The organism is Sphaerotilus microaerophilus, assembly GCF_023734135.1.
Classification (GTDB): domain Bacteria; phylum Pseudomonadota; class Gammaproteobacteria; order Burkholderiales; family Burkholderiaceae_C; genus Sphaerotilus; species Sphaerotilus microaerophilus.
In genome coordinates this window covers 4,893,924-4,951,594 of record NZ_AP025730.1, presented here as the reverse complement: position 1 = coordinate 4,951,594, position 57,671 = coordinate 4,893,924, and the positions used below count along the sequence as shown (strand labels likewise).

Genomic DNA, 57,671 nt, shown 5'->3' with positions numbered 1-57,671 from the left:
GGTCTTACCTTGCCGCCCGAGCGCTGTGCTCGACCACGTGAGGCAGAAATGGCAAGTTGGAAATCGGTTCTGGGACTGGGAGCAGCGTGCGCAGCATGTTGCGCGGTGCCGCTGGCAGGTGCGTTGGGAGCGGCAGGCGTCACTGCAGCCGTCGCTGCGGCCGGAGCCGCCCTGCTGGCTTGCGCGGATGAGCTGGCCGCGCTGGTCGCCGTGGCCGCCGTCTTGGCGCTGCTGTATGCGACTTGGCGACGCCGCACGTCGGCCCTGGCGTCACAACCTGCAGCCTGCGCTTATCCCGCTGGCTCGGCTTGCGCGCCCAAGGGCGGCTGCCAAGGGTGTCAAACTGGTCGCCCAGACTGACCCGAGCGCCCTCGCAACCTACGCACCGCCATGACCCAAGTCCGAACGATGACCATCGGCGCGCTGGCGCAAGCGTCGGGAGCCACGGTCCCCACCATCCGCTACTACGAGAGCATCGGTCTGCTCCCACTGGCCCGGCGGTCGGACAAGGCCCAGCGCCTCTACGAGCCCAGCGCCATCCAGCGCGTCGCGTTCGTCCGCCGCTGCCGCGACTTCGGCTTCAGCATCGACCAGGTGCGCCAGCTCGTCGCCCTGGCCGATGCGCCAGGCCTGCCCTGCAAGGAGGTCCGTGACCTGGCGGCGGAGCAACTTACGGCCGCGCGAGCGAGGCTCGCGGAGCTGCAGGCGCTGGAGGCCGCGCTGCAGTCGGCCGTCAGCGGGTGTGACGCCACCTGCAGCGACGGTTGCGCGCCGGACTGCAGCATCGTGGCCGAGTTGGCGCAGCGCCAGGAGAACCTCCGCCCCGAGGTGACTTGCGGGTGCGCGGGTTCTATTCGCGTTGAACGCCCTTCATCAGGCGCAGGCCGTTGAACACCACCAGCAGGCTCGCGCCCATGTCGGCAAAGACGGCCATCCACATCGTGGCGCTGTCGAAGACGGCGAGCAGCAGGAACATCAGCTTGATGCCCAGGGCGATGCCGATGTTCTGCCACAGCACGGCATGGGTGCGCCGGGACAGGCGGATGGCCTCGGGCACGCGGCGCAGGTCGTCGTTCATGATGACCACGTCAGCGGCCTCGACCGCGGTGTGCGTGCCGGCACCGCCCATCGCAAAGCCGATGCGGGCCGCCGCCAGCGCCGGGGCGTCGTTGATGCCGTCGCCGACCATGGCGACGTCGCCCCGCTCGCCCAGGGCCTGGATGGACTGAAGTTTGTCATCTGGCAGCAGGCCGGCCTGAACATCGTCGATACCTGCCTCGGCCGCGATGGCTCGGGCGGTGGCCGCGTTGTCACCGGTCAGCATCACCGTTTCCACGCCGAGCGAGCGCAGCTCAGCCACCGCCTGCCTTGACGTGGTCTTGGTGGTGTCGGCCACCGCGAACAAGGCCAGCACGCCCGTCGCATTCGCCAGCAGGGTGACCGTGCGGCCCTGGCGCTCCTGCGCCTGCATCAGTGCCTCCAGCTCGGGCGAGCATTGCCGGCGGTCTTCGACCCAGCGATGGTTGCCCAGCACGTAGTCCTGACTGTCGATGACGCCGTGGACGCCACGACCAACCTCGGCGCCGAAGTGCTGGACCTCGTGCAGAGGCTGGCCCAGCCCGGTGGCAATGGCCTTGGAGACCGGGTGGTCGGACCGCGCAGCCAGGCTGGCGGCGATGGCCAACACGGCAGCCTCAGGCAGCGTGCTGGCCAGCATCTGCTGGTGGACCAGCTTGGGCCGGCCTTCGGTCACGGTCCCGGTCTTGTCCAGGGCGACGACCTTGAGCTTGCGCGCTTCCTCCAGGTAGACGCCGCCCTTGATGAGGATGCCGCGACGTGCCGCGGCCGCCAGCCCGCTGACCACCGTCACCGGCGTGGAGATAACCAAGGCACACGGGCAGGCAATGACCAGCATCACCAATGCCTTGTAGACCGCAGCCGTCCAGGCCAGCCCGAACAGCAGCGGTCCACCCACGGCCACCGCCAGGGCCACGGCGAAGACCGCCGGCGTGTAGACCGCCGCGAACCGGTCAACGATGCGCTGCGTCGGTGCCCGCTTGCCCTGGGCCTCCTCCACGGCGTGGATGATGCGGGCCAGCACCGTGTCACTGGCCGGCGAGGTGACCTGGAACTCCAGCGAGCCGTTCTGGTTCACCGTGCCGGCGAAGACCTCGTCGCCCGGGCCCTTGTCGACGGGCACGCTCTCTCCGGTGACTGGCGATTGGTCTACGGCGCTCTGACCGGTCGTGACCTTGCCATCCAAGGCGAAGCGCTCACCCGGCCGCACCCGGACGATGGCGCCAAGGCCGACGGCCTTGGCCGCCACGGGCAACCAGGTGCCATCCGCCTGACGCACCTGCGCCTCCTGCGGCGACAGGTCCAGCAACCCCTTGATGGCATGGCGCGCACGGTCGACGGCACGGGCCTCGATGAGCTCCGCCAGCGAGTACAGCACCATCACCATCGCGGCTTCCGGCCATTGGCCGATGGCGGCCGCCCCCACCACCGCCACGCTCATCAGCGCATTGATGTTGAGCTGGCCACGCAGCAGCGCACTGAGCCCCTTGCGGAACACCGACAGGCCGGACAGGCCGATGGCAAGGGCCGCAACGGCAAAGCCGGCGCCCTTCCAGACCAGGGTGTCGGGCGCGAAGAAATGCACCAGCTCGGCGCCGATGGCCACCAACAGCGCGACGCCGAGCTGGACGAGTTCCTTGCGCTGGGCCTGGGCGGTTGCCTCGTTCGAGGGCGGGGCTGACACCGGCTCGGCTTGGAAGCCCGCGCCCCGGATGGCGTCCGTCACCACGCTCCAGACATCGGCCGGCGCGTCCACCGCCAGCGTGCGCCCCGGCAGGTCGAAGGCCAGACGCCGTATCTGGGGAAACGGCTCCAGCGCACGGCGTATCTGCCCTTCCTCGACAGGGCAGTCCATGGCCGGAATCCGCAGCAGCAGGCCCGTGGCGTCGGCGGCGGAGACCCGCGCCGGTTGAACTTCGGCCGAACAAGCGCCCGCCGCACAGCAGTCCGATGAATCCGGAGGTTGGAGCTGGACGTGAGCCTGGCCACTGGCCGAACCGTGCGAGTGCACGTGCGAGTGCTCGTACTGCTTTTTCTTGAGGGCAACTAAGAGAATGGCTACCGTCGCGGTGTGGTCGCAGCAGCCGGTGCCGCACGCCGTGGGCGCCTCCTGCACAGGGTCGGGCGAGTGGCGTGACGGCACAAGGGCGATAGTCGGCAGCGATTTTTGAGTGGTGCTTTCAGGCATGATGAGATTTGAATCCCTGTAGCCACTACAGAGTCAAGCCCCCTACACTGCCACCGCACGCGCCTGGGAGAACCTCATGAAAATCGGCGAACTGTCGGCGTCCTCGGCCACCGCTATCGAGACCATCCGCTACTACGAGCGCGAGGGCCTGCTGCCCAGTCCTGCGCGGACCGAGGGCAACTTCCGCATTTACGAAACGCCGCACCTGGAACGCCTACAGTTCGTCCGGTACTGCCGAAGCCTGGACATGTCGCTCGACGAAGTGCGGGCGCTGCTGAAGTTCAAGGACGCGCCGGCCGAGCGCTGCGGCGATGTCAATGACCTGCTGGACGCGCACATTGGCCACGTGTCGCGGCGCATCCGCGAGTTGCGCACGCTGGAGAAACAGTTGAAGGAACTGCGCCAGCGCTGCTGTGAGGCTCGTCCTGCACAGGCCTGCGGCATCCTGTCCGAACTGACCCAGGCGTCCAAGGAGGTGGTGCCTGCCGAGGGGCGAGCCTCGAACCACCTGCGTTCAGTGCATTCTGGATGAGCCGCGCCGGATGCTTGTCGCCCGGCGCCGAATCTCATCACAATCTTGTCATTCCTCGCACCGATTGATAAGATTAGGCCATATTCTTGTCAAATTGACGAGATTTAGAGGCTCATCTCATCAACTGACAAGATTCCCAGCCGCATGCCTTCCACCAGCCTGCCGCCCCGTCATGAGGCCTTGTTGCGCCTGGTACTTGCCGCCGGGGCGCCTGTGCAGCCCGGAGCGCTGGAGCAAGCCCTTCCGTCTTCGCGGCCGACCCTCAACCGGACCTTGCGAGACCTGTTGGCGTCAGGCCTTCTGGAGAAACTGGGGGACGGCCGGTCCACGCGCTACGTCGCCACGGATGCGGCCAAGGCCGCACTGGGGGCCGTGGTTTCGGCCGAGCCCATCACCACAGGACCCGGCCTGCTGCGGTGGTCGCCCACAGCGCTACCTTTGGTCGAATCGCTTCGCGAGCCTCTGGGAACGCGTACCCCCGTGGGCTACGACAGCAGTTTTGTGGGCAACTACATCCCGAACCAGTCCAGCTTGCTGCCCCCGCAACTGGCCACGGACTTGTTTAACGCAGGCCGCAGCCGCGACCAGCAGCCCGCAGGCACCTACGCCCGCGAGGTTCTGGAGCAGTTGCTGATTGACCTGTCCTGGTCGTCATCACGCCTGGAAGGCAACAACAAGAGCCTGCTCGACACCCAGGCGCTCTTCGAGCTGGGGGAGCAAACTGGCCCCATCGACGAGGACACCCTGATGCTGCTCAACCACAAGAGCGCCATCGAGTTCATGGTGGACGCTGTTCCGACCGAGGGCATCACCGTGCCAGTCATCGTTGACCTCCAAGCCAAGCTGATGCGGGACTTGCTGAGGGACGCACGAGACATCGGCAGCATCCGCCGACGCGTGGTGAACATCGACGGCTCCGTCTATTCCCCGAGCAACATCCCCACGCTCCTGGAAGACACGCTGACGTCCATCGTCGACAAGGTCCGGCACATCCGTAACCCCGTGGAGGCCGCCTTCTTCCTCTGGGTCCAGGTGGCTTATCTGCAGCCGTTTTCGGACGGCAACAAGCGCACGAGCCGCCTGAGCGCGAACATGCCGCTCATGCTCTACAACTGCGCGCCGCTGTCGTTCCTGGACGTCGAGCGCTCGGACTATGCGACGGCCATGCTCGGCGTCTACGAGCAGCGCAACGTTGCTGCGGCCGTGGAGCTGTTCGAGTTCATCTACCGTCGCTCGATTCAGAAATACAGCGTGCTTCGAGCCTCACTGGCCGCCCCCGACCCGATTCGCGTTCGCTATCGGCAGGCCCTGAACGAGCTCATGCAGTTCGTCGTCTTCTATGGCAAGACGCTGGAGAACGCCTTCTCGGAGGTACCCGTCGACGCCGCGGATAGGGCGACGTTGCGCGCCATCGCCAACACCGAACTGGACCACCTGGAACAGTACAACTGCGCCCGCTACAACCTGGCCCGGGGCATGACGCAGCGCTGGATAGACGCTGGGCGGCCTCGATAAGCAGTCTGCTTGTGCAGCCTCCCCTGGGGCCTGCCGTGACCGCACATCGGTCACGGCAGCCAGGCATCTGCGCCTTCGACACCCCAAGCCCGTCCCGTGCGCTTCACGCGGACATGGGAGGCCAGTTGTGCTGCTCGTCCTGGCAGCTCTTGCACCACGCATAGAGGGCGTCGTACATCACCATGCCGTGCCTGAGCATCTCGTGGTCGTCCGGGAAGGTCTGCGACAGGCCCAGCGACAAGGCATAGAGCCCTGCCGACTGCGGCGAGAGGTCCAGGCGCGAGGTGTCGGCGCCGCGCACGATGACGGCCAGTTGCTGCAGCGCCGGGTCGTCGAGCTGGTACTTGGCGAGGAAGGCGTCGAAGCTGCACAGCTCGCCGACGTGAGACATCTCGACGCCGGGAATGTCATAGGGGACGGCGCCGGTCCGCTCGGCCGTCTCGAGCACCCGCGCGGCGGGCACGTAGAGGAACTCGGGTTCCTTGTCGATGAACCTGGCAATGAGCCAGGGGCAAGCGATGCGGTCAATCTTCGGACGCTCGCGGGTGACCCACTTCATGATGTCGCTCCTTTGGGCTCAAACGGGGGCTCACGTCAGGGCGCGCAGTGCCAAACCGGCCAGGCCCGACACCAGCACGACCGGGATGACACCGACCTTGAATCGAATCAGCGCAATGGCAGCCACGATGCCGATGCCTGCGGACAGGGCATCGAAAGGCCCCGACCAGCCCGTCGGCCAGAGCACGTGGTACGCAAAGAACACGGCCAGGTTCACGATGACGCCCACCACCGCAGCCGTGATGCCGGTCAGCGGCGCCGTGAACTTCAGGTTGCCATGGGTGGACTCGATGAAGGGCCCGCCCAGCAGGATGAAAAAGAAGCTGGGCAGGAAGGTGAAGAAGGTCACCACCGTGGCCGCCACCGCGCCGGACAGGAACAGCGCGTCGCTGCCGAAGATGGCCTTGGTCCAGCCGCCAACGAAGCCGACGAAGGACACCACCATGATGAGCGGGCCGGGCGTGGTCTCGCCCAGGGCCAAGCCGTCCATCATCTGCGGCGCGGTCAGCCACTGGAAGTGGTCGACCGCGCCCTGGTAGACGTAGGGCAGCACGGCGTAGGCGCCGCCGAAGGTCAGCAGCGCGGCCTTGGTGAAGAACCAGGCCATCTGCGTGAGCACGGCATCCCAGCCCCAGGCCAGCGTCAGCCCGCCCATGCCCGCAGCCCACAGGCCCAGGCACACCACCAGCACGCGGGTGAAGCGCGCCCAGGTGAAGCGCGCGTGTTCAGGCGTGGGCGTGGTGTCGTCGATGAGCGCCGCGCCCGCCGACTTGCCGGCCTTGCCGTGGCCACCGCCCACGGCGAACTTGTCTGGCACGAAGCGCCCACCCAGGTAGCCGATGAGCGCAGCGAGCAGCACAATGAGCGGAAATGGCAGCTGCAGCGCGAAGATGCCGACGAAGGCCGCCACCGCGATGCCCCACAGCCAGGCGTTCTTCAGCGCGCGCGAGCCGATGCGCACGGCTGCCGACACCACGATGGCGGTCACGGCCGGTTTGATGCCGTAGAGCACGCCCGCTACCGCAGGCACCGAGCCGAAGGCCATGTAGACCCACGACAAGGCAATCAGCAGCAGCAGCGAAGGCAGTACGAAGAGGCCACCGGCAGCGATGCCGCCCCAGGTGCGGTGCATCAGCCAGCCGATGTAGGTGGCCAACTGCTGCGCCTCTGGGCCGGGCAGCAACATGCAGTAGTTCAAAGCATGCAAGTAGCGCTGCTCTGAAATCCAGCGTTTGCGCTCGACCAGGTCTTCGTGCATCAGCGCAATCTGCCCGGCGGGTCCGCCGAAGCTGATGAAGCCCAGCTTGAGCCAGTAGAGCAAGGCCTGGCCAAAGCTCACAGGCCCGGGCGCTTGGGTGGTATCGAGTGCAGCGGTCATGGCTGTTGCCGCAAGGCGGCGTAAAGGGTGTCAAACAGGGGCGCCGCCGCTGCCAGCAGCGCATCGTCATCGGTGTGCAGGGTCTGCAGGCCGCGCACCAGCATCTCGACGCCAGCCGCCTCATCGACGGGGATGCCGCCGACGTCGATGTAGTGCACCAGCTGCCCCAGGCGCATCAGCGCAGCGTCTTCATCGAGCCCGAAGGCCGCGACGACCACCTCGAAGGTCACCTTGTCGCCTATGTGCGTGAAGGCCGCGCCATCGAAGTCATAACCCAGCGCCGACTTTGGGCACTGGCGGGCATCGGCCAGCCACAGGAAGGTCGGTGACCGGTCAACGAAGCGCCGCACCAGCCAGGCCGTCGCCAACCGGTCGACCCAGGGGCGCGCACGCGTGGCCCAGGTCCTGCCCTGATGGGCCGCGATGTCCAGGCGGGCAATGGCGCCGGAACCCGCGGCCGGTTCATCCGGCGACAGGCGCCGCTCGACCTCGCTGCGCAAGGTGTCCAGGCCAGCCTTGGCGCTTGCGGCCGCCTTTCCGGCGAAGAAGTCCATCGCCAGGATGGATTGCAACTGCTGCTCCAATGTGCGGACGGTCTTGCGCAGTTCCGCCTCGGTACGTCCGGCCATGCCCTTGCGCGCGTCCTTCAGCGACTGCGCGAAGTCGGCGTATTGCTCGGAGCGGTCGAACAAGGCGGTGAACGTGGCTTCCTGCGCGGCGTCGCGTGCCGTGACCTCCAGCATGTGGGCCTCGGCACCACCGTCTCGGATGACCTGCTCGATGGCCCAGAACTCTTTGGCGGTCGATGCGCCGGCTGGCAGGACGTAGACGCCCTCCCGGAGCGGCGCACACCCGATGGTCTTGAGGCTGCGCCAGACGCGAACGCGCAAGCCCGACGGGGACGTCGGAAGGGTGGCAGTGAGAATGAGCCATTTCATCTTGAAGCAAATATCTCATGATGTGATGAATGATTCAAGACCGATGGGTGCAGGAGTCAACGACAGCTTGGCCTGTGGTCCACTGGACGGCATGGCCATTCGAACTGTCTCCCCCGCACTGGGTGCCGCTTTGCTGTTTGGTGCGAGCACGCCTCTCGCGAAGCTCCTGGGCCTGGATGTCGCGCCACAACTCCTCGCAGGACTGCTCTATCTGGGCAGTGGTGTCGGGCTTGCCATCCTCATGCTGGCCCGTGCCCTACTCCATCGAGGGCAGCCTGAAAGTGCGGTGGCGCTGAACATCCCCGCCAAGGAAATCCCCTGGCTCGCCGGTGCCATCGTCTCGGGCGGCGTGCTCGGGCCGGTGTTCCTGATGTCCGGGCTGGCCTCGACTGACGCCGCCGCTGCTTCACTGCTGCTCAACGTCGAGGGTGTGCTGACGGCTGTCATCGCCTGGCTGGTCTTCAAGGAGAACGCCGACTCCCAAATCGTCCTCGGCATGGCAACCATCGTCGCGGGCGGTGTGCTGCTGTCGCTGCAGCCGGGCACGATGAGCTTGTCGGCAGGCGCGCTGCTCGTCGTCGCTGCTTGCCTTTGCTGGGCCATCGACAACAACCTGACCCGCAAGGTGTCGGCCAACGACGCCCTCCTGGTTGCATGCCTGAAGGGTCTGTTCGCCGGCGTGACGAATACCGGGCTGGCGTTGGCGCTGGGCGCAACGATGCCCGCAGGGAGCCCGTTGCTCGCGACACTGGTTGTCGGGTTCGCGGGCTATGGCCTCAGCCTGGCCTTGTTCGTGGTGGCGCTGCGAGGACTGGGAACGGCCCGCACCGGAGCCTACTTTTCGGTGGCCCCGCTTTTCGGCGTGCTCATCTCACTGGCCCTCTGGCCCGCAGCGCCAGGTTGGACGTTCTGGATGGCCACGGGCTTGATGGCAGTCGGGGTCTGGCTGCACGTTCGCGAGCGGCACGAGCATCACCACACCCATCAGCCTCTGGAACATGCCCATCGCCACACGCACGACGAACACCATCGTCATGCCCATGACGTCGCCTGGGACGGGCACGAACCGCACGCGCATCCGCATCGCCATGCCATGTTGACCCATCGACATGCACATTTCCCGGACGTACACCACAGGCACGAGCACTGACACGGGACTGGTCTGACCCCTCGTACATACGATTCATACGATTTGTACGAGTTGAATTCTTCTTACGCTTTGTACGATGCAATCCGTTGTCTACCGACACTGGGCGACAGGGTGCATCGGCAGAGGTGCCTCCGCGCTGAGGTTGCAGTTGCGACAAACAGCAGTCCTGTCAAGGCGGTCACCCGCTTCGCAACCAACAAGTTGACTCGACGGTTTGCAGCAATTACGGTCTCCGCATTCGCAATACGTCCGGAGAAGTAGCGCCATGGCAAAGCCTGCGACGCTGACAGCAGAGGCCAAGTCACTGTGCCTCGGGAAATCCGTGCCCGACTCGGCCTGAAAGCAGGCGACCAGTTGACTTTCACGTTGCGTAGCGACGGCACCGTCACCCTACGGGCGAAGTCCAAGCGGCGGTCTGACTTGGCTGGCACGCTCACACGGCCTGGCCAGCCAGCGGTCACGGTTGAGGACATGAATCCGTTTCGATGAGCATCGCCATCGGCGGCAATCAAGACTGGCTGCTTTGGCGCGTTTCAACGCGCTCATTCACTGCCGCGGTCGGCCCCGAAAATGCAATGTACCGTCGCGCCAGGAACATGTGGGCCTTCGGCACTGGCTTCCGTAGACGTATGGACGCGATGCGGCCACATCTCCGCCAGTCTAGCCTCCAGCGATTCGATGAGGTCGTCGCGGTTAGAGTCGTACGCTCTCAGGGTCTCCCCAAGCGCCATCATCAGTTTCACGTTGGGGGCCGTTCCATCGCGAACCTCCAAAACTAGGTCTTTCAAGAACGACAGCAGCGTGGCCGGATAGGGGTACACCTCTGCCCGATAGCTCTCGAGGTCCCTCAGCAGCTGGTCGTAGAGTTCGTCGGAGACTCCGCTGGTGAAGACGGCGTCAGTGAAGTCAAAGCAGGCGTCGGAAAGCATGCGGGATTACTGTGGCGGTCAGGCTTCAGCTTGGTCCGCAGGGATTGCGGGAAGCGCATCCAGGGTAAGACCCCTTTCCGCCCAACGCTGAACGTTCTCTTGGACATTGCTACCGTCGAACGCTGGCCAGCCCTCCTGCTCAACTGTCTGCCGGTTGAGCCTGTCAAATGCCATCTGCTTTCGCGCGTCCCCCTTCGTCTCAATGACCGCTTGTTGCGCCTCAGCCAACTTGAGTGCTTCGCGAATGTATCGAAGGCTGCGCTCGGTGTTGCCAGTGAGCCCGTTGCCGTAGGCGTCTCGCAGAAGCGACAGGATGAAATGGTTGTTTTTGGCAATGGTCTTGCTCATCAGATTCTCGTGTTCGGTGGTAACAGCCGATGAACATCGACTGCCCGAGCGAAAACTTGAGCCCCTTGAGCAACAAGGACATGACGGTGGGCGAGAACTTCACTGGAAGCTTCGGCCAGCCGGGCGGGTTCGCCGCTCTGCCGCGCCATGGGAGCCCCGAACCCCGCTCGTACAGAACTCACCGTACCTCCGCTCGAACTGAGGTCGCTTGGCTACGCCCCGTTCACTCCAGAGCATCGCGATGCAGCGCAAGTCGCTTCCCAGCAGGCACCATGGCTTGGTTCAGTAGCCAGCGCCCTGGCTTCAGCATGTCCCCGCGTCGCCGCAGCAGACAAGCTCAGTCTCACGCAGCCTTCTTGCCCTTGAGAGGCAACTGCAGTTCCTCAACGTCAAGCGTGAAGTCGAGAGGGACTTGGATTGGCTGGGCAGTCGCGTTCTTGCCGTTGTAGACGTCCACGTCGGTCTTGAGCTGAAAGCAGTCGCCAACAATCTGCTGGCGTCGCTGAGCGAAGGACCTGACGAAATGGTCTCGCGGAGCCTTCTCGTCATCCATGTCGGCCCAGAGCGACATCGTCTTGTCGCCCTTCTTGAACCGCACGGCATGCTTGGCCCGGTAGCGCTGGCCATCCTGATTGGTACGGAATTCTTCGCGGAAGAACTGTGAGATGTCCGAGGCGATGGCGTCCACGACAGTCCGAATGCTCGGCTTGTGCAACCCGCGCTTGTACGCCCACTCTGCAACCTCATGCGGGTCAAGCAGGCCATCGCCGCCAACTTCCGCCTTGTATTGCTCAATGTAGGATTTCACCTGATTCGCATACGCCGTCATAGCAACTCCCAACGCAATGTTGTGATTACTCAGAGAACGAGCCCCAACCGTCAGCATCGGCGGACGGCAGGACGAGTGCTCGCACCTTCACTTGGTGCTTGCGCAAGAAGTCGTGCCGACCCAGCTTGCGCTGGAGCTGCCCGACCACCAATCCCGGGTGGACGTTGATTCGCTGCGCGAAGCGAAGCACCTTCTCTTCGGAAAAGTACGGCTGAACACGCGCGACAAAATTCTCAAGCTCGGCCGAAGACACACAGAACTCTGCCCCCGCAGCGTTGGCAAGTCGTTCGCACTCCGGCAGTTCCGCCTTGTCATCACCGACGTCGGTGTCAATGACGGCTTGGCTGTTTGCCTTCCCGTCCTCGCGCAGCACGTGCTCAATCTCATGCCGCAGGACAAACCAGAAGTTGTCGATGCGGTCGAAGCGCAGCGACATACCGATGACAGGCTTGTCATCCTCAAGCCAGAAGCAGGCACCGTCCATCTTGGACCCCGCCATCGGCTCCACCAACACGAGGCGAACGCCCGCCTCAGCGAGGATGCGAGGAACGTGACGAACCTCCTCCGGCGAGAGGAGAAGGGTCTTGAGCTTGTCCAACGCCGCCAAGAGCTTGGCGCGGGAATATGCCGGCACAACCTGTTGACTGGCCATGGCCTTCACACGGAACAACCATGCCAACTGCAACGGTGTGGCATTCAGGGTCGCGTGGGTCTTCTTAGCGCTGTGGCTGAGCTCAAGCTCCGCAGAGATGTCCGGAATCGAAAAGAATGCGCAAAACCTCTGCTCTAGGACATCGATATTTTCGCTAGCGCGGACCCAGCCGCGGCGCAGCATTTCCCTGACCGGAAATTTGTCGTAAAGCCGAGCCTTGCGGGCGACGTTGTCGTTAGGAATCTTCACCTTCGAGAGCTGATACTGACTCTCCAAGTTCATCCAATAGTCGGGCGAAGTACTGAAGGCGTCACCCAGACCCTTCGCGGTTTCAGGCGTGATGGCGCGCTTCCCAGCAATGATTTCGCTAATCAGGCGGGGCGGTCGGTCAAGAATATCTGCCAGCTCTTGCTGGCTCCACTCCCGCGCTTCCAGCTCCTCCCGCAGGAAATCTCCTGGCGGGAATACTTCAGCAGGCACGCGTGCGTTCATGGTCTCTCCAGATTCTAGTGATAGTCGACAATTTCAATAATTCCGATGACTTTGCATGGGTGGTCACCCCGAACTTCCAGAATGAGTCGCCACTGCAAATTCAGTCGAATTGAATGTTGTCCTGCTCTGTTTCCCTTGAGTTTTTCAAAGTTCAGCGACCTGACAGCCAAAAAGTCACGCTCATCTCTGAAAGCACGAATCTGCTGCATACGTCTTCGATAGGCCCGCACAACCTCCTGCGAATGCCCAGCGGTGAACTGGGCATCGGTCTCCAAGCGGTCTAGGTCGTCATCGTCGAACTCAACTTCCATGCAGATATTTTAGAGCGACAGGCCGCATGCGTCAAGACCGTCTTTACACCATGTGTAAAGACGGTTCTTCGAGCATCAGGTTTGCGAGCTCGAGCGCCGCCCCACGCGCGCCGCTCCACGACGAGTCACGCCAGCTACATGCCTTGGTGCTCAGAGCACTGCTGCTGCCGAGGACCAGCCCCACAAGCGGTGTCGGCTGGCCGTCGGCGCGTGAGGGCCGTAGACCTCCGGACACAGCGTATGGACCGCGTCATGTCCGCCGTGGCACTACACTCCAGCTTGAGCCGTCCCGCCGGCTTGCCCGCCCACAAGGCGCAGTCGTATCGACAGCGAGAACTTCTTCTGAGACGAGTCTTGCCTTGACCTTCCAATGGTCGCTGCTGGCTCGGTGTGTGGGCGCATCGAAGTCACCGCGACCGCGGAGTCAAGTCATGGCTACTTCTTTTTCCTCTGCGCAGCTTGAGCGCTTCCGTCGTGAAGCCAAGAAGCTCAGTCGCGAACTCAGCATCACCCACAGCGAAGCGCTGGACCGCATTGCAGGCCAGAACGGCTTCACAAACTGGTCTTTGCTGGCAAAGCACAGCGGTGCTCAGACTGCTGCTGCTGCTGCCGCTTCCGCGCCGGTCGCTCGGCCGCTCCCCATGGGTGGCTACCGGTACTACCTACACGGGGATGTGTCCGAAAGCGACCCCTCGAAGTGCTATTGCGCCAGGTGTGACGTCTTCTGGCCGCTGGACCACTTGGTGCCCGCCAGCTATCACACAGATGGAAAGGACGGCGAGAAATTCCTATCGAACCTAGCCAGTTGGAACCAGCTGCCACCGCATGAGCGTGGACGGAAGCTTCGGCCGGACGGTGCGCCGAATGTCCTCGAAGCGCAGGCGAGAGCAGCCCGAGCCGCTCGCGATGCGGCTCGGTCCCGGTTCCATCGTTGGCTCGAGACTCAACGTGACCGCAATGACCCGGTTGGCGACCTTGCCGAGGACATCCTGCGCGACGATAGCTTCCCCCTCTCCGCCTCGACCAAACGCGAGGTGGAGGACTACTTCGAAGGTTACGGCCCGCACGTAGTCCGCGCGGTGCGCCAAGCCTGGCGAGAGTTCGAACCGGAGCATGAGCGAGAACGGACGTTGGCCGAAGCGCTGGCGGCTGAGCTCAACCTCACCGTTGCCGAGGCCGAGGAGCTTGTCGACGCAGAACCGACGGAACTCACAGGCCACAGCGGCGAGAGCTTCTCGGGGTACGAGTTCGACTTCACTGGCTACGCGTCGCCAAAGGTAGCAGCCAAGCTGCTGAAGACGCGCGGCTCACTGAAGCTGACTGTGGGTCCATGGTTCCTCGAAGGGATTCGCAGCCCGGACTTCCCTCGTTGACCAGCTCCGGCGGCTTGCGACCTCGACCTTCGCAGCCGCCGGCCTGGACAAATACACCTCTCGGCCGATGTTCCACCTGGGCCCAGTCGCCGCCACGCGTGGGTGTCGCGAAGCGGCGCTACGCCGTAGACCCGTCCGTTTTCTGTGCCGCTCAGCTCCCATCCCAATCAAGTCGTGTGTCTCGCAGGCGCAGTCCGAACGTCTCCAACGTGCACGGCGACCAACCTACACGACACCGGCGAGGGGTTGGGTGCCGGTGGCACCCGGGCAACCAGGAAGGTGACTGCGGGTATGCATCCCGAGCGACGCGGACTTCGCCGCCACGTCGCCTCCGGTGCTTCACCTAAGCAAGCCGAGCTGCAGCGCAACACTTGCCAAACGGGATTGCCGCTGCCTCCAGCACAGCTTCGTGTTGATGCTCCACGCAGGAGCCTGGAGAAGCACGCCGAGCTGGCACAGCGGAGGTGCCCGATAAAGACCTTGGGCACCTGGCAACCAGCGCCGAGAGGGCCCTCCGGCCAAGGCCTGCAAAACTGCCGAAGATGGAACATCGCAGGTTGCGCTTTGGACAACTCCGCCTGCCCCTCACCAGTAGCGATGAAGTCCCCGAGGCGAGTTCAAGAAGCCCGCCCGCACAACTCCCGCAAGTACGCCGACGAGCAAGCCAGGGAACAGCCACCCAGCGCAACCTGACTACAACGTGCGAAGCACCCACGATAGAGCTTGGTGACGCCCTTGCACGGCACCACACCGGCTCCTCGCCAGTCACCTGCGCAGGCGACTGGCCGGTTGCCAAGCAAGTCGCCTGAAGCGGCTCCATCAGATGCGCCTCCCAGGACTTCGTTCTGCGGTAGGGACGACCAGCTCAAAGCCGCTGCGCGAGGCATACAGTCGGCATAGCCGGGGCCACCCACCTCGAGGTCACATCAGAGGAAGTGCCATACCTCGGGTGGGCTCCACCCGCGGCGCTTCGCTCGCGGCCTGCGAAGATGCCTCACGGGAGCGAGCGTCGGGCACGATGTCTGCCCTGCAAGGCTGACTCGGCCATGCCAGGCTTGAGGTCACTGGCGACGCCAGGCAGGAGTATCGGCAGGCGTTACACCTGATGCCGCACAGGATTGCGGCGAATGGGCACCCGGGGTCTCAGGAAACTCTCCCCCCAAGGTCCTCGTCATCGCTCCGTCGAGCGCCAATGCGGGCACGACACCGGTCCCGATTGCAGCCTTGGGGTGGGCAGGAGGGCCTGTCTGAAGGGCTGGCCGGGCAGCACCGCGCCATCGGTGAGCATAGGGAGGCTACGCGCGTGCAGAGGGGGCCAGGAAGGGGACGGCAATACGTAGGGTGGTCGAGCTCTCCGACGTTAGAGAAGAGTCATGCAGCCCCGTGCTGCTGTCCGACCTTACACGGGCACGGACGAACTCCCGGAAGGTCGGAGAGGTTGGTGACCCTGATGGCTGCAGGCGCGCACCTACCCCTCAGCGCGTGCGCCGGACCGCTCACTGTCGAGGGTCGTGCCATCAGTCAGCCAGCGCCTTCAACAACGCATCCCGCCCGTCTTGATAGAACTCGATATCGAGCTTGGTCGCCATCTCGTCGGACAGGTCGAACAACTGCCGACGGCACGAGACAGGCAACAGGAGGGACTTGGCGCCCTTCTCGACCGCGATTTCGGCCAGCGTCACAGCGTTGTGGGTGGGCTCGATGGTGCCGCCCAGGGTCACCTCGCCGACCACCACCAGGCCACCGCGGACAGACTTCTTCAGCAGCGCGCTGGACAACGCGATGAGCGCGGCCACGCCGGTCTTGGCGCCAGATTTGGCTGCATCGAAGCCACGCAGTTGCACCGAGAACTCGTGCGACCTCGGGTCCCGGTCGCCAACAAGTTGCTGAGAGCGCGCATAGAGGTTTTGCTCGGCGCAACGAATCGACTCTTTGAACGGCGCGGGCACCGGGTTGTTGAGAACCCTCACGCCACTGCCCGGCCCTTCGGTCGCCTCCAGGCGGAACAAACCGGGATGTTCATCCTGGCCGCCCGGACTTAATGTCCAAATCTGCCCGCACTCCAGCGGCTCGTCGCCGATGCCCCCCTGGCTCTGCAGCTCAGGCGTAGAGACGAACTTCTCGACGCCTTCGGCACCCATCGTGTAGCTGAAGTGGGTGTTGCGGAACTCGGCAGCGCCGATGCGCTTCTGCTGCTCCTTGACCCGCCGCCGCACTTCCAGCGCGAGCCGAACGGCCCATTCCAGGTCCTCGTCGCTGACCGGCGTCTCCGCGTTCGGGTACAGCAGCTTCAGCAGGCCGCTGACGGTCTTGTTGACACCGTTGAGGTCCCGACCGGAGAGCGCACCGCCCCAGTAGACGCGGCCCTGCAAGGTCGAAACCCGGCTTTGGCCACGCAGCTGCGTGAAGCACTCGGACAGGAAGTCGCTGACCAATCCGAAGTGCTGGGTGAACAGCCCCGGGTTCAGCTTGGGCACGTCCCAGCCGGGCAGGAAGCAGTGGATGCGGTCCATGAAGGCCGTGTCGTCGCGCATCTCGGGCGGCAATGGGCCGAACAGGTGACCGATGCGCTGCTGGTGCTCAACGTCAACGTCGAAGTTGCCGACCAGCACGATGGAGCCGTCCGCGCGGATGCTTTCCTTGCCACGGGAGAACTCCCCGCTCTCCATGTATCCCTTCATGATGTTGACGCCGTCCTTCTGGTCGAAGGAGACGCCCGACACTTCGTCGAAGCAGACCACGTCGTACTGGCACACCAAGCCACGTTGGCCGCTGGCGTTGTTGACAAACATGCGCGCCACGGTGGCCTTGCCGCCTGAGATGAGGTGCGCATACGGCGAAACCTGTTGGAACAGATGCGACTTGCCGGTGCCGCGTGGCCCCAGCTCGACGAGGTTGTAGTTGCGCTCGACGAACGGCACCATGCGCAGCAGCAACGCATCCTTGGCCCGCTCCGCCAGGGTTTCCGGTTCAAAGCCGACGCTGCGCAGCAGCAGGTCACGCCACTCGGCCGTCGTGAATTGCTCGCGTCCCCTGGCCAGCTCGTCCAGCACCTCGCGCTTGGACAGCTGGATGGCACGCAGGGCATCCACTCCGAAGGGCCGGCCGCCTTTCTCCTGGGCTATCGAGGCGTCGTAGCCCAGCGTCACCTCAGCGTAGAAGCCGCCGGTGAGCATCCGCTCATGTTCCTTGACCAACTCGGGGGTCAAGCGCACATCCGTCAGCCGGAGGCTGGGCAGACTGGCGACGTAGGAATCCGTCTTCGAGTCCAGCCGCGCTGTGATGATGTCGATAATTTTGACGGACCCTGACTCACGGGCACGGGCCTTGAACAGCTCCTCCTCGCCCGCCTTGACGGTGCGGGAGCCCAGCTGCCGCTGCACGATGTCCAGGCCTTCCTGGATTTCAGCCTCGTCCGTCGTGGCGCAGTAGCGGCCAAGCAGGAACTCGACCACGTAGGTCGGCACCGGGAACTGGCGGCTGAAGGTGCGCACCAAGTCCTTGCGCACCACGTAGCCCTCGTAGGCGGTTGTGGCCTTGCGGTCCAGTTCGTCGAGTTGCATCGTCACTTTTCTCCTACCGTAGTGGACCGCTTCTGCAGGACCTCACCGTCAGCACCAAGCACCACCACCACGGCTGCTGTACCCATTTGCTCATCATCCGCCACCGCGAGACTGGCCTTGCCGCCGTCGATGGGCTTGCTTGCTGCCAGCGAGCTGGAGGCCAGCGCCGCCTTCGTCCGGATGTCCACCCGCTGGCCCGGCGAGGCGCCCGCCACCACCACCGTGCATCGCAGACCCTTCCAGCTGACCGACTGAATCGTCACCGCTGTTCCTGGCGCGGCTGCGCCGGCGCATTCCAGCTGCAGGACGGGGACAAGGCACTCCTGCAGGCTGATGCCGCCGTGCGCGTAGTCTGCGCCCGCAATGAAGTTGGTCACCCCTGGGGCGTAAGCCACTTGCACGGCTTTACACCAGTCCCAGCCGAAGGTCAGCGGCGTGCCGTGGGCGCTGTCCTTGAGTACGGCGCAGCGTCCCCACCGCGTCTCGGCCTGGTGCTTCGCAAGTTCGGACTTCGGTAGCCCGCCAGGGACAAGCAGCCAACCGTGGTCGGTGACGATACGGATACGCTTCCAGCCGGCATCGGCCAACTCTGCGATGCGCTCAACAACTTGGTCGAGCTGGGTCGTCATGTCCCGCGCGAGGCGAAGACCATGTTCGTGCCCATAGTGGTCCAGGTCACCGGCCTCGGTCCAGGCGCGACCTTGCGAGTCACCCGTCTCGTGCTTCTCCAAGGGTGCCACACCTTGTTCGGCCAGCAGCCTACGGAGGTTGTGGCCCGACAGCGGTTTGCCGTCGGCAGCCACCCTGGGTTCGAAGTCAACGTCGTCTGCAGTCCCTGCGACGAGGTTGGCCACCGGCGAGCACCAGGCCTTTCCAGATGCCGTGACCGAAGGCATGCTGGTCCACTGCGCTTCAAGGCGAGTCTTGCCCTGCGACGAAAGGCGCTGCTCCAGCAGTTTGGCGACGTCATAGCGCAGGCCGTCGACGAAGACCGTACAAACCCCCTCCGGCAGGTGTTCGGTGTCTTGAGTCGGCAGCACGGTCAGGCCCCCTGTGCCCTTGACGGCGTCCTGCAGCCTCCTGGCGGACTCCTCCAACCAGGGCAGATACATCGCCCGCAACGCTGCACCAACGGGCTCCGCGTCGCTCTTGGCATGGGCGCAGCTAAGTGCCTTCAACGCAGCTTGGTCGACTTGCCAGCCAGTTTCTTGGTAGCTCGCCGCCAGCTCTGCCGGTGTCCGCCCGATGGGAAGAGCGGCACTTCTCTGGGCGACGTCCGCAAGGTGTTCCAGCGCGGTAGCCAACGGCGACCGCCCCATGCGTGACCACAGCCAGCCGCGGCGCAGCCCGTGCTCCTTCTCCGCGGAGACCACAGCAGAGCGGGCCTGAGCGGCATCCATGCTTGCGCATGCCGACAGGGCGTAGCGGAGCGCGCCCTCACCTTGCTCGTTGGCCTGCGGGTAGCCGGCCAACTGGTCCTGGTCGGGGAAGAGCCCAAGTTGCGGTGGCTGCACCTTCGCCAACAGCGGGTACACGTTCGGGAAGCTGGCGAACGAGTCGCGGTACAGCACCGCAACCGCAGCCCACTTGCCTTCGCCCTTGGCCAGGCGCTCGGCGGCCACCAGCACTCCGTCTGCGACCGGGTCGAAGCCGAAATCAGACCTGCAGCGCTTGATGAAAACGCTCCAAAGAACATCACCCCACTGATGTTGAACAACAGATGGTTCGTTCATCCACAGCAGTAGGTCGCGGGTGGGGTTCGGTGCCAAAAGGCTGAGCAACCATTCCGCGTTGATGGAGCGCCCCTGGAGGTCCGCCACTGTGGTCTCCATCAGCACGCCGGCATCAAGTACCTGGGCCAACGCCTCCTGGGTCACCTTGTCTTGGGCGACGTCCAACCCGAGGCCACCACCCTTGGACGTCAGGAAGGCGTTGACGGTCCAGTCCTTCCCGTTCACCTGACCCCAGAACGTCCCGCGATACTGCAACTCTGCAAGCGGCTGCAGGTCCCGGGGACATGACTCGATAGCCCTCAGGTCTGCCTTGCTGATGCCAGGCAAGTAGATGACAGGAAGCGCACCGGGCTTGAGCAACGGTATCGCACCGCCGACAACGGCCTTCAGCCAGATGCTCGGACCTCGATTCGCCCCCGGCTCGTAGTCCCCCAAGGTCAAAAGACCAGGGACACACTCGGCAAGCGATGGGATGACCTTCTGCCACTGACGGTCAGGGTCTGCCCAAAGTACCGCAGCGGGAGCGGTCATCAGGGACCGATTGACCTTGGCCGCAGACTGCAGCGCCTCAGCGAGTTTTGACTTGAGATTCATTTGAGACACGTCATGGAGTAGACGGCAGCTGGATGTCTGAGTACGCGAGGAAGGAGCACGCGGCGAAGAGGGTCTGCGGCCGACTTGGACCGCCTTCGCGGCCGGGACTCCAACGCCCGGCGTAACGGTTTCCGTTCCCGGCTTCGAGCATGAGCTGATGGACCAGTCGCAAGTGCTTCGGACGGGTCGAAATGAATCCGAAGGGCACGCGCGCACCAGGCGACGAGGGCAGCGCCGCGTGAAGCAGCACCACTGCGAACCTCCCGGGATACAGCATCAGTTCGAGGGAAGCATGCCAGCGTGCCGACGAAGCGGGCGGCGGCCGCATGAGGTGCAGTTCAACCAGGCCTGTACCCGTGTACATGCTTCTCACGGCCGCCTCTTGACGCTCTTCCGCTCTGTCGAACACGTATAGGTCATCGCCCTTGCCGATGTTCCGAATTGCCTTCCGAAAGGCATCCACGGACTGCTTGAAGTCGTCGCCGCGCCCCCACAGCGCGTAGTCGGGTGCGAGCCAACCGAGCGAGCTTTGGAAGCTCGGCTGCCCCTTGTGCCCACCTCGCGCCTCATGAATGTGACTCAGCACCGCGTCGCGATTCCTTTTGAGATACACGCCGCCGAATAGCGGCTGAATACCTGCTGGAGCGCTCAAACCACGTTCGACGTCCGTGGCCAGCTTGTGAGCGTTCAGGTCGGCCTCCAGTGCGTATGGACGAAGGAAGTCGAGCTCGAACAACGCGAGGAACTCCTGCACGCCGTCCTCGCCAACTTGAGCGTGGCTCTCCAAAGAAGCCGCAACGCGCTCCCTGAACTCCGTCAGCAGTTCTAGGCTGGCCCCCGCTTCGAACTCGTTCGGCAACCTTGCCGTCACTGCATTCTTCGCATCAACCTCCAGACTCACGGTCAGCGGCACAAAACCTGGCTTTCGAGCTTCAATGCTTTCAATCGAGTGGACGCCATAGGACCGCTCCCGCTCCTCGCCACGCGACCGCGCCGTCTCACGCTCGATTCGGACGAAACTCTCCCGGTACGCATGGCGAGCCTTTTCCAAGCTATTGCCGACGAGCTCAGGCGGTGGGTTCAGCTTCACCCAGTTCGCCGAGGCGAACGCAAACTCGGCCCGCCCAAGCATCGAAAACGTCAACAAGTCGAACGGCACGACGTCCGTACGGCGCTTCAGCTTCGTCACCCATGGGCAATCGTCGGGCGATGTCTCAAAGCGTTGGCGCATCTCTTCACTGAGTGTCAGCTGGTCTTCGGACAACGTGACGTAGCCTTGCCGGTCCAGTGACTCGATGACGGAAAGCGCCTCAGCCTCGGAGAACCCGAAGTAGTCCCGGAAGCCAGCCAACGACACGCGCCCACAGGTGTGCAGGAGCCTCAGCACGAACTCAGTGACAGCAGGCAGGCGCTCCTGCGTGGAGATAAACGCGGTCACCTTGAAGGGCTGCACCGGCAGCGCGAAGGTGATTCTGTTGAACGGGATATGGTCGATGCTCATGCGCGGAACTCCTGAGCCTTAGCGATGGTGGCCCGGTCGGCCGCACACAGCGACTCAATCTTCTTCAGGACCTGCCCCAGCGGTGTCCCTTCGTTCTTGCCTCTCCACATGGGCGCAGCACCGACGACCACCAGCCGCTCCATGGCGCGCGACATCGCCACGTTGATGCGATTCGGGCTCCGCAAGAACCCCGGGTTCTGTTGGGCGTTGTTGCGAACCGTCGACAGGATAACGATGCGGTTCTCCTTGCCTTGGTAGCTGTCGACCGTGTCAACCTTGACCAGTCGCCGAAGGTCCGCCGGAATCCAGCGGGCCTCGCTCTTGAGGCGGTTCAGCACCTCACGCTGCTTCGAGTACATGCAGATGACGCCCACGATGGGGTCACCGGGTTGAAGCCCCTCCTTCAACGCCCGAACCAGCCCCTGGTTCTGCAGCAGGGCACGAAGCACACCCATGACCACGCCAGCTTCGGCGTCGTTCCAACAATCGATACGGTCTGGCGAGGCACTCTCAAAGGCGCTGCGCCCGAGCGGCGAGGTGTCCACCCAGCAGACCTCATGGCGCAATTGCGCAGGAAGCAGACTGGTGTCCAGCCAGGAGGGGCCGCGGCCGGTCGCAAGGCGGCTGCCGTAGAAGACTTCCGATACCAGCTCCCCGATGGTGGGAGCCATGCGGTACTGTTCCTTCAGCGAAGCGCCAACTGTCAGCCCGTACGTGGAGTCGAACACACGTTCGAAGTCACTGGCAAACGCTCGAGAGTCAGGCGCGTAGCCGAGCTTCCTCGACACCGTCTCGCGCACTTCTTGTTCGAACGTCGGTGGCAGCTGCTTGTGGTCGCCCACCAGCAAGATGCGTCGTCCAGTCTGCATCGCGACAGCCAACTCACTCGGAGCAGCACGGCCCGCTTCGTCGATGACCACCCAGTCGTACATGTTCTGGATGACGCCGGCTGCCCGGCGACCGATGCCCACAAGGGTCCCGGCCACGACCGTCCGTGACTTGGCCAAGAACTCGACGAAGTTGGCGGCGGGCTCGCCCAGGGTCTTGAGCCAGTCGTCCGACATCTTCAGGAGGCGTCGAAGACGCTCGACAGCCTGCGGAGAATGAACCTCGTACTGGTCTGCCAGCTGGCCGTAGAGGTCGTCCAACACCTCGCCAAGCTGCACTTCGCCAACATCGTATTGATAGTCCCGTTTGCAGATTTCCTGCAAAGCTTCCGTCAGTTGCCGACCGCGCTGCGCTGCCACCTCCTCGGCGGAAGCCTCCTGGTCGGCATCTCGGTTGCGGCCTCGCGCGGGAGCCGGAAGTTCAGATACCAAGGCTGAAATCTGGTCGACCAGACGACCGACGTTGACGTGCAGTTTCACGGCGGCTGCCGCGAACTCCCCTGGCAGACCCATTTCCGTGGCGAGCCGGACGACGCGTTCCTTGTACTCAGCCTTGAAGCGCTCTCGATATGACTGCTCAATCGACGAAGAGTGCAAATGCCGTATGGTTTCCGAGACCACGGACTCGTGCCCCAGCCGCACAGCGTCGAAGGCGACGCCCTTGGCCTCGAACAGCTCCAGCGCCTTTTCCAGGGCGTTGTTGACGGCCTCATGCGCTTGGCTCACGACCAAGACGCGACGCGCACCCTCCTTCGTCACCAAATAGTGCAGGAGCGAAGCGATGAACCACGTCTTACCCGTGCCTGGTGGCCCTTGAAGCAAGCTCAGGGGGCCAAACTGCAGCGCCTTGCGGAAGGCCTCCTTCTGACTGTCGTTCAGCCGCTTGCTGCCCTGCGCGTAGGCATCCAACGCTTCTTCGGGAGGACGGTGGAACTCCATCGGCACCGGTTGCGTACCCGACGCCTGAAAGTAGGCCATCAGGTCAGGGACAACAGAGCGCCCTTCCAAGATGCGTTCGACCGCTGCAGCCCGGCGCGACAGCGACGCGCTTTCCATGTTGCTGCGCAGCCTGAGCTTGTCGCCCGGCTTCGGCGGCTTGCCGCCCCAACGCTCGATGGCGAGTTCGGCATTCGCACCAAGGGAGGTGTCTCGCAGTTCCAGGTCGCCACAGCGGCGCCACAGTCCCTCCGCATTCTGTCGCTCGACCCAGGTGTGGTCATCGATGTCGGGGTCAAAGCCTGCCCCGTCCAGCGCGCAGGGCAGCAACATCTGATGTTCACGCTGCGGGTTGCGACGTGCCTCACCGACGACGGTGGCAACTGGCAGCGATTCCTCTTCCGCTGCAAGTAGGCCGCGCCAGAGCTCCTCGACGTCAATCTCAGGCTCCTTGACGACCGAAGCAGGTTCAGCACCATCGTCAACCGCGCTCTTGGCCAACACAGTTGCAGCGGGCGAGTCGGAAGACCGCTCATCCTCAGACTCTTGCGTCGATTGGTCGCTGAACTCCTCGTCCCAGATTTCCAGCGATGGCTCGAGGTCAGAGGCATCATTTCTGGGACCGTCGGACACGACGAGCCTGGCTCGAATCCGTCCAAGGCACTTGTCCTGCGCCCAGATGAGCTGCGACAGGTCGGCCGGCTTGACCGTGACCCAAGCAGCTCGACGCTCTCGGGGCTGCCATTCCACGGTCAGCTTGACGCCAGCCCCTGTCAGATGAATCAACCTGGAGCCTGGGTTCTTCCGGGAGTTCTCCATTGTGAGATAGAAGTACCCGTTGTCGCCCAGCAGTTCGCCTGCCTGTACGCCCGTGCCGGCGAGCCCACGAATGGCAATGCGGTACGGTTCGACGTCAGGCAGGTCGGTCGACTGCCCCTTGCCGTCCAAAGCGCTCTGCAGGGGCTCAAGCGCCGAGACCAGCCGCTCCGTGAGCAGGCGCTGAATCTCTTCTCGCACGCGCTCCAAGCCCAGCAGGCTTGCTTCGTCCTGGCCCTGCACCAGCAATTCGTCCAGAACCGCTGCCAAGGCATAGCGGTCCCGAGCAAGTGGGGACAAAGTCTTGTAGTCCGAAGGCAGGTAAGCCGTGGAGTAGGCGTCGCTGGCAGACCGCCTGAAGTCCAGCATGTCAACAAGCACCGGACGACCTTCACCGTTCACGACGATGTTGTCCGGCTTGATGTCGCCATGCGGCCACTCGAAGGCGTGCATCTGCGCCAGGGTGCTGGTCAATGCCCGTGCCACGCCCAACCGCGCGTCACGCTCCTGCGGCCGTTTCAGCCAATCGGCCAGAGTTTCACCTTCAACCCAGCGCTGAACCACCAGCAAGCTGCGCCGACTCAGGCCGCTGTCAAGCACGCCGGCCACACCTGGAAGCGCGGCCGCACGGAGGTTCCTCGCCCGCTCCAGGAAGGAGAGCAGGCGGATGGCCTGGTCCGGACGCTTCAGGTCGGGCTCGACACCATGCCATTCCTTGACCAGGACCGGTTGGCCTTCAAAGGTGCTTCGGAAAGCCAACAAGTCATCGTCATCGGTGAGGGGCTCCCCTTCCTCCGGGTAGTCACGCACCCGACTCTTGGCCCGGTAGACCTCGAAGGCAACCAGGTCGATGACCTGTTCGCTGTCCTTCTTGGACGCCTCGTTGAAAGCCTCCAGCATGTCCCGGGCGGTCTCGAAGCGAACCTTGGGCTCTGCGCTGAGTGCCTTCCTGAGCGCGGCATCGAACACCCCGCCGAAGGCATCCGACGCCCTTGGCTCCCAGACGAAATGACCGTCCACGCGTGGTGGACGCTCCCCATGGAGCATCAGATGCGCCAGGACGCCGAGCATGTAGATGTCACGCCTGAACGGCGTGGCACCCTCCAACTGGCCGGAATCCTCGGGAAGGTTGGAGCGCTCCACCTGCACCCGCTCGCGGAATGTGCCGATGGTCGCCATCGTCGGGTAGTAGGCCGCCGGAAAGCCCGAAATCACCACCTTGGCCGGGCGCTCGACCCACAGGCAGTGGGCACCGATGTCACGATGGGCCACGTTCAGGTCATGCAAGTCGGCAAAGCGCTGCAGCATGGCCTTCACCAGCACCACGCGCTCTGGCGGAGCAAGCTTCGGCAGCCCTGAATTGACAAACTCGCTTAGCCGGGTGACCTTGGGTGGCAGCGCATAGAGTTCAGCGAAGTCGCGGGTGACATCGGACTCGGCCATGCGCGCAATCGGCCGCAGCAAGCTGCGCGAGAGCTCTTCGTTGCGCGGTTCGACATGCTCAAAAACCCGCTGCTCGCGCAGGCCGATGAATCCGCGCTCACCTTCGCCAATGAGCTCGCTGCCCAGCGCCCCGAAATCCCACTGCCGGAGCAAGGCAAGTTTGTCCGGGTCCTGCTTTTCCTTGGCGCGGAACTCGGCGTAGAGCTTCCGCGGGTGCTCCCAAAGCGGTTGAGCCTCGGGGCGGTAGCCATGGATGTTGAAACCCGCCGGACGCCCTTTCTGTCCTTCGAAGAACAGGTCGTAGGCGTTCAGGAAGCCGAGCGGGTTGATGCGTGCCGGGCGGGTGATGAACTTCTGGTACTCGGCCTGCTTGGCCCAATCCAGAAGCTCGTCCAAGAAGAGCACCGACTCAGCTTCCTTCGGTTCCTCCGAAAGGTCGAGCTCCGTGATGCTGCCGGTCAACACCACGAAGGACAGCACCAGCGGCGTCTTCGCAGGGCCCACACGGGTGTTGAGTGTCGTACCCAGTCGCTTCGCCTTGAGGTTGACCAGGGGAACCGGCGAACGCCCGCGCGGCTGACCATCGACATACCAGTTGCCACCCCGCGCAGTGAGCTTGCCGCCTCTCCAGTTTTTCAGTTCAAGGACGACGATGTGGGTGTGCGTGACGAGCACAAGGTCGAAGTCGTCATCCCCTGCACCAGGCCCACCACGTGGCAGCTTGAACGAGGCGTAGCCCCGCCATCCCTTTGAGAACGCCGCCGCGTCGAAGCCCTTTTGGATGCGCTGATGCGCATCGATTTCCGAGGCCGGCACGCCAGTTTTCTCGATGAGACGAATATCCATGGTTGTGTTCCTCCCTGCGCCGGCCTTTACGGCTTCAAACGCGTTGCCATCACTTCAAGCCCCAGGACGTCGAAAGGACGTCCATCAGGTCCTTCTGGCGCTGCTCGACCACTGAGGGCGTCCAAGTCGGCGTACTGAGCACCTGCGTGGTCAGAACGTATGACGACACCCCCTGCTTGCCTCCGAAGTAGGCCTTCTTCTTGCGCTCGAAATCGTGGTTCTGCGCCTGGGAGTTGCGACGCTGATTGAGCGGCACCAAGTTGGCCAGGCGGTGCAACCATCGCAGTTGGTCGGCCACGTTGGGCCACTGAGCTGCCCAGACCGAATCCTTGGCCACGGTCTGCGGCAGGACGTGCTCGATGGTCAGGATGGAGGGGTCATAGGTGGCCGCCCCATCGGCGAGGAAGGAGTCAAGGCGAAGGATGAGGTAGTTCCGACGCCGAGCCGTCATCAGGTAGACCTCGCCCTGCAGCTGCGCCAGGAAGCTGGTCCTTTCGTGGTCGGTGAGTTCGATGGCAGATACCGGCGAAGCCATCGAATGGGGCTTCTCCAGCGCCGAAAGGACCCGCCCGTAGCGCTCGATTCGGCTGTTCACGTCATAGCCGCACACGTGCATGCATGCCGCGAGCCGCTCCAGCCGCTTGACGAACCAGTGCACGTAGCTGGCATCGGACTCGTGCTCGGCGAGGAACTTCATCGCGCTGGGCAGCCAATCCGAGTTGTCGATGCGGTTCAGCCAACGGAACAAGGCGTTGATTTCAGCGGCGTTCGACGTGGAGACGTACTGCGCATGCTTGGCCACCAGATAGGCTTGGGTGTAGGGCTCGATGACCTTCGTGACCAAGTCTTCGGCCGACGGCACCTTCGCGGTCACCCGCTCCCGAAACTCCTCGAGCAAGGCCCGGCGGGCCTTGTCCTTCGCATAAATCATGCGGATATGCCCGAAGACCTCGGCGAAACCATCCCGGCCGGTTTCCACCTCCAGCTCTTCCCAGGTGTCGTTGTAGGCATCCCGAAGAGCAGGCTTCACCTTGCCGATGACGTCAGACTTGATGATGTCCGTGGGCAGCAGGTTCAAGCCGCGGCTGTTGAGCACGGAGAAGACCCGAAACGCGGACTGCTGGCTGGGCGTCGAGACCGCAACCAGGAAGCAACGCTGCACAAGGAAGCCGCCGAACTGTGTGGCCGCCGTCGCGTCCGCACCGAAGGCCGCATCCAGCCGCTGCAAGAACAGGCGCGCATTGGCCTGGATGTTCCGCTGGGACTCGTTTTCCAGCTGGGCAGGGTCTAGGGCCAGGAGTTCGTCCAGGGCCACGTCCTGCACATAGCGCTTGAAGAACGCGCTGTCACGCTCCCGCAGGGTCAACCGGGGCTTCTGGGCGAGGCCTTCCAGCACGTTGCCGGGCTCACACAGGTAGCGGTGGAACGCATCGCGAATCTGCCCCGAGGCGCGGTGGGTCAACGCGGCCAGCAGGAGGGTCAGCGTCGTCAGTCGTTGCTGACCGTCTATCACCTCGGCATGCGGCTTACCTTCCTCCTTGATGAGCACGATGCTGCCCAGGAAGTAGGTGTCCTCCTTGTCCTCCTTGCAGTAGAAGTCATGCAGGTCGGAAAAAAGCTCACCTGCCTGGACCGTCGTCCAGGCGTAGGGGCGCTGATAGCTCGGGATGACATAGTCGAAGTCCGAGCTGAAGATTTTGGCGAGCGGGAACTCTGCGCCGCTGATTTTCTTGGTCATGGTTGCCCTTGTTCTCCCTGGTGGTCGCTCGCGTCAGAAGTGGTACTTCTCGCTGCGCTGCTTGAAGGCTTGTTCTGAGCCTTCCATGATGTCCAGCACCGCCTCAGCCACGCCCTTGCGGTCGAGCCCGCCATGGGCGCGGGGCTTGCCACGCCCGTCCCGGGCCTCCAGGGCGTAGATTTGTTCGGCGTCCGCGTTGACCGGCAGGTTCGCGTTGTGCGTGGCGACTATCAGTTGCCGCTTGCTCTTTGCAGCCCTCAGGTCGCGAACCAGGGTGCGGTAAATGAAGCTCGAGTCCAGCTCGTCCTCGGGCTGGTCAATCACGATGGGGCCTTCCCCGCGTGCCAGCATCAGGTTCAGCAGGACGGTGTTCCGCTGCCCTTCTGACAGGGCACCACTCATGGAGCCCGCAACGGTTCGGTCCTCGCGCAACAGCTCAACGTCGATGCCGTCGCTCACGCGGGAGATGCGCACGTCCTCCCACAGGGGGCGGGTGTTTTCGCCGTCGAGGTGCACGAACAGCGCTTGGTGCAGGCCTTCCAAGAGCACGGTCTCAAGCACCCCTGTGTCCGCTCTTGCCGCTTCCAGCGTCTCCCAGACGGATGCATCGGCCCGCTTCTTCCACTCACGGAACAGCTCGTCACCGTAGTCGTCCCATCGGCGAGCCAGCTTCCCGCGCTTGTCCGTCGGGGCCAACCGCGCCCAGGCCGCCTTGAACGACGCTTCGTCGGCCATGAGGGCGGTGGTCAACCGGACGGTCTGGGAGGCCACAGCTGCCTGGATGGCTTCGGCCGTTGCCCGGCGGGCATCGAACTGCGAGCGCCAGACCGCGTGCAGCTCGCTGAGCACCTGCGGAAACTTGTCCGCTTCAATCCGCACCTCGGCCAGTCGCTTCTGTCGCTCCTCGACCAACTTCAGCTTCTCTTGGCGCTTTTCTTCCAGGCCCTGCATCCGGGCGATGTCCTCTTCCCGGATGCCACTCGCCACGCATGCTGCGCGGAAACGCTCCTGCACGGCGGCAATTTCTTGCTCGGTTGCCTGGGTGGCGCCTTCCCCAAGGCAAGCGGTCATCGCCTGCTGGTAGCCAGTCATGGCATTGGTGATGGCCGCGGCCAAGTCCGCCCGCGCCTGCTCCATCTGCGTCGTGGCGCCCTTGAACCAAGCCGCGTTCGGCCAGTTGTCCGCACTGGCGGATAGCGGCTCCAGCGACGTGCCCAACTGCTGCAGTACCTGGTTCACCGCTTCCACGACAGGCGCATCCGCCGATTTCATGCGGTTGAGGTGCCTACGTGCCTCCAGTGCCAGCTGGTTCAGCTGCGAGTCCTCTTGGACCGCCTCGCGCGCCTTTAACTGCCGCGCCAGCTCGACAGCCTCTTGCTGCGCCTCGGCGACCTCAGCTTGCAGGCGGGCGGCGTCGCGTGTGCTCTGGAAGAGTGCTTTCAGGTGCGCCTTGCGGTCGCGCTCGGTCGCCTTGAGCTCCAACAGCGATGCTCCGGCGGCCGTGTCAATCAGCGCCAAGACCTGAGCCTGGCCCTGCGCGCCGTTGGTCATGCGGCTGAGCTCGCCTTGGCTGAAGAACTGAAGCTGGAGCTGTCGAAGCACGGTGTTCAGGTCAGCCACTTCGCGACCATCCAGCCACCGTTGCTGGCCTGCGGGCTTCCCTGGCGCGTAGACCAAGGTGTCCGACACCCCGTTGCCCACCTCGAAGGTGACCCGCAGTTCCGCCTCGGGCGTCAGCGACTCCTTCAGCAGCTTGCGCTTGCGCTGCAAAGATGGGTCTTCGTCTTCGGTCTTGGCTGCCGGGTCCTCGTGCGCAATCGCAAACCGCACGTACTCCAGCAAAGACGACTTGCCGCTGCCGCGACCGCCGATGACGCAGTTGAAGCCCTCCGAGAAGTGCACGTCCTGGTCTTCCAGAAACCTCGCCCCTCGAACCGAGACCTTGGTGATGCGTGGATGCACCAGCGCCTCGCTCGGGCGAGCGCCCTGCAGCTGGATGCGGGACAGCGGGTCCAGGAATGCTTGCCGCAGCGCCTCGATGGAAGGCTTGGACATCTTGAGCCAGGTGTGCCGGTAGCCCAGCGAGTTGGCGACGGGCTGCCCCTGGTCGTCTGTCTTGAGCGACTTGGCGTCCGACGACATGACGTAGGCGGGGTGGCAGTCAGTTCTGGACCATTCACGGTTCCGCCCTTCAACGATGTCGAGAACCCTCCTAGAAGGCGGACTCTGGGTTACTTCAAAGGCAAGCAACTTCTTGTATTTGTAGTCGTCCGCATTGCGGGCACCTTCCAGAATGCCGTCCGCTTGGTCGGCGTGTGCCGCGATGACGATGCCATTGCGCTTGCCTTGCACGAGGTCGATGAGGTCCTTGAGCGAGACATTCGCGTCCGCTCTGCGCAAGGGCCTGGGTTGGCCGCGTTGGAACCGTTCGCCTTCGTCCAGACCGAGCTTACAGAGCAGCTTGTTTACCCGCCGGATGTCGCGCTCTTTCCTCGCCGGCTCGAACAGGCACAGCACGTGGTAGCCAATGTCCACCTCGAAGCCCGGCAGGATGTGTAGCGGCTGTCGCCCCAACTCCCCTGCGACCGTTTTGTTCTGCTCCACCAGATGCGTCAGGAACCACTCCCGAGGGTCCGTCCTCTGAGAGAAGTTGTGGTCCGTAACGCCAATCAGCTCCAAGCCGACCTCATGGCAACGACGAAGGTAGGTCCGCGCAATCTCCTGGAGGCGACTTTCATCTGGCTTCGCAGGTCCCACCACGCCATTGGCATCCGGCGCCGGCAAAACCGGAGATAGGCGTGGCTCCGGCAGCCGCGTATCAGCATCATCCCAGTGCGCAGCGTCTTCGGGCGTTTGAACCTGGAAGTCGCACTTGAACCATCGCATCCCTTCGTAGTCAGCCACGGCGTGCCTCCTGGGCTGCTTTCTTCTCCGCGACCGTCAGGTGGTGGTCGTTGATGCGGTCGCCACCAAAGGTCTTGAACCACGGCGCACTCTCCACGTCCTTGCCCCTGTCCTTGTCCCAGGTGATGTTGAGCTTGGGCTTCTTGTTGTGGCGCAGCACCTCGGCGGTCATGAAGGGGCGGATGTTCAGGCGCACGCCGTCGTTGAGGTCGGGGTTCCAGCCGATGGGCTGCTCGGCCAGCGGCTTCCAGCGCACGAAGATGTCGTAGGGCGGCTCGCCTTCGAGGATGAGCTCCAGGCGACGTTTCAGGTCCTGAGCGGCGGCCAGGCGCTGCTGCGCGCCGTCAGCGCCAGAGCGCACGCCGGCCTCCTGCTGGCGTATCCAGTCGCCCAGGTAGGTGTGGATGAGGCGTTCCAGCTTCTTGTGGTCGAGCAGGTGGTAGTTCACCAGCGCGGCGAAGCCGTCCTTCAGGCCATCCCACACATGCCAGATGAAGGGGCGGTGGTGGAAGCGCTTGGCGTGCTGCTCGAAGAACTTCTCGCGCAACCAGACGTCCAGGCCCTTGCCGGCGCAGTCGGCATCGGCCAGCAGCTTGTCGAGCACGGTGGGCTTCCAGCTGCCGGGCTGCACGGTCTCCCAGGCGGCAATCAGCAGCTTGAGCAGACGGTCATGGGCGGGCGCCTCGCCGCGCACCGAGGGCAGGCAGACGATGCCGTCGTCGTCGATGTGCTCGGCCAGCTGGTCGCAGCGCGCAATCCAGGTGCGGGCCTCGTCTGCCAGCTCCATCGCCGTGTCGGTCTCGGCCGGCCAGCGGTAGCCGGCCAGGCGGGCGACGGCGACTTGCAGTGGGTCGGTGGCTGACTGCGGGTGGCCATGGAAAAGCCACTGGGTGGGGTCGTCGGAATGCGGTTTGGGCAGGCCGTTGGGGTAGCGCTCGACGGCGACTTGTTGCCAATGTTCAAGGTCAAATGTGACCTCGACAAAACTCTGGTCAGTAATCTTCAGCTGCTGATTGAAGCTCCTGACGTCATCATGAAAGCTGCCTGTCGACAAGTAGCACCATATTGCAGGGAGATACTCATCTTTGTCGGGGACAACGACGCTAACGTTGTTGTCAAACAGTTCGCCAGAATAGAGCGTAACGGGCAGGCTACGGGTCGCCGTGATTGTGACTCCCTTCTTGCCCCAGGCTTCTCTTCCCCGTAGCCAAGACCCAACTTGTTCTGGCCCGAGCCGCTCACGCAGATAGGCAAGAAACTCGCCACTGCCGCTCTGCCAATACAACACTTGCGAAGCGCCGCCGTACTCGCAAACAGACTCGACCGAACTCTGTTGGAAGGCCCACTCGGTTCCCTCAATCTTGGAAACCTCCCAAAACGAGCGACCGAAGCGGCTGTAGTCTCCAGTACAAATCCCAAGGTTGCTCTTCGCGTACAGCTTAAGGAGCGTCCCCGAAGCATTGCCCGAGAGCACCACCTTTGCGTCCGGATTCCCTAACTGCCCCTTCTGACTCGCGGTCAGCATTTCACCTTCGCGTAGCAGCGCTGCCTTTTCCTGTGCCGCTTTGGGCGCGCTGGCATCCAAACCTCGCACTTGATGGCCCTCAGTCGCCAAGGCGTTGGTCTGAGTGAGCAAGATGATGAATGCACCCGCTGCCTGCGGGCTGTCGAAACCTCCTTCGCCTAGCCTAGCCAGCAGATTCCACTGAACCGACTTGAGCAGCGACTGCCTCTGCTTCTTGTAGCTGGAAAGAAATAGCCAGTTCTGCGGCATCACGATTTGCACCACGCCTGCACCTTGGTCGCGGCTGAGCTCTAGACAGCGCTCCAGGAACACATTGGCCAGGTCATTCTTGGCCTCGGGGTAATGGGCCTCGCAGTAGTCCTTCAGCGTGTCGTGGTGCTTGCCGCGCGCCAGGTAGGGCACGTTGGTCACCACCAGGTGATAGCGCCCGTCCAGCAGCCGGGCCGCATCCAGCAAGCCCTTCGCGGTGAGCGCTAAGTCCCAGCTGTCGTCCTGCAGCTCGCTGGCCTGCCCCCACAGAGTCGCCGAACGCTCGGTAGCCAGTGCCCGCCCCAGCAGGTCGCGCAGGGTGTCAAAGCTGGATGTGGCCAGGTCGTTCTTCAGGCTGCGCGCCGGGTCCAGCAGGCTGCCCAGCAGCGGCGCCTGGGCGAAGCTGGCGTGCAGCAGGCGCAGTTCCTGCCGCAGGTAAGCCGCGTTCGGTGCGTCATCCGGCACGAGGGCCATCCAGTCCTCGGGCTTGGCCGCCACCTTCAGGCCGCAGCAGGCCACCTGCGGCGCGGGCATGTCGGCGCGCACGCCCAGCGGGTCGCCGTTTTCGTCTGGGAAACGCCAGGCCGCCAGGGCAAGTGCGAAAACGGCGATTTCCACGCAGCGGGCGTCCAGTTCCAGGCCGTGCAGGTTGTCGGCCAGCACGGCGTCCACCGCGTCCATCGCGCTCAGGCCCTCGGCCGCCATGCGCATGGGCACCAGCAGCAGGAAGGCCGCCACCAGGAAGTGGCCCGAGCCGCAGCACGGGTCCAGCAGCTTGAAGTCTTCCAGCCGGTCAGGCCAGCCTTCGAACTTGCCGGCGGCGGGCGTGCCGTCGTCCAACGTGCGCAGGTAGGTCAGTGGCACGGGGCAGGTCTGACCGGGGTGGCGTGTCACCCACCAGGCGCCCAGCGAGTTGTGGAGCAGGAAGTCCACCATGTAGGGCTCGGTGAAGAGCTGGGTGACGGCGGGCAGCTCGTCGGCGCCAATCTTCACCTCCGAGGCGTTGACCTCGTCCTTGCGCTTGGCCTGCCAGAACTGGTAGACCCAGCCCAGGCTGTCGCTGGCCTTGAACACCTCGGGCAGCAACGCGGCCAGCAAGCGCTCCAACTCGCGCTGGTGCTCCGGCGCGAAGGCCAGCTCGAACACCGGGCTCTGCGGCTTGAACACCTGGGGCAGCATGCGTGCGGCCAGCTTGCCGGCGAGTTCCCACTTGGTCTTGGCGCCCAGGTTCATCGCCGGGTCGGCTTCCTGCACCAGGGCTTCGCAGTCGTCCAGCGACACCGCCGCGCCGGGCTCCCACAGCAGCAGGCCGTTCTCTGCCAGGAAGCGGGCGAACAGCATGCGGTGCCAATGCTCGTAGGCCACTTCCCAGACCAGGTGCTGCAGGGCCTGGGTGTCGTCGCTGGCCTTCTTGTCGCCCAGCGCGCGGCCGTGGGCGCGCAGGCGGCGGCGCAGGGCCTTGAGGTCGTCGGTCAAGTAGCCGGGGGCGGTGGCTTCGCCCACGGCCAGTTGGCTCAGAGCGGCCTGGGCGCCTTTCTCGGCCACGTCGCGGGCGGACTTGACGGTGGCTTCGAGCTGGCTGCGCAGGGGCTTGGCCAGGGGCTGGTTGTTGATGCTTTGGGGCGACATGGTGTTCTGTGTCTTGTTTTCGACGTAACGCAGGTAACGGGGTCACGCAGACCGAGCTACCTGGCCTCCTTGTTCATCGCTCAGAGCGCCACGGGCCCCTGCTTGAGCTTGGTCACCAGCAAAGCCTCGACTTCAGACAGCCAAGCCTTCAACTCGGCCTCGTCGTTCAGGGTGCGCTTCGGCAGCGCCACGTGGACGACGTTGGGCTTGAGCAGCTGAACGGCCGCATGGCGAGCGGCCTCGAAGCGACTGGGCAGCGCCTGGGTCTTCGAGACCCAATGCTCTAGGTCGCAGTCGTCCAAGGCGTCCTGCAGCTGCTCGGGCGTACCCAGCTCCAGGGCAGCCAGGGCCGACAGGTGATGCTTGGTGCCGAGGTCATCACGCTGCGCGGCGCTGAGCTTGTTCCAGTCGGCATCGGCCGCCAAAAGCGAATGCTGCTGCGCGAACGCCTGCTGGAAGCCGTCGAGCTTTGCGTTCAGGGCCTGGCGCAACACGTCCACCGTCTTGTCCAGCAGCGGGCGCACCGGGTCCGGGTCGGCCAGCAGGCTGCGCTGAGCCTCAATCGCATCGGCCTCGGCCTTCAGCGTCGGATAGGGTCCCAGAGCCTTGGCGTGGCGCAGCAGGTCGTTCAGCTTGCGCCAGACGGGCAGGCGCTTCGCAATGCCTTCCGCGGTCTTGGTCCATGCCTTCGACAAGGCAACGATTTCGTCGTTCCGGTTGAACAGCTCCTGCAGCTGGGCGTTGCCGCTCTGGGCTTCGATGGCCTCGATGGACGCCAGCTTCGGTGCTTCGGGTGCGGGGGCCTGCCCGCCGGCCTTGGCCGCCTGCTCGCGCAGCTTGGCCAGCAGCGCCGGCACTTTGGACAGCTCTTCCTTGGGCTGGCAAGGCACGCCGACCGCGCTGAACAGCCCGCGAATCTTGATGAGCTGCGGCGGCGTGATGTTCACGCTCTCGCGCTGGAAGCTGGCCTGGGTAACCTTTGCACGGTCGAGGCTCTTGGCGTCCACGGCCTTCGAGGCGGCGTCGAAGGCCTTGATGTGCCCGGCAGCCAGCAGCGCGTACAGCGCGCCGTCGATGGCATCACGCGGCCACCCGAAGGGTGGCGCTTCAAAGTTGTCGCGAACCTCGGCGCCCTTCTTGCCGGGGCCGATGAACGCCAACAACTTCTGGCAAACCGGGTGCTTGTCAGCCTCCTGGGTGTGGCCCACGGCCTTCAGCGCCTCCAGATTGCCCTTGCGCGCCTCATCGAGCACCTTGCTCCACATGGCGTGGTCGGCGGCATCGAACTGGCTGTACAGGCGGATGGCTGACGACTTGGCCGCACGGTTCATGCGGTCAGCCAGGTCATTGCCATCAACGGCCTCCTGCCCCCCCGCCTGGAAGACCCGCACCCCGGCCAGCAACTGGTCCAGCAGTTCGGAGAGCTCCTTCTCCGCAGTGCGCTGGCGGCTTTCCATGGACCGCTGCGCGTCGCGGCCTTCCTCGGTCGACGGGCTGCCCTTCTTCTGCAGCGTGGTGCGAGCAGCTTCCAACGCCACGATGGCGTTGGCCAGCTCGGTCTTGTGCTGTGCCGGCAGGAAGGCGAAGAGCGTGGGGTTGTCGGAGCTCTTGGCTTTGGCCTCGGCGATGACGGACTTCTCCTCGGTCTGCCAGCCGTCCTGAATCCACAGGTACAGGCTCTTCTCGTGGTCCTTGGGTAGGCTGTCGTCGTACGTCGGCGTCAGGCGGCGCTCGACGTTGTCCTTGCCTTGAACGACACGGACCTTCTTCAGCACATCGCCAAAGCGGCCCTTTAGAAGGTCGGCGCGCTTCTGTTCCACCCGCTGTGGGGCGGCCTTTAGTTCGGCCTCCTGAGCGCGGAACTCGTCGTACCAGGCGCTGGACTCTCGGGTCTGCAGCCGGTATTCGGTCCCGCTGCCGCCTGCCAGGGCCATCACCAGCCGGTCCTTGTTCTGCAGCTCGGCCAACAGGTCGGGCAGCTGCTTGCGCAGTTCGGACGAACCGGCTGACAAGTTGGTGACCAGCAGGTCGGCGAGCGCCTCCTCAGTCGCCTTCAACCCGATGTCCAGCGCGGCATCTGCCGGCAGCTTGTTGATGAGGAAGATGAGCTTGAGCAGCTTGCCCTTGAGCTGGGCGTGCGCATCGCCGGCCGCGAACTTCTGAACGTTCTCGAACACTTCCTTGGGCAGTTGCGCCGTGGAGACCAGGTTCGCAGCAATCTGGTCGTACAGAAAGTCCCCGGACACGACGTGGCCCAGCGGTGCGTCGGCGGTAGCCAACACGGCCTCATGCACCACGCGCAGTTGGCTGCGCAGCTGAGACACGGTGCCGGTGGTGTCGATGGTCCGCAGAACGCGCTCCCAGAAGCGGCGGCGCACAGGCAGCAGAGGGTAGTCGGACGTCATCACGTCCTCATCGTCGGTGACGTGTTCGAGCTTGGTGCCGCGCAGGTGGCGGGAGATTTCGCCCAGGTTGGCGCGCCAGACCTGCTCCACCTCGGGCTGCGCCGAGGGCTTCTTGGCCAGGATGATTTGGCGGGTGACGTTCTCGACGTCCCAGTCGCCCAGCATCACGGGCACCGGAAAGCGTCCCAGCAGGCGCTGCAGGTTGGGCATGCCCGACAAGGCGGACTGCCCGGTGCCCACGAACAACAACTTTCCGTTGAAGTGCTTGGTCAGCGTCTCGGTAACCTCCTGGACCTGGAAGGCCTTCTCGGCGTCAGTGCCGATGTACTGCTGCACTTCATCAAGCACCACCAAGGTCAGCGGGAACTTGCCATCCACTTCCAAGGCGGCTTCGATAGCGGCCACCAGCTGGTCGCTGCTGACATCCGGCACCTCAGGAAACTGACTCTTCAAGATAAGGCGCAGGTCCTTCTGGTTGGCAGCCAGGTCTGGTCGGTGCTTCAGCAGAGATTGCGCGAGGGCCTGCGAAACGTACATCTCAGGCAGCACCTTCTCGAGGGTCCGTCCTTCCGCCTGCAGGTCGAGCTGCACCGCGTCCAGGATTCCCTCGCGCTTCAGCCACATCTGCAACTGAGCTTGGTTGTACTGAGCCGGCAGGCCCTTCGACTTGAAGATGATGCCCAGCAGGGCCAAGCGAACCTTGTTGCCCGCGCCGGCGCCCAGCTTGCCGGCCGCGGCGTGCAGCGAGCCATGCCGTTTGCCCTGGATGCTGAGCTCCTTCAGGTGCTCGAACACGCCGGTGGGCAGCTTCGCCAGACTGCGCGCGGTGGCTCCGTCGGGGAACTGGTAGTCGGTCCACAGGGTGCGCAGCATCTTGGCCAAGTGCGACTTGCCGCTGCCGTAGAAGCCGGAAATCCAGATGCCGGGCTGTTCGGTGCCGGCGTCGAGGTTCACCAGGAACTTGTCGAGAATCGTCTCCAGACCCTTCTCGTACTGCCCGTCGCAGACGAAGGTCTCCAACTCGTAGCGCAGGATGTCCTGGGCGGCAGCGGAGTGGTCTTCGGAGACCTCTGCCACGCCGTTGTTGACGAGCCGGTTCTCCTTCGGGGCCTTGTTGTAGATTTCCCTGTTCAGCATGGTGGTCCTTGCTCTGGTTTTTCGGTGTGTTGTGTGGGCTCAGTCCTGCGCCAACAGTGGCACGGCCATGTAGTTCCAGCCGTCTCGGGCATCAAGCAGGCGGTAGGTGTGGTTTTCGGGGTGGTGTTCACCGGGGAAAAACACCAGGAGCCTGCCCTGAACGGACTCCTTGATGCCGCGCGCGGATGGCGTTCCCTCGACGACGGACGAGACACGCGCCAAGCCAAACAGTGCCCCGACTCCCAGGAGCGCCACGACGGTGTCAGGCCCAGCGTCGGCTTCAATACGCGCGCGCAGCTTGCTGTTCAGGTCAGCGAGGAACTCGGTCAGCTCACCCGTCTGGTAGCCCGCGAGGTCTTCGGGCGACTCGAAATAGGCGTCGCGGTATTCCTGTGCTGCCATCCATTCGGGGAACGCGTTGGTCACGTCCACCAGCAACCACTGCTTGCCCGCCTGCTGGGTCGCTAGGGCAAACTCTTCGACGTTGGCACGAAGCCGCAGTTCGTCAGCCTTGTCGTAGACCGCAAAGATGACGCGCTGGATGGCCGCGAGTCCGGGCTGCCAGGGCACTGTGAGGTGCTGGCGGTAAGCGGACACCAGTTTGGCGACCTTAGACGACATAGGAGACCTCCTGACGGATGCGTTCTTCTTCGGGCGTGAGGTAGCCGGGGAACCGCACCTCCTTGACGCCGCCAGCGTTCATGAAGACGAGCAGCCCCCGATGTGACGCTGAGTTTGCAAGCGCCTCTAGCTCATCAGGTGAGCGACCAAGCAAGTTCGTCCACTCTGACGAGAACAATCGTTGACCTGTGCGTCCTTCCAGGTAGCCCAGAAACAACAGGAGCGCGATGGACTCGGGGTGAAGCTGCGAGATGGCGCGGGTCTTGCGCACACGACCGTGCAGGAAGCCCGCCGCAGTCCAGGTGCCGGCCACGTTTTGCGCAAACGACTTGAGCGAGGCGGGACTGAAGCGCTCGGGGTGACAGGCCTCGAGATAGGCCTCCACCGCCGCCCGCTGGACAGGGGCGCCCAGCGCCTGCCCAAGAATGAAGGTCTGGGTGCCGCGCAGCAGAGGGTCCCGCGCAAGGGCCACCGCCAAGGCAATGAGCGGTTGGGCGGCCTGCTCTAGCGGCCAGAGGCGTCGAAGCGCACGGAAGATGGGATTCGCAGGGTCCAGCGCGTACAAAGTTGCCATGTGCCGCAGCGCCAGTTCGCGGGCCTTGCGGGTTGGCTTTCCGAGCACGTTGTCCTCGACCACCGCCGAGACATAGTCGGCACGCGTTGCATGTGCCGGCGTGTGCTCCAGCAGCACGCACAAGTCGTCCAGCATCATGGTCCGAGCGGCGTGCGGACCGTTGAGGCCAAATCGAAAACCGAGCGCCTGCAATGCGTCGAGCTTGGATGCCGTCATGACGCACGCTTCCGAGGCTTTGGTGCTGGCAACGTGTCGTCAGGGACACCCGGCAGCGGGTACCCGCGCTCACGGCAGTAGGCAACGACCATCACTTCGAACATGTTGGCGAGGCTGCGCATCTCTCGCTCAGCTGCGGCCTGCATGGCAACCTTGATATGAGGTTCGATGCGGACGCTGAAGACTTGGGTCTTCGTGGTTGCCATCGCAGCCTCCTTGTAAGCAGTTTGCTAGTAAAACGCTAGCTTACCCGAGTGCTGAAGATGCTCTGTCGCTCAGTCCACCGAGATACCCCCCAAACACGTGGGCCTCCTTGGACTTTTGACACGTCGACCGCTGGGCCGCAAAACACGGCCCTGCGCGCCATGAGTGGTGCGGCGAAGGACTCAAGTGTGGGCCCGGTGTTCTAACGCCAGCGCGAGATGCCAACGACCCCTTCAACCTCGCCAAGCCCGCCGTCAATAGTTCTCGTCCTTCGAAACAACAGGGGGCACCTGCGGTTCCCCCTCGGCCCTACCGGGCCTCACCCCCTCCCTTGCTCACAGGCCTACTTCCGCGCCTGCCCATGAACTTCACATCAGCATGAGGGTGCGAGCCTCACCATGAGTGCAAAGCGCGCTCCAGCGCGCCTGGTTGCCCGGGCGGCCAACAGGCCGCACTACGCATCGCGGTCAATGCGCTTCGAGCGGAGGAACTACGCAAGCCTGCCGCAGCGGCTGACATGCCTGAAACGCGCACCACTCGTTTCCGAGTCGCAATGCGCACTTGGGCAACCAGGCCACACACGTGCAGCCTTCATCTCGAAGGGAGCATGCCGCACGGAAACCTCTATACCGAGAACCGGCGCGTCGCTGTCAGCCCAGACCAACTGAGGAAAATGTCGCGAACGAAATTGGCGTGGGGAGCAGAAGCGGCACAAACATCGGCTGCGGGGGGACGGAATCCAAGAAGTCCTGAAGCAAGCGCAGCCCCTGTGGTAGGGAAAAAAATTGCTGTAATAGGGAAACACTGTGGTACTTGCGAGGCGCCAAACGATGCGAAATTCTGGAATACAAGAAGCAATTGGCAGGAGTTCTCCCGAGCCCCACCTACCAAAAAGTGTTTTCGGTTTAGCGCAGGGGTGTATCCGAAACAGCGCACCCCCCGTTTCCGGAATAGCGCACCTATCAAGCCTTGCGTCTCTCGAAAACCTGTCCCTCCTCTGCCTCACGGAATTGGCCCGGCCGTGCAAGTTAAATTCCGTCCGGAATCTCGGCTCGCACAGTCGGGCCATCGCTTTAGCCAGGAAGGCAGTCCCACCTAGAAGCGCCAAGCGCTGCTCGCCTTGAACCTCTTTTGGGAAGGAATTCCAAAAGTGGGCGCAATTGGCTTGGCGCCCATCGTGTTGAGGCATGGGGGCGCTATCGCGGATAGCATCGCCCCGCCCACAGGCAAGCGCCCTTGTTTCCGATTTAGCGCACAGACGGAATCGGGGTTTCGGGGGCGACTCTACGCTTTCTTGCGGCAAGCAAGCCGGCATCCATCGGTCGCGTAATCTCATAAACGTCGTGCGACGGCTTTTCCTTCGGCTTCACAAGCCACCCGTGCTGCCCCAGCACCGCAAGTGCGGCACGAATCTTCGTCTTCTCAAGCCGTGTCGGAGCCCGGCCAGGCCACAAGTATTCGGACAACCTATCAATGCCGATTTCACCGCGCTCGCCAGGGTTAATCCAGGAAAGGCGGATTGCCAGCATGCGGGAGTACCCGCTCGCGGGCATACCCACGATGGAGGACAACAGCACGTAGGTATTATTTCTACGAGAGCCAAGCATGGCGTCAATCAAGAGCGGCGCAAGGGCTATACAGAGGCTGCCATCGACTTGAAGTTTCACCTTAATCAACTGATGATTCTGCATCGTAGTGCGCTTGGCAAGGCTTTCTCTCCCTGTCCAGACGCTTACTGCGCCAAGTCGCTCCAACGAACGCCGAACCGCATCGAGGCTTGCTCCACCGCTCCCCAGACCTACCGATTCGGCGAGTTGTCGCAATGAAGTATGAACTTCGACTGTGGTTGCGACCGCACTATTCAACCACTCAAGGTGGTCTGCCTGCGCAGCGCGTTCCTCTGAATGAGCCTTTCGAAGGCTGTCTCGATGAAGTACGCCTGCCCGAGCAAGCAGCGCCAGTAGCAGCAGCGCCTCGTTCTGTCCAAGTAGGTTAGGCCCCCAGAATCGGACGTAAACACCGTGGGTTGACCTCCACCAAACATCCAGAATTGCTTGGTGGTCTGCGTCACAGCCAAGGCGGCGAAACAGGCCATCTGCATTGACCACCGCACGATGGGCGAATGCAAACTCGTCGCTTATTTCCGCAGGGGGCAAGGCGACCGGCGCACGCTTCATAGCTGCCTCGCGCGTTGAGTCGCTCTCTCGGCGGCAACAGGCGCGGCCGGAGCCTGACGGCGCTTCTGTTCAAGCCACTGCTCGACATCCTCCGCGACGAACCTCGGCAGGTTTCCAAGGCGCACGTGCGGCGGAAGGTCTCCGCCGGTACTGATTCGGTTGTAGATTGTTCTGGTAGCGAGGCCGAGAACGGCGGCAAGACCTGAGGGGGTAAGTAAGGGCGACATCACTGATGCGTGGAAGCGCAGTCACAGCGACTGCCCACGGTATAGCGCATGGGCACCCCCATGATTTACCTGCAGTGCATCAGGCTTACCCGGGATGGACAAAGAGCAGGCGACGAAGCCCGGCCTAGTCCTAAGATTTTCCTGAAAATTCCCTTCGGGTTGTCAGGTGCATTTCCGCTGAACATCCACCCCACTAGCGCGCAGCGGGCTCACAGCGGCCCGACAACTCACCACAGGGCGGCATGCATCTACAGCTTTGCTCGCCCTCGCCGCCGCCACTCCAAGCCTCGGGGCACACCGTGGCAGTGCGAGCATGCCGGTCAGCTTTGTGATTCCGGGTAAGTGCCCCCCGGCGCTGGACATCTGTGCACGGGCACGGGGAAGCGCCCTGTGCCCCGGCTTGACGGGGCGAATTGGCGTACTTTGCGTAAAAAATCAAGCCTGATAATAGCAATTATCAGGCTTGACGCCCCGCTGGAGGCGGCTTCACCTCGGCCGTCGAGCCCAGCAACGTGTGCCTAGAAGGCACGCGTTATTCAAGGTCATCGTCGTCAAAGAGCGAGACCACCCCTCGCCGCTGCGGCTTTTGCGGATGGGGTGTGATGCCCAGCGCCCGTCCGTACTCCACAACCTCTGGCCACCAGGTGGGCACCAGACTAGAAAAGTCATCCGAAGTAGCAGCGCTTCCCCGGTCATAGTTTCTTATACCCGACTCCAGGACCGCGCACCGCAATATCATTTGGCGGTCGACACCAACAATGCCATTGGCACCAAGAATATCATCCAGCTTATCCAAGAATCTCAGGCATTCATCTTTACCTGGGCAAAAATCGGCCAACGTGAGGTTGAACGGTCTGAGCGACTCGATGCGCAGAACACTGATACTGCCAGTGGGAAGCAACTCCCATACAGCCAACGAGCCACAGTTTGGCACATCATCGAAAAACTCTATGCCCTCCAGTACACCTCCAATGGGATGGGTAAACGACCCGGAATCAGCGTCAAGAAGCGTCATTGCGGCGGTATGCGTGCCGCCATATTTCGCACTAAGAAGGATACTTAGTGCCATCATAAGTGACCCACAAGTGGACGCCGACTGTGTATTGGCAAGCCGGAAGTCGGGGGTGAAGTAATCCGAATTAATCGCAATCATTTGTTCGTTCCTTTATTTAATTTCGCCATGCCCGCGGTCATTTCGCGAAGCAAAGACGAGGGTGGTGAATTTTCGTTTTATTGGGGTGAATGCAGCCATGCCTCCAGTACACCCCACTTTCCCGCTGATTTCAGCGTACAAGCACACAACATCTGCCGCCGCACATCATCCCTGTTCAGTCTTCCTATACAAATGAAATGAACTCTCCATTTCAACCAAGAGCAGGAAGCACCATGCGACTCGAACAGTGCAAGCATCTGGTTTTCGACGCCATACCTGAAGAATCCCATGCATTTGCCCATGAACTGCTGAGGCGAGCAGTTGCACTCGGGAAATTGAGGGCTTCCAGTGGCAGGGGCGAGTTGCTGAAAGCCACTGGCCACTTGGCACGCCCGTTCACCTTCAGTTTTCTCGATGTGTCAGCGACTTCTGTGCTGGTGCGGCGCAGGAGAATCATTGAGACGTGCGGCCGCAGAAATCCGTTCAACGACTACCACCTCATCACCCGAACCCGACTCGGGGCTCGGGTCATCGCTGTTCCACGGTCAGTCGTCGTCCTGAACGCCAAGAACGGCGCCGTACCTGGCGGCCTCGTCCGGAGCATTCAGCAGGACATCAAGAAGGGCGACCTTGTTGCGGCATGAAGACTGTCAGGAGCGCGTGGCTATCGCGAAGCAGAGGTAACGAGGTAACAAGAACCTCGTGTTCCGGTTGCCTCGCCTGGCTGCCCTGGCGGCTACCGACCTACGCAGCCAAGGGGCTATCGGATGCCGGCAGCAGGTGTTCCGGTACATCGAGCGCCGTGACCTTGACCGCGCCTGACCCAGCCCCGATGCGCTGGGTGCTTTCAGTGCCACCAGGCAGGCGGCGAAGCACTAGGGCCCATCCGCCAGAGGACCACTTCGAGCCAGCGAACAGCCTGCGCAACTCTTGGTGCGAATGCGAGTTCGTCACGTAGAGAGTCCAGCGACCCCGAAAGTGGGTCACCCGCAAGCCCAGCTGGGCCAGACGCGCGACGACGTCCGGTTGCCCAGTCGGGTCGTGGCATACCGCCTCGATGGCCTCTGCGATGGAAAGATGCCGGTTGTTGGCGGAACCGTCCTGCAGGACCTTGAACGGTGCTACTTTTGTGAGCAACGCCTCCAGGCACTGAATCTCGTCGCTGACCTGGTGCAGGTCGATTCGCTCTTCGACGCCCAACATGGACACCAGTTGGGCCGCATCTTCAGCGCTCGCCGGTGTAGCCGAGGTGAACGTCCAGTAGCTAGCCAGCAGCGTGCCGACCGTGTCGGCCATGCGGCTGTCGCCACCTGACGAAAGGATGCACTGGCGCACCGCGTCCTCGGTGACCTGGAAAGCGCTCCAGCGGTTGACGAACAGGCGAGCGAGCTTCGGACCCAGCGAGCGTGCCTCCGGCTCGGTCATCCGCACACCCGATGGCTTGCCCTTGGCTTCCAGCACCACCCACCTCGTGAGGTCCGCCGGCTCCAACTTCCCGGGACTGATGCCTGCGGCGATGAACGGGCTGAAGAAGCTGAAGCTACGCGCTTTGCCGGTAACGGTACCTCGGACGATGCCCTCATCGCCCTCTTGTAGGCTGTAGGACATCCGGGCAATTTCGAACGTGTCTTTGCATGCCTTCCGCGACGGGTCGGCTTCGAACTCGTCGTTCGCAACCAGCTTCGACGTGCCGCCCAGGCTTTGGTAGTACGACGCGAGCGTTTGGGGGCCCGTGCATGCATAGACCAGATTACCCATCAGCCACCTCACGTACTCGAGGATGGTCGACTTCCCGCATGCGGCCGGACCGGTCATCAGGACGTGTGGTCGCCGACGCAGCGCGGCCGACACGATGCCAACGCCGAGGAAACCCAGGATGATTTCACCGGCGAGTGGTCGACACCACTGCGGCGAGTTGAAGGCCGCCAATACGTGTTGGACCTCTGCGTGAGTGGCCTCGGGGGTGTCGCGGTTGAAGGCAAGGTCACCGGACGCCGGGTAGACACGACCTCCGTGAAGCCCGTGAGGCAGCACGGTGCCATCGGGTCGCCAGAGCTCCCTCCCGTTGACGACCAAGCCACCGTCGTCCATCCTCCAGATTCCGAGCTTGCGCTGCAGCGCGTCAACGTATGGGCCCGCAGCTTGGCATTGCACGACGATTTCGGTCGCGAGCGCACGCTGGTCGAAGACGGGCACGCCCTTCTTCTCGTCGACCTCCTCGTAGTGCGCGCGGCACCATGCGACGCCAAAGAGCGTCTTCATCTTCAGCTCGGTGAGCTCCGCAGGGCGGAGCATGTGGATGCGCTTGTCCAGCTTGGAAATGACGGCGAGCTTGCCGTCCGACATGCCCAACGCTTGGAAGCCGCCCTCGACGGGAACGTCCTGGTCGGCAGCTCGGGGCTTGAAGTACGACGGCTGGCTCACCGTGGCAGCACGCTGAGGGAAAGAGTAGATGTTGTTGTTCATGAGAGTTCCTTGTTTGGACCGGCGCTTGTTTGCGCGACCTGGTCGTTGATGGGGGCGGTGTCTCGCTGAGGCGAGAGCCAGTGCAGGTCCGCCGCGCTCGGCAGCAAGACCCGTGTTGTGATGTCAGTGACGGGGGCGGCCCGTCGTGGGCAGTCGGCGGCAGGATGGCCGGTGGGTAGCTGGACTACCGCCAGGCGTGCGCACCGATGCAACGCACACAGCCACAGCTCGGGGCCGCTGGCAGGAGCAGCACCGCCGCGGTGAGACGGCTGCTGGTCGCGTTTGCCCATCGCTGCTGCCGTGAGCAGCGCGAGATGGCGTTGCGCAAGCCGCTACGTTTGCGCAGTGCTCCGCCAGCCGGGGGCCTTTTCGCTCATTCCCGGCGAATCGGTAGCGACATAGCCGCCGGGCTCCGTTGACGCGGAGGTTGCCGACAGCTGGTCGCGAGCAAATTTTTAAAGAACGGTCGAGCAGAAGCTCGGAACACGAAGGGGAGTCGGACAGAGTTGTCCAAGCCGCCAGTGAGCAAGTCACCGGAGAGCTAAGTCATAGCCGCTACCGCGAAAAGCGGTTTGGGCTGGGGGAGGAGCTAGCGCCGTGGCACTAGTCAGATGCAGACCTTCAATATAGCCGTGTTCGCCATGCCAACGTCACGCGAACTTTGCGCAGAAAGTCACGGGGGAGACATGCAGCCACCTCGAGGCGAAGGCACCCAAAGCGGAAGACAAGCGGCCACGCGCTCACCCGGTCGCCCGTGTTCGTCGCTGATAGAGGCGCTATGCTGGCTTCGAAATGACCGAGGCCCGCACCTTGCCAAACGCTCTGCCCCGCCCCGACAACCCGACTCGCCCAGCAGCCGAAAGCGTCAACGCGCAACAGCCGAACGGTTCTGCGCGCGCGGCGGCTCTGGACGTGTTGTCAACAGATGTGGTTGCGAGTACCGCCGGTGTCGGGCCGACTAGCAGCGAAGGTGAGCGTTGGTTGGCCGAGAACCAAAGGGCCCTGGTGAGCTCGGATGAGATCGTGTCCAGGGGGGGACTGCCGCTGGCGCGTTACCGCGCCTTCTGAGGCTCTTGCGAAGTAGCCAAAGACATAGGGCATCTCGCTCGCACATGTCACTGTGCAACGGCCGCTGAGCGCTCCCTCAAGGGCACCACGAACAGCAAAGTCACCGAGATTGTCCGGTAAGGCAGTGGGCCTGCGCCGTCGGCGAGAACGCCTGGCCGACGGTCGAAGTTGAGCTGAAACCCACCGCCCCGCACACTCTTCGGGACTCTGAGGCGCAGTCGGTCCGATAAAGACACCGCCTGCAGCCCGCATGTCTCCCATCCTGGCGACGCAAAGACACCGTCTGTGGCCGGCCCTCGCCAGCCGCCGCCCTTCACGGTGAGCACATGTGTGCGGCGCGGGGCGCCTGCGGAACGCAAAGACACCAGGATTGTCTGGAGCCCGGGCAGACGACCAGGCGCCCAATTCACGCCCGCGTACATGGAGGTCGACTCACATCGGCAGACCAGCCTGCCGCGCAAAGAAATTTTGCGCGGAAAAGCACCTTGTATTTGGCGGTGATTCTCATATTCAGAGGCCGAATCTTCTTCTCAAACCTGTCCGACTCAGGCTCATCCTGCATCTGGTTGCCTATACGTCTGGGAATGCACGTCGCATTCGAACAGCCAACAGGAACCAAAATGCAAGTCGCCGACACCCCCGCCCGTCGCAACGAATATGGCGCTCTGAAGGATATGCCCACGGAGTTGCGAACACTTGCCCAAGAGCTTTTGAGCAAAGCCATCGCAGCCAAGAAGCTGGCGGCACCGTACCATGACATGGCACTTCACAAGCGCCATGGGTACCTAGGTCGCTGCCTGAACTATGACTACTACGATGTAGCTGAATCGTGCATCCTGGTACAGCAACGTGAGACGGAGCGAACCAAATATGGCTCCTCTCCCATAAAAAACTACTTCATCATCCGCCGCTGTGGCCGAGGCGTCACAGTTATTGACGCACCAAAGGCAACCGTGGTCAAGCTGGCCAAGATTTCTACCGGCTTAGGCCAGGTTATCCAGACCATCACTGGCAAGGCGAAGAAGCCGCTAACTGTCATGGCCCGGGCGGGTCACCCTGGATGATGGAAGACACTGAGGGTGTGCGGGCCTGAGCGGGTAGAGGTCGGTCAATATTTTGATGGCACTCGACCGCGATCGCTAACTTGACCCGCTGCCGACCACTCGTACCCAGGATTGCCTGCGGGCGCTGCTGAGTTCCTTGCGGAGCCCGGGCGCCCGACAGCCCACATTAAAGAGAGCCGCCAGGCTTTGTCCCGGCAGGCCGTTGGTCGGCGGCACCTGCGCGGGCCCGCACGCTTGTGATTGTTGTTCAAGCTGCAGGAGCCCGGCAATGGATCTGACCCCGATGCACAAACGCGTGATCGCGCTGGACGTACACCAGGCCAAGATCACCGCCTGTGCGGTGGTCGAGCATGACGATGGCCGAGTGGAGGTCACCAAGCGCGACTTCGGAGCCTTCAGACGCGACCGCCGTGCCTTGGCGCAATGGTCGCTGGAGATTCGGCCCGAGGTGGTGGTGATGGAGAGCACGGGGGTGTACTGGAAGAGCCCGTTTGCGGCGCTGGAGGCGGTGGGCATCATCGCGTGGGTGGTCAACGCGCGCCATGTCAAAGCTGTGCCCGGGCGCAAGACCGACATGGCCGATGCGCAGTGGCTGGCCACGCTGGCGCGTGCGGGCCTGTTGCGCGCCTCGTTCATTCCACCGGTGGACTTGCGCCAGCTTCGTCTGGTGGCGCGTCAGCGGCAGAAGCTCGTGGGCATGTGCAGCGCCGAGAAGAACCGGCTGCACAAGGTGCTGGTAGATGCGGGCATGCGCATCAACGTGGTGGTCAGCGACATCCACGGTGCCAGTGCACGCGCCATGGTCAAGGCGCTCATTGCGGGCCAAGCCATGTACGAGGTGCTGGATCAAAAGGGGCGCCTTCGGGCCAGCCGGGACGAGTTGTTCGAGGCCCTGAGCACCGAGCAGTTCAGCGCCGCGCACCGCTTCGTGGCCCAGGAGATCATGCAGCACATCGAGCACATCGAGACCCGCATCGCCCGCATGGACCAATACCTGCTGGACGGACTGCGCGCCTGGCAGCCGCAGCTCAAGCTGCTGCAGACCTTGCCGGGTATCGACATCCAGGGCGCGGCGATGCTGCTGGTGGAGATCGGCGCGGACATGGGCGTCTTCGGCAGTGCCGAGCGGCTGGCCAGCTGGGTGGGCATCTGCCCGGGCAACAACGAGAGCGCGGGCAAGCGCAAGACCGGGCGCATCCGCAAGGGCAACGCCTGGGTCAGAAGGCTGCTGTGCGAGTTCGCCCAGGCTGCAGCGCGTACCCGCTGCGCGCTCAAGGCCAAGTTCGACGCGCTGGCCATTCGCAAGGGACACAAGAAGTCCATCGTGGCGCTGGCCCACAAGATGCTGCGTACCGTCTACGCCATGTTGGCCAACGGCACCCACTACCAAGACAAGGAGGTCGACTACGAGGCCCTGAACGTCCAGCGCAACGCCCCGCGCTGGCTCAAAATGCTGCGCAAGCACGGCTTCATCGCCACCCCCACCGCCACCTGAGACTCGCTTGCCTGCTGACCTTGCGGCCCCGACCAGCCTCAGGTCAGGCAGCCACACGTCCGCGCTTGGGTGTCTTCCACATTAAAGCTGGCGAGTCCATCAACCCAATTGTCTTGACATTGGTTTCGTTAATATTCCTCACACCGATGCCTTTCGGCACCCAAACAGATACTAGTGCGCTCGCAATATTCACGCGCAAATAGTACAACCCATACAATCCTTTCATACCGTACAAATGGTATCGACGATGCAACCACATCAGGCCGCTTTGAATGGGCTCGAGCCAGAACTGAGCATGACAACATGACGGCACGAATCATTACCGTTGCGAATCAAAAAGGCGGGTCCGGCAAAACGACGCTCGCGATGACTCTTGCGGGCGCGCTAGCCGGGCGCGGCAACAGAGTCCTGGTCGTTGATGCCGACTCACAGGGAACCGCCACACAGTGGGCCGGCGCCGCAGCAGAGACTGCACCGTTCCCAGCGACCGTCATCGGGCTTGCCAACGCGAAGGGCCGACTGCATCAACTGGTCAAACCGCTGGTGAATGACTACGACTACGTCGTCATCGACTGCCCGCCTTCCGTCGAAGAGCAGGCGTCCCAGAGCGCCCTTCTTGTGTCCGATGTATGCCTCATCCCGCTGCAACCAACACCGGCTGACCTCTGGGCAACGGTCGGCGCCATCGAGCTTGTCGAGAAAGCCCGCATGGTCAACCCTGGCCTGCGGGCCTTCGGCGTGCCAAACCGCGTCACATCGACGAACCTGGGAAAACAGGTATTGGATGTGATGAGAGAGAACGACGTTGAGTTCCTCGACGGAAAGCTGGGAAACCGCACAAGTTTTCAGGAGGCCACCATCCGAGGCAGTGTTCCATCCAAGATGGGCGCTGCCCACAGGGCCGCTGCTGCAGAGGTCGAAGCGGTGGTAACCGAACTTCTTTTCCGACTCGGGGCGGATTGATGGCCAAGAGGGACTTTTCTAAGGCGCTGCGCAAGACCGCGACGGCGCAGCGGGACATCATCGACGACCGATTCTCCAGAGCAGACTCGGTGCTCCTGGGCATGAAGCGCGATGCGGGCGGCCCCGGCGAAGGCGCCGTTCCGCCGGATGTGACAGCAGATGTAGCGGTGCCACACGAAGCCACGCCTCCGCCGGTGGCAGGCGCAACCAAGGGCGAGGCGTCAGTGATTCGAGACACGTTCTCGATGCCTCCAGGTGACCACGGGCTCATTGAGACACTGAGAACTCGTGCGGCAAGAGAGGGCCGGAACACCAGCAAGAGCGAGGTCGTGCGTGCCGGGCTGCTCGCGCTGGTCGACCTTAGCGCAACTCAACTTGTAGAAGTGCTCGACCGACTTGAGCGAGTGAAGCCTGGGCGGAAGTGATTGAGCCTCAGGCATCAGACCGCTGCTCTTGCGCCGAAACTCTTTACATCCATCCAACCCATACCAATCGTCATAACGGTACAAATCGTACAAACGGTATGACCTGTATAAATCGTACGCAACTGTCTCAACCTCGGGACCAACTCACACCCCCCCGATGCATTCAGCACCCGCTCGTGCGGGGCGCCATAAAACAAGAGAATGCGGGGACAGCATAGAACTGGCTAAGGCCGCACGCCTGTGTGCGACAAGGACCAAAAGCGCCAACTCGTCGACCAAAGCACAGCTTGCACCGCGAAAGACAAACTCAGCAGCATCAATTCCAGCCGTAAACCCATCCGGGCCCGTCTCCGACTTTTTGAGCCATCCTTCGAAATTCTGCTGCCGAGCCCTAGCGACTGGCAGGAAGCGACAAATCCATAGAACCGAACCAGCACCCTTGCGGCAATAGCCAACCGTTTGAGTCATTAATACATTATAATATACCACCGCCCACGGCCGAACTAAACAACCTCACGCTCATGCGCCGGACAAATAATTTGGAGCACTCATAATGCCAATCGACAATCGGACCAATGACGCAGAAAGTGGAGCCTATGCCAAATTCAGCTGCGGAAGGCCCAATTTCCTTGGCTTCAGCAAATCGGCGTGCTTCATCCCGATATGGCTAAATCGCGCCCCAAACGGCTACACCTCACTATCGGTGAAAAAGTCCATTGGGTCGTACACCCAGAATGGCCATCGACTGGTAGCGCGACTGCTGATAGGAACACTATCAGCCGGAGATAGCGTACTGCATCGCTGTGGGATTCATGCGTGCTGCAATCCGTTTCACCTCTACATTGGCGGGACGGCAGAAAATCTTCGCGATGAAAGGCATCACAGCGCAGCTCGCCAGAAATTGCACGCAGAACAGTCATCGCTGGCGAATATTACTGACGGTGTTTATCAACCAACACACCTTCCGCTCAGCGAAGAAGTGTCCCGGCTAGGGGAGTTCGCAGGCTTTTCGCCGCACGAATGCACCATTTCTCCTTGGCTGCCCCCTACGGTGGACAACTACGTCCAGCTTGAGAACACCGATGTCTGTGGTGAGGTTTCCGGTGCACACCGCCTAATTTATAAATTGTTCTTGGGGCCGCTCGATAAGTATGACGTCGTCAAGCATTCGTGCAGCAACACGCGATGCATAAATCCGTTTCATCTGGTGTACGCGGGAAAGCAAGCAAATCCGAGAGAGTTTGACTTCCGTCACGATAAGCGGCGCACAGTTTCAGAGGAAACGATTAATCTTCTCACGGACGGGGGCAAAACAAACACGGAGATTGCAAAAATTTCGGGCAATCACCCAGTAACCATAGGCGGATATCGCCGTCACGGCATCCTGAGAGCCCCCTCAGATGCCAAAATTGCCGCAACTGCACTTAACCGGATAAGATATTTGGCAAATTTCGCCGGACGCCCGCTATCTCGCGGCTGATATATGGCAAGCCCCCAGGGCGCACGATACTTCCATTTCAATACACCCACAAAGCCGCCGAGCCTCCATCATGGTATCGCCGGGCCCCACAGCCGACCAGACTTCGCCTGCGGCGTCTTGCAAGTCTCCCGCTCGAGTACTAGAAAAACCTCCGCTCGCTTTTCTATTCAAACGAGTATTGCCCTTCGCCTTTGGTTTCGTCCACCCTAGCCAAAGTCAAGTCCGGATGGCCACACCAGTACTGCTCAGGAACTGCCGCCAAGTTGCGTTTGTATTCTAGGTCGATTGCGACCTCAGCTCCCTGACCATAACTGGAGGCCAAAAACAGGCCCAACAACTCTAGCCTGCGTTGCGGCTTGAGCCAAGGATGTCTCAGCGCAACCCAGGGCCGAATCCAGCGAACGCGCGCACATGGGTCGGTGAGCACAGCAACATATGCATCCCGGTCAGCGAGCGCGGAATCAACCAGGAAATGCGGCCCTTTTGCCACAAATGGATGCACGACCTGCCAGTCGTACCAATAGTGGCTGACACGAGACATCGCGTTAAACAAACCTGCCTCCGCAACACTTGAGAAAGTATTCTGTTCGACGTATGACCGCAGGTCGGCTAGCCTGTACCTAATGGCGCCCTTGGTCGACCCGCACAGCTTCACAAATCTAGGACCTTTCCCATCCGAGCGCCAGTGGTTCAAAGTCGACGAAGATACCGAAAGGTAGAGCGCGGCTTGGTCGACATTCAATAGATATTCGTCGCCGAGCAGCCGGTCCAGATTAGCGTCGCGAAACTGCGATGTTGGAGCGTGAGCGCGCATCAGGCGTAAGTCCTTGTTTTGAAATGCCTCTGCCGTGCAGGCTTCGGACTGTTTGTTGCATAAGCAAGCATTTCGTCCTCAACATCCTCCATGACTGGTCGAAGCTGCTCCAGAGACTGGTCCGCGTACTTGCCCACCACCCCCCCGCTCTTGTGGTTGAGAAGTTGTTTTGCAAGGCGGTCGGGCAAACCCATCTCCGTCACCACGTTGCCGAAGGTCCGTCTCAGGTCGTGAATGGCAAAGTTGACTTTAATGCCAGTCTTCACCTGCTCGAGAAACGACCGCGGGTCGTTGTAGTGCGTCGCCCTTGCCAGCTTTGACCGTGACACCCGCGGAAACACGAATGGCGAGTCGCCAACCAACAATCTTCGCTCTCTCATGATTTGAAGTATGAAGCCGGGGATTGGGATGCGGTGCGCGTATCGGTTCTTCGTTACGTTCAAGACGACTACTGCGCGGTCAAGGTCGATGAAGTTGTGACCACGCAATGGGTGACCAGTATCGGGAGCCCTAGACAGCCGGTCATTCCAAACCAGACCAGCGGTCTCTTCTCGGCGCATGCCAAGAAAAACGGTCAGGAGCATGTAGTCCGCGCCAGTGCGAGACCTTTTGGGGTCGTGACGCGCCGCGACCACGTAATCAAGCCACTTTTGAAAGTGCTCACGCTGCCCGCTGAGTGGCCGGCGGACCCCTTTCTTGTCGTAGTCACGCTCAAGTTCTGCGTTGTTCCGCAGAGCACCAGTCTTGATGAAAATCTCGGCGGGGTTCGCGTAGAGGTTGGGCTGCCCCTTCGCCTGAAGGGCATCCAGGGTGATGCGGTGGTTTTCTTTGTTGTAGACGGCTGACACCCACCGGATGGTCTGTTCGGCGGCCGTCAAGTGCCCCCTCTTGGTCGCCTTGTCTACGAAGAACGCCTCCAGGTCACGCCAAGTCAGCTCGTCCGCAGCAGTGTCCAGCAGCTTGTCGCCGAGCCGCTGTTGCGCCTTCTCAACCGCTGCGATGGTGTTTTCGCGCGGGTCGCGCTTAGCGCTGGCCACATAGTCAGCCATCCATCGGCTGAACAGCACGCGGAGCGTCACCTCGGACTTCTTGGCCGCTATGCGCTCTTCGCGCTTCGTTTGGTTGATGTCCTCGCCACGCCGCAAGCGGGCGGAGAGCTCGGCCGCGACAAGCCGCGCGTTTCGGTCAGGCGCAACCCCGGTTCCCAGCAAGAGGTCCGGATGCCGACCGACAGTCACCGTCTTGACCTTGGACCCGACTCGCTGGACCAAGATGTAGGTCTTCACGGACCTGTTCACTCGCAGGCGAAATCCGGTGGGCGCTTCCTTGTGCGCATCGTGGATGTCGTAGTGTTTCTGCGACTCGTTCGGCAAGGTGCCGACCTGCTTCCCCGAAGAATCGAAGACCGGGATGGCATCGAACGCGCAATCGGACACCGTCCTCTTGTCTAATACAGTCTTTGCATTTGCCTGCTTGGCCGCCTGCTTCATTTTCACGGTCGAAGTGTCTCCATTGTTCCTAGCGACGTTGTAGCAACATTCAAAGCTACGCCGTAGCTACAAAAGCGCCGCAAAAGCGACCCATTTGCGGCAGTTCTCTGCAACTCCTTGCAATGCTCATCAGCGATAAGTCCTTGTCAGATAAAGAAAAAGCGAACTCCGACAAGGACTTAGCAGGCCACACGCCGATGATGCAGCAGTACCTGCGCATCAAGGCCGAGTTTCCTGACACGCTCGTCTTCTACCGGATGGGCGACTTCTACGAGGTGTTCTTCGACGACGCCCGGCGCGCGCACCGGCTGCTGGACATCACCATCACCACCCGCGGGCAGAGCAACGGCGAGCCGGTGGTGATGGCCGGGGTGCCGGTGCACTCGGTGGAGGCCTACCTGGCCAAGCTGATCAAGCTGGGCGAGGCGGTGGCGATCGCCGAGCAGGTGGGCGAAGTTGGGGCCAACAAGGGCCCGGTGGAGCGCAAGGTGGTGCGGGTGGTGACGCCCGGCACCGTGACCGATACCGAGCTGCTGGCCGAGCGGGAGGACACCCGGCTGTTGGCGATCGCCCAGACCGGGCCGGCTGGCTCGGCCACCTACGGCCTGGCCTGGCTGGCGCTGGCCAGCGGGCAGCTGGGGCTGACCGAGTGCAGCGAGCGCGAGCTGGCCGCCTGGCTGGCGCGGCTGGCGCCGGCGGAGATCCTGGTCAGCGCCGAGACCGAGGCGGACCGGCGCCCCGTGGCGCTGCGTGCGGCCGGCGCGCCGCTGACGAACCGGCCGGGCTGGCAGTTCGATAGCGCACTCGGCGAGCGCAAGCTGCGCGAGCAGCTGCGCGTGGCGCACCTGGCCGGCTTCAACGCGCAGGACCTGCACGTGGCCCACGCCGCCGCCGCCGCGCTGCTGAGCTATGCCGAGCACACCCAGGGCCGCGCGCTGGCGCACGTCAACAGCCTCAGCGTGGAGCGCGCTAGCGCGCTGCTGGAGCTGCCGCCGGCCACGCACCGCAACCTGGAGCTGACCGTCACGCTGCGCGGCGAGGCGGCGCCGACGCTGCTGAGCCTGCTGGACACCTGCCGCACGGGCATGGGCAGCCGGCTGCTGCGCCACTGGCTGACGCACCCGCTGCGCGAGCGCAGCACGGCGCGCGAGCGCCAGGCGGCCATCGGCGTGCTGATCCAGTCCGGCGCTGGCGAGGGCCTGCGCGACGCGCTGCGCCACGTCAGCGACGTGCAGCGCATCACCGCCCGCACGGCGCTGCGCCAGGTGCGCCCGCGCGAGCTGGCCGGCCTGCGCGAGACGCTGCTCGGCCTGCCGACCCTGCGGGAACGTGTGCCCGTCGGCACCCCGTTGCTGGAGGAACTGCACGCCGCGCTGACGCCGGACGCGGCCATCGCCACGCTGCTGCAGCAGGCCATCGCCGCCGAGCCGGCGGTGCTGCTGCGCGACGGCGGGGTGATCGCCCCCGGCTTCGACGCCGATCTGGACGAGCTGCGCGGCATCGCCACGAACTGCGACGACTTCCTGCTGGAGCTGGAGGCGCGCGAGCGGCTGCGCACCGGCATCGGCAACCTGCGGGTGCAGTACAACAAGGTGCACGGCTTCTACATCGAGGTGACCGCCGGGCAACTCGACAAGGTGCCGCTGAACTACCAGCGCCGCCAGACGCTGAAGAACGCCGAGCGCTTCATCACCCCGGAGCTCAAGGCCTTCGAGGACAAGGCGCTCTCTGCGCAGGAGCGCTCGCTGGCGCGCGAGAAGTGGCTCTACGAGCAGGTGCTCGACGCGCTGCAGGCCCACCTGACGGCGCTGGCCGAGGCCGGCCGCGCGCTGGCCAGCCTGGACGTGCTGGCCGCGCTGGCCGAACGTGCTGCGACGCTGAACTGGTGCGCGCCGGAGTTCGTCAACCACCCCTGCCTGGAGATCGAGCAGGGCCGCCACCCGGTGGTCGAGGCGCGGCTGGCCGAAACGGGCGGTGGCAGCTTCATCGCCAACGACTGCCGGCTGGACGCGGCACGGCGCATGGTCATCCTCACCGGCCCGAACATGGGCGGCAAGAGCACCTTCATGCGCCAGGTGGCGGTGATCGCGCTGCTGGCGGCCATCGGCTCGTACGTGCCGGCGGCGCGCTGCCGGCTGGGGCCGATCGACGCCATCCACACCCGCATCGGCGCGGCCGACGACCTGGCCAACGCGCAGTCCACCTTCATGCTGGAGATGACCGAGGCCAGCGCGATCCTTCACAGTGCCAGCGAGCACTCGCTGGTGCTGATGGACGAGATCGGCCGCGGCACCTCCACCTTCGACGGCCTGGCGCTGGCTGGCGCGATCGCCAGCCACCTGCACGACCGCAACAAGAGCTTCACGTTGTTCGCGACCCACTATTTCGAGCTGACCGAGTTCCCGGCCAAGCACCGCCATGCGCTGAACATGCATGTGTCGGCGGCGGAGAGCGGGGACGACATCGTCTTCCTGCACGCCATCGAGGCGGGGCCGGCCAGCCGCAGTTATGGCGTGCAGGTGGCGCGGCTGGCGGGCATGCCCGCGCCGGTGCTGCGCCAGGCACGCGGCGCGCTGGATGCGCTGGAGGCGCAGCAGCGCGCCGCGAATGCGCAGATCGACCTGTTCGGCGCGACCGTGGAGCCGGAGGCGCCCGCCATGACCCCGTCATTGCCTGCCGCGACAATACGGTCTGTCACACCTGTCACCCCCGCCGAACCCGGTCCACTGGAGCGGGCGATGGCCGAGATCGACCCCGATGCACTCACGCCGCGCGGGGCCCTGGACTTGCTTTACCGACTGAAGGCGCTGGCCTCGGACGCTTGAAACGTCCGTGGTCGCAGCTTCGGTTCCTCGCCCTTCATTCCCGTCATGACCTACTGCATCGGCATCCGCCTGAACGCCGGCCTGGTGTTCCTCTCCGATTCGCGCACCAACGCGGGGATCGACTCGATCAGCACCTTCCGCAAGATGATCGTCTACGAGAAGCCGGGCGACCGCTTCATGTGCCTGCTGTCGGCCGGCAACCTGAGCATCTCGCAGTCGGTGCGCGAGATCCT

General features: G+C 63.2%; 40 protein-coding genes and 1 pseudogene (1 of these 41 only partly in view). 15 read left to right on the top strand and 26 right to left on the bottom strand.

Annotated elements, in window-relative coordinates; translation table 11 throughout:
- Window positions 1-390: 390 nt before the first annotated feature.
- Window positions 391-891: a MerR family transcriptional regulator gene (locus NGK70_RS21145; protein WP_251970444.1), complete on the top strand. Its 501-nt coding sequence runs from the start codon at window positions 391-393 to the stop codon at window positions 889-891.
- Here the strand turns inward: NGK70_RS21145 and NGK70_RS21140 are convergent.
- The gene (locus NGK70_RS21140; RefSeq protein WP_251970443.1) at window positions 851-2,932 is read right to left on the bottom strand and encodes a heavy metal translocating P-type ATPase; all 2,082 of its coding nucleotides are present in this window, start codon (window positions 2,930-2,932) and stop codon (window positions 851-853) included. The genes NGK70_RS21145 and NGK70_RS21140 overlap by 41 nt on opposite strands.
- 409 nt (window positions 2,933-3,341) lie before the next feature.
- Here NGK70_RS21140 and cadR point away from each other — a divergent pair, with 409 nt between their 5' ends.
- Window positions 3,342-3,797, top strand: coding sequence for a Cd(II)/Pb(II)-responsive transcriptional regulator (gene cadR, locus NGK70_RS21135; protein WP_251970442.1), 456 nt, complete (start codon window positions 3,342-3,344; stop codon window positions 3,795-3,797).
- Window positions 3,798-3,941: 144 nt separating this feature from the next.
- A complete protein-coding gene (locus tag NGK70_RS21130; RefSeq protein ID WP_251970441.1) occupies window positions 3,942-5,312 on the top strand; it encodes a Fic family protein in 1,371 nt (456 codons plus the stop codon).
- A gap of 103 nt (window positions 5,313-5,415) precedes the next feature.
- Here the strand turns inward: NGK70_RS21130 and NGK70_RS21125 are convergent, their stop codons facing one another.
- From NGK70_RS21125 to NGK70_RS21115, 3 genes are read right to left on the bottom strand one after another with little or no spacing between them, the layout of a single operon-like run.
- Window positions 5,416-5,871, bottom strand: a complete 456-nt coding sequence (locus tag NGK70_RS21125; protein ID WP_251970440.1) for a chromate resistance protein ChrB domain-containing protein — start codon at window positions 5,869-5,871, stop codon at window positions 5,416-5,418.
- Between the two features lie 30 nt (window positions 5,872-5,901).
- Complete coding sequence (gene chrA / locus NGK70_RS21120) at window positions 5,902-7,248, bottom strand: chromate efflux transporter (protein WP_251970439.1); 1,347 nt, start codon at window positions 7,246-7,248, stop codon at window positions 5,902-5,904.
- On the bottom strand, window positions 7,245-8,186 hold the full coding sequence (locus tag NGK70_RS21115; protein WP_251970438.1) for a chromate resistance protein ChrB domain-containing protein: 942 nt from the start codon (window positions 8,184-8,186) through the stop codon (window positions 7,245-7,247). The genes chrA and NGK70_RS21115 overlap by 4 nt, the downstream gene beginning before the upstream one ends.
- Before the next feature lie 91 nt (window positions 8,187-8,277).
- Between NGK70_RS21115 and NGK70_RS21110 the strand changes: the two genes are divergently transcribed.
- A complete protein-coding gene (locus NGK70_RS21110) occupies window positions 8,278-9,336 on the top strand; it encodes a DMT family transporter (protein WP_251973854.1) in 1,059 nt (352 codons plus the stop codon).
- 297 nt (window positions 9,337-9,633) lie between these two features.
- Window positions 9,634-9,825 (top strand): annotated as a pseudogene (locus NGK70_RS26700) (AbrB/MazE/SpoVT family DNA-binding domain-containing protein); the annotation flags it as partial.
- Window positions 9,826-9,878: 53 nt separating this feature from the next.
- Here NGK70_RS26700 and NGK70_RS21105 read toward each other — a convergent pair.
- The 5 genes from NGK70_RS21105 to NGK70_RS21085 form a co-directional block, all read right to left on the bottom strand.
- On the bottom strand, window positions 9,879-10,265 hold the full coding sequence (locus NGK70_RS21105) for a hypothetical protein (protein ID WP_251970437.1): 387 nt from the start codon (window positions 10,263-10,265) through the stop codon (window positions 9,879-9,881).
- An 18-nt stretch (window positions 10,266-10,283) separates the two neighbouring features.
- Window positions 10,284-10,613 carry a hypothetical protein gene (locus tag NGK70_RS21100; protein ID WP_251970436.1) on the bottom strand — a complete coding sequence of 110 codons (330 nt, stop codon included), beginning with the start codon at window positions 10,611-10,613 and terminating at the stop codon, window positions 10,284-10,286.
- A 343-nt stretch (window positions 10,614-10,956) separates the two neighbouring features.
- Complete coding sequence (locus NGK70_RS21095) at window positions 10,957-11,421, bottom strand: hypothetical protein (RefSeq protein ID WP_251970435.1); 465 nt, start codon at window positions 11,419-11,421, stop codon at window positions 10,957-10,959.
- A 46-nt stretch (window positions 11,422-11,467) separates the two neighbouring features.
- Window positions 11,468-12,586: a HigA family addiction module antitoxin gene (locus NGK70_RS21090; RefSeq protein WP_251970434.1), complete on the bottom strand. Its 1,119-nt coding sequence runs from the start codon at window positions 12,584-12,586 to the stop codon at window positions 11,468-11,470.
- A 14-nt stretch (window positions 12,587-12,600) separates the two neighbouring features.
- Entirely contained in the window at window positions 12,601-12,897 is a 297-nt protein-coding gene (locus NGK70_RS21085; RefSeq protein ID WP_251970433.1) for a type II toxin-antitoxin system RelE/ParE family toxin, read from the bottom strand.
- 431 nt (window positions 12,898-13,328) lie between these two features.
- Here NGK70_RS21085 and NGK70_RS21080 point away from each other — a divergent pair, with 431 nt between their 5' ends.
- Window positions 13,329-14,270: a YozE family protein gene (locus NGK70_RS21080; protein WP_251970432.1), complete on the top strand. Its 942-nt coding sequence runs from the start codon at window positions 13,329-13,331 to the stop codon at window positions 14,268-14,270.
- A 1,517-nt stretch (window positions 14,271-15,787) separates the two neighbouring features.
- Here the strand turns inward: NGK70_RS21080 and brxL are convergent.
- The 14 genes from brxL to NGK70_RS21015 all read right to left on the bottom strand — a co-directional run bounded on the left by brxL (window position 15,788) and on the right by NGK70_RS21015 (window position 43,348).
- Window positions 15,788-17,833, bottom strand: a complete 2,046-nt coding sequence (gene brxL / locus NGK70_RS21075; protein ID WP_256490699.1) for a protease Lon-related BREX system protein BrxL — start codon at window positions 17,831-17,833, stop codon at window positions 15,788-15,790.
- 2 nt (window positions 17,834-17,835) lie between these two features.
- Window positions 17,836-20,160: a BREX-1 system phosphatase PglZ type B gene (gene pglZ, locus NGK70_RS21070; protein ID WP_251970430.1), complete on the bottom strand. Its 2,325-nt coding sequence runs from the start codon at window positions 20,158-20,160 to the stop codon at window positions 17,836-17,838.
- Between the two features lie 10 nt (window positions 20,161-20,170).
- Entirely contained in the window at window positions 20,171-21,661 is a 1,491-nt protein-coding gene (locus NGK70_RS21065; RefSeq protein WP_251970429.1) for a hypothetical protein, read from the bottom strand.
- A complete protein-coding gene (locus tag NGK70_RS21060) occupies window positions 21,658-26,589 on the bottom strand; it encodes an AAA domain-containing protein (protein ID WP_251970428.1) in 4,932 nt (1,643 codons plus the stop codon). The genes NGK70_RS21065 and NGK70_RS21060 overlap by 4 nt, the downstream gene beginning before the upstream one ends.
- A gap of 49 nt (window positions 26,590-26,638) precedes the next feature.
- Complete coding sequence (locus tag NGK70_RS21055; RefSeq protein ID WP_251970427.1) at window positions 26,639-28,327, bottom strand: DUF262 domain-containing protein; 1,689 nt, start codon at window positions 28,325-28,327, stop codon at window positions 26,639-26,641.
- A 33-nt stretch (window positions 28,328-28,360) separates the two neighbouring features.
- Window positions 28,361-31,231, bottom strand: coding sequence for a TrlF family AAA-like ATPase (locus NGK70_RS21050; RefSeq protein WP_251970426.1), 2,871 nt, complete (start codon window positions 31,229-31,231; stop codon window positions 28,361-28,363).
- Entirely contained in the window at window positions 31,224-34,634 is a 3,411-nt protein-coding gene (locus NGK70_RS21045; RefSeq protein ID WP_251970425.1) for a BREX-1 system adenine-specific DNA-methyltransferase PglX, read from the bottom strand. Before NGK70_RS21045 ends, NGK70_RS21050 begins: the two co-directional genes overlap by 8 nt.
- 80 nt (window positions 34,635-34,714) lie before the next feature.
- Window positions 34,715-38,176 (bottom strand): BREX system P-loop protein BrxC, encoded by a 3,462-nt coding sequence (gene brxC, locus NGK70_RS21040; RefSeq protein WP_251970424.1) that lies wholly within the window; start codon window positions 38,174-38,176, stop codon window positions 34,715-34,717.
- A 39-nt stretch (window positions 38,177-38,215) separates the two neighbouring features.
- Entirely contained in the window at window positions 38,216-38,797 is a 582-nt protein-coding gene (locus NGK70_RS21035) for a DUF1788 domain-containing protein (protein ID WP_251970423.1), read from the bottom strand.
- Window positions 38,787-39,587, bottom strand: a complete 801-nt coding sequence (locus NGK70_RS21030) for a hypothetical protein (protein ID WP_251970422.1) — start codon at window positions 39,585-39,587, stop codon at window positions 38,787-38,789. The genes NGK70_RS21035 and NGK70_RS21030 overlap by 11 nt, the downstream gene beginning before the upstream one ends.
- Window positions 39,584-39,793 carry a type II toxin-antitoxin system antitoxin gene (locus NGK70_RS21025; protein WP_251970421.1) on the bottom strand — a complete coding sequence of 70 codons (210 nt, stop codon included), beginning with the start codon at window positions 39,791-39,793 and terminating at the stop codon, window positions 39,584-39,586. The genes NGK70_RS21030 and NGK70_RS21025 overlap by 4 nt, the downstream gene beginning before the upstream one ends.
- 1,245 nt (window positions 39,794-41,038) lie before the next feature.
- Complete coding sequence (gene repC / locus NGK70_RS21020; protein ID WP_251970420.1) at window positions 41,039-41,968, bottom strand: replication protein C, IncQ-type; 930 nt, start codon at window positions 41,966-41,968, stop codon at window positions 41,039-41,041.
- Window positions 41,965-42,195, bottom strand: a complete 231-nt coding sequence (locus tag NGK70_RS26695; protein WP_428985542.1) for a helix-turn-helix transcriptional regulator — start codon at window positions 42,193-42,195, stop codon at window positions 41,965-41,967. Before NGK70_RS26695 ends, repC begins: the two co-directional genes overlap by 4 nt.
- A gap of 532 nt (window positions 42,196-42,727) precedes the next feature.
- On the bottom strand, window positions 42,728-43,348 hold the full coding sequence (locus NGK70_RS21015) for a hypothetical protein (protein WP_251970419.1): 621 nt from the start codon (window positions 43,346-43,348) through the stop codon (window positions 42,728-42,730).
- A 233-nt stretch (window positions 43,349-43,581) separates the two neighbouring features.
- Here NGK70_RS21015 and NGK70_RS21010 point away from each other — a divergent pair, with 233 nt between their 5' ends.
- A complete protein-coding gene (locus tag NGK70_RS21010) occupies window positions 43,582-43,992 on the top strand; it encodes a hypothetical protein (RefSeq protein WP_251970418.1) in 411 nt (136 codons plus the stop codon).
- Between the two features lie 100 nt (window positions 43,993-44,092).
- Here the strand turns inward: NGK70_RS21010 and NGK70_RS21005 are convergent, their stop codons facing one another.
- The gene (locus NGK70_RS21005; protein WP_251970417.1) at window positions 44,093-45,814 is read right to left on the bottom strand and encodes a hypothetical protein; all 1,722 of its coding nucleotides are present in this window, start codon (window positions 45,812-45,814) and stop codon (window positions 44,093-44,095) included.
- A gap of 792 nt (window positions 45,815-46,606) precedes the next feature.
- On the opposite strand from NGK70_RS21005, the gene NGK70_RS26565 reads away from it, so the two are divergent.
- The 6 genes from NGK70_RS26565 (at window position 46,607) to NGK70_RS20980 (ending at window position 52,309) form a co-directional block, all read left to right on the top strand.
- Entirely contained in the window at window positions 46,607-46,882 is a 276-nt protein-coding gene (locus NGK70_RS26565) for a type II toxin-antitoxin system CcdA family antitoxin (RefSeq protein ID WP_346433166.1), read from the top strand.
- A 620-nt stretch (window positions 46,883-47,502) separates the two neighbouring features.
- Window positions 47,503-47,946: a hypothetical protein gene (locus NGK70_RS21000; RefSeq protein ID WP_251970416.1), complete on the top strand. Its 444-nt coding sequence runs from the start codon at window positions 47,503-47,505 to the stop codon at window positions 47,944-47,946.
- 268 nt (window positions 47,947-48,214) lie between these two features.
- Entirely contained in the window at window positions 48,215-49,441 is a 1,227-nt protein-coding gene (locus NGK70_RS20995) for an IS110 family RNA-guided transposase (RefSeq protein ID WP_251970415.1), read from the top strand.
- 303 nt (window positions 49,442-49,744) lie between these two features.
- Window positions 49,745-50,404, top strand: coding sequence for a ParA family partition ATPase (gene parA, locus NGK70_RS20990; protein WP_251970414.1), 660 nt, complete (start codon window positions 49,745-49,747; stop codon window positions 50,402-50,404).
- Complete coding sequence (locus tag NGK70_RS20985) at window positions 50,404-50,829, top strand: hypothetical protein (RefSeq protein ID WP_251970413.1); 426 nt, start codon at window positions 50,404-50,406, stop codon at window positions 50,827-50,829. The genes parA and NGK70_RS20985 overlap by 1 nt, the downstream gene beginning before the upstream one ends.
- Window positions 50,830-51,382: 553 nt before the next feature.
- A complete protein-coding gene (locus NGK70_RS20980; RefSeq protein WP_251970412.1) occupies window positions 51,383-52,309 on the top strand; it encodes an HNH endonuclease in 927 nt (308 codons plus the stop codon).
- A gap of 163 nt (window positions 52,310-52,472) precedes the next feature.
- On the opposite strand, the gene NGK70_RS20975 is transcribed toward NGK70_RS20980, so the two are convergent.
- Window positions 52,473-53,123 (bottom strand): helix-turn-helix transcriptional regulator, encoded by a 651-nt coding sequence (locus tag NGK70_RS20975; RefSeq protein WP_251970411.1) that lies wholly within the window; start codon window positions 53,121-53,123, stop codon window positions 52,473-52,475.
- A complete protein-coding gene (locus tag NGK70_RS20970; RefSeq protein ID WP_251973853.1) occupies window positions 53,123-54,613 on the bottom strand; it encodes a tyrosine-type recombinase/integrase in 1,491 nt (496 codons plus the stop codon). The genes NGK70_RS20975 and NGK70_RS20970 overlap by 1 nt, the downstream gene beginning before the upstream one ends.
- 197 nt (window positions 54,614-54,810) lie before the next feature.
- Between NGK70_RS20970 and mutS the strand changes: the two genes are divergently transcribed.
- Window positions 54,811-57,438 (top strand): DNA mismatch repair protein MutS, encoded by a 2,628-nt coding sequence (gene mutS / locus NGK70_RS20965; protein ID WP_251970410.1) that lies wholly within the window; start codon window positions 54,811-54,813, stop codon window positions 57,436-57,438.
- Between the two features lie 45 nt (window positions 57,439-57,483).
- Window positions 57,484-57,671, top strand: the 5' end (the start) of a protein-coding gene (locus tag NGK70_RS20960) for a proteasome-type protease (protein ID WP_251970409.1). 640 nt of this gene lie beyond the right edge of the window; 188 of the gene's 828 nt are visible here — the first part of the coding sequence; its start codon is at window positions 57,484-57,486; its stop codon lies off the right edge, out of view.

Coding starts and splice junctions, on each gene's coding strand:
- NGK70_RS21145 (WP_251970444.1), top strand. CDS start 391: ATGACCCAAGTCCGAACGATGACCATCGGCGCGCTGGCGCAAGCGTCG.
- NGK70_RS21140 (WP_251970443.1), bottom strand. CDS start 2,932: ATGGACTGCCCTGTCGAGGAAGGGCAGATACGCCGTGCGCTGGAGCCG.
- cadR (WP_251970442.1), top strand. CDS start 3,342: ATGAAAATCGGCGAACTGTCGGCGTCCTCGGCCACCGCTATCGAGACC.
- NGK70_RS21130 (WP_251970441.1), top strand. CDS start 3,942: ATGCCTTCCACCAGCCTGCCGCCCCGTCATGAGGCCTTGTTGCGCCTG.
- NGK70_RS21125 (WP_251970440.1), bottom strand. CDS start 5,871: ATGAAGTGGGTCACCCGCGAGCGTCCGAAGATTGACCGCATCGCTTGC.
- chrA (WP_251970439.1), bottom strand. CDS start 7,248: ATGACCGCTGCACTCGATACCACCCAAGCGCCCGGGCCTGTGAGCTTT.
- NGK70_RS21115 (WP_251970438.1), bottom strand. CDS start 8,186: ATGAAATGGCTCATTCTCACTGCCACCCTTCCGACGTCCCCGTCGGGC.
- NGK70_RS21110 (WP_251973854.1), top strand. CDS start 8,278: ATGGCCATTCGAACTGTCTCCCCCGCACTGGGTGCCGCTTTGCTGTTT.
- NGK70_RS21105 (WP_251970437.1), bottom strand. CDS start 10,265: ATGCTTTCCGACGCCTGCTTTGACTTCACTGACGCCGTCTTCACCAGC.
- NGK70_RS21100 (WP_251970436.1), bottom strand. CDS start 10,613: ATGAGCAAGACCATTGCCAAAAACAACCATTTCATCCTGTCGCTTCTG.
- NGK70_RS21090 (WP_251970434.1), bottom strand. CDS start 12,586: ATGAACGCACGCGTGCCTGCTGAAGTATTCCCGCCAGGAGATTTCCTG.
- NGK70_RS21085 (WP_251970433.1), bottom strand. CDS start 12,897: ATGGAAGTTGAGTTCGACGATGACGACCTAGACCGCTTGGAGACCGAT.
- NGK70_RS21080 (WP_251970432.1), top strand. CDS start 13,329: ATGGCTACTTCTTTTTCCTCTGCGCAGCTTGAGCGCTTCCGTCGTGAA.
- brxL (WP_256490699.1), bottom strand. CDS start 17,833: ATGCAACTCGACGAACTGGACCGCAAGGCCACAACCGCCTACGAGGGC.
- pglZ (WP_251970430.1), bottom strand. CDS start 20,160: ATGAATCTCAAGTCAAAACTCGCTGAGGCGCTGCAGTCTGCGGCCAAG.
- NGK70_RS21065 (WP_251970429.1), bottom strand. CDS start 21,661: ATGAGCATCGACCATATCCCGTTCAACAGAATCACCTTCGCGCTGCCG.
- NGK70_RS21060 (WP_251970428.1), bottom strand. CDS start 26,589: ATGGATATTCGTCTCATCGAGAAAACTGGCGTGCCGGCCTCGGAAATC.
- NGK70_RS21055 (WP_251970427.1), bottom strand. CDS start 28,327: ATGACCAAGAAAATCAGCGGCGCAGAGTTCCCGCTCGCCAAAATCTTC.
- NGK70_RS21045 (WP_251970425.1), bottom strand. CDS start 34,634: ATGTCGCCCCAAAGCATCAACAACCAGCCCCTGGCCAAGCCCCTGCGC.
- brxC (WP_251970424.1), bottom strand. CDS start 38,176: ATGCTGAACAGGGAAATCTACAACAAGGCCCCGAAGGAGAACCGGCTC.
- NGK70_RS21035 (WP_251970423.1), bottom strand. CDS start 38,797: ATGTCGTCTAAGGTCGCCAAACTGGTGTCCGCTTACCGCCAGCACCTC.
- NGK70_RS21030 (WP_251970422.1), bottom strand. CDS start 39,587: ATGACGGCATCCAAGCTCGACGCATTGCAGGCGCTCGGTTTTCGATTT.
- NGK70_RS21025 (WP_251970421.1), bottom strand. CDS start 39,793: ATGGCAACCACGAAGACCCAAGTCTTCAGCGTCCGCATCGAACCTCAT.
- repC (WP_251970420.1), bottom strand. CDS start 41,968: ATGAAGCGTGCGCCGGTCGCCTTGCCCCCTGCGGAAATAAGCGACGAG.
- NGK70_RS26695 (WP_428985542.1), bottom strand. CDS start 42,195: ATGTCGCCCTTACTTACCCCCTCAGGTCTTGCCGCCGTTCTCGGCCTC.
- NGK70_RS21015 (WP_251970419.1), bottom strand. CDS start 43,348: ATGATTGCGATTAATTCGGATTACTTCACCCCCGACTTCCGGCTTGCC.
- NGK70_RS21010 (WP_251970418.1), top strand. CDS start 43,582: ATGCGACTCGAACAGTGCAAGCATCTGGTTTTCGACGCCATACCTGAA.
- NGK70_RS21005 (WP_251970417.1), bottom strand. CDS start 45,814: ATGAACAACAACATCTACTCTTTCCCTCAGCGTGCTGCCACGGTGAGC.
- NGK70_RS26565 (WP_346433166.1), top strand. CDS start 46,607: ATGACCGAGGCCCGCACCTTGCCAAACGCTCTGCCCCGCCCCGACAAC.
- NGK70_RS21000 (WP_251970416.1), top strand. CDS start 47,503: ATGCAAGTCGCCGACACCCCCGCCCGTCGCAACGAATATGGCGCTCTG.
- NGK70_RS20995 (WP_251970415.1), top strand. CDS start 48,215: ATGGATCTGACCCCGATGCACAAACGCGTGATCGCGCTGGACGTACAC.
- parA (WP_251970414.1), top strand. CDS start 49,745: ATGACGGCACGAATCATTACCGTTGCGAATCAAAAAGGCGGGTCCGGC.
- NGK70_RS20985 (WP_251970413.1), top strand. CDS start 50,404: ATGGCCAAGAGGGACTTTTCTAAGGCGCTGCGCAAGACCGCGACGGCG.
- NGK70_RS20980 (WP_251970412.1), top strand. CDS start 51,383: ATGCCAATCGACAATCGGACCAATGACGCAGAAAGTGGAGCCTATGCC.
- NGK70_RS20975 (WP_251970411.1), bottom strand. CDS start 53,123: ATGCGCGCTCACGCTCCAACATCGCAGTTTCGCGACGCTAATCTGGAC.
- NGK70_RS20970 (WP_251973853.1), bottom strand. CDS start 54,613: ATGAAGCAGGCGGCCAAGCAGGCAAATGCAAAGACTGTATTAGACAAG.
- mutS (WP_251970410.1), top strand. CDS start 54,811: ATGATGCAGCAGTACCTGCGCATCAAGGCCGAGTTTCCTGACACGCTC.